53 protein-coding genes and 1 tRNA gene (2 of these 54 cut by a window edge) are annotated in these 56,449 nt (G+C 57.5%); 24 read left to right on the forward strand and 30 right to left on the reverse strand.

What is annotated here, in order from left to right; all coding sequences use genetic code 11:
- Together HX773_RS01210 and yjdN are read left to right on the forward strand one after the other, a co-directional pair.
- Window positions 1–891, forward strand: the 3' portion of a protein-coding gene (locus HX773_RS01210; protein ID WP_176970108.1) for a LysR family transcriptional regulator. 12 nt of this gene lie to the left of the window's left edge; the window shows 891 of its 903 coding nt (coding positions 13–903); its start codon lies off the left edge, out of view; its stop codon occupies window positions 889–891.
- A gap of 78 nt (window positions 892–969) precedes the next feature.
- Window positions 970–1,401 (forward strand): VOC family metalloprotein YjdN, encoded by a 432-nt coding sequence (gene yjdN, locus HX773_RS01215; RefSeq protein WP_176970109.1) that lies wholly within the window; start codon window positions 970–972, stop codon window positions 1,399–1,401.
- A gap of 124 nt (window positions 1,402–1,525) precedes the next feature.
- Here yjdN and HX773_RS01220 read toward each other — a convergent pair whose 3' ends face one another.
- The 3 genes from HX773_RS01220 to HX773_RS01230 form a co-directional block, all read right to left on the reverse strand.
- Entirely contained in the window at window positions 1,526–2,392 is an 867-nt protein-coding gene (locus HX773_RS01220) for a nucleoside-specific channel-forming protein Tsx (RefSeq protein ID WP_176970110.1), read from the reverse strand.
- A gap of 389 nt (window positions 2,393–2,781) precedes the next feature.
- Entirely contained in the window at window positions 2,782–4,140 is a 1,359-nt protein-coding gene (locus HX773_RS01225; protein ID WP_176970111.1) for a HAMP domain-containing sensor histidine kinase, read from the reverse strand.
- Window positions 4,137–4,796 (reverse strand): response regulator transcription factor, encoded by a 660-nt coding sequence (locus tag HX773_RS01230; protein WP_008105599.1) that lies wholly within the window; start codon window positions 4,794–4,796, stop codon window positions 4,137–4,139. The genes HX773_RS01225 and HX773_RS01230 overlap by 4 nt, the downstream gene beginning before the upstream one ends.
- 165 nt (window positions 4,797–4,961) lie before the next feature.
- On the opposite strand from HX773_RS01230, the gene HX773_RS01235 reads away from it, so the two are divergent.
- From HX773_RS01235 to HX773_RS01245, 3 genes are all read left to right on the forward strand, one after another.
- Window positions 4,962–5,330: a helix-turn-helix domain-containing protein gene (locus HX773_RS01235; protein ID WP_101762352.1), complete on the forward strand. Its 369-nt coding sequence runs from the start codon at window positions 4,962–4,964 to the stop codon at window positions 5,328–5,330.
- Window positions 5,331–5,505: 175 nt separating this feature from the next.
- Window positions 5,506–6,396 carry a LysR family transcriptional regulator gene (locus tag HX773_RS01240; protein WP_176970112.1) on the forward strand — a complete coding sequence of 297 codons (891 nt, stop codon included), beginning with the start codon at window positions 5,506–5,508 and terminating at the stop codon, window positions 6,394–6,396.
- A 112-nt stretch (window positions 6,397–6,508) separates the two neighbouring features.
- Window positions 6,509–7,720 (forward strand): MFS transporter, encoded by a 1,212-nt coding sequence (locus HX773_RS01245; protein ID WP_176970113.1) that lies wholly within the window; start codon window positions 6,509–6,511, stop codon window positions 7,718–7,720.
- Window positions 7,721–7,901: 181 nt separating this feature from the next.
- On the opposite strand, the gene HX773_RS01250 is transcribed toward HX773_RS01245, so the two are convergent.
- Window positions 7,902–10,292, reverse strand: a complete 2,391-nt coding sequence (locus tag HX773_RS01250; protein WP_176970114.1) for a glucose/quinate/shikimate family membrane-bound PQQ-dependent dehydrogenase — start codon at window positions 10,290–10,292, stop codon at window positions 7,902–7,904.
- A gap of 284 nt (window positions 10,293–10,576) precedes the next feature.
- On the reverse strand, window positions 10,577–10,969 hold the full coding sequence (locus HX773_RS25865) for a hypothetical protein (protein WP_370463577.1): 393 nt from the start codon (window positions 10,967–10,969) through the stop codon (window positions 10,577–10,579).
- Between the two features lie 626 nt (window positions 10,970–11,595).
- Here HX773_RS25865 and HX773_RS01260 point away from each other — a divergent pair.
- Window positions 11,596–12,834, forward strand: a complete 1,239-nt coding sequence (locus tag HX773_RS01260) for an MFS transporter (RefSeq protein ID WP_176970116.1) — start codon at window positions 11,596–11,598, stop codon at window positions 12,832–12,834.
- 76 nt (window positions 12,835–12,910) lie between these two features.
- On the opposite strand, the gene HX773_RS01265 is transcribed toward HX773_RS01260, so the two are convergent.
- Window positions 12,911–14,071, reverse strand: a complete 1,161-nt coding sequence (locus HX773_RS01265) for a Gfo/Idh/MocA family protein (RefSeq protein WP_176970117.1) — start codon at window positions 14,069–14,071, stop codon at window positions 12,911–12,913.
- A 267-nt stretch (window positions 14,072–14,338) separates the two neighbouring features.
- On the opposite strand from HX773_RS01265, the gene HX773_RS01270 reads away from it, so the two are divergent.
- Both HX773_RS01270 and HX773_RS01275 read left to right on the forward strand, forming a co-directional pair.
- Complete coding sequence (locus HX773_RS01270) at window positions 14,339–15,217, forward strand: BadF/BadG/BcrA/BcrD ATPase family protein (RefSeq protein ID WP_176970118.1); 879 nt, start codon at window positions 14,339–14,341, stop codon at window positions 15,215–15,217.
- A gap of 18 nt (window positions 15,218–15,235) precedes the next feature.
- Window positions 15,236–16,360, forward strand: coding sequence for an ROK family transcriptional regulator (locus HX773_RS01275; RefSeq protein WP_176970119.1), 1,125 nt, complete (start codon window positions 15,236–15,238; stop codon window positions 16,358–16,360).
- A 94-nt stretch (window positions 16,361–16,454) separates the two neighbouring features.
- On the opposite strand, the gene HX773_RS01280 is transcribed toward HX773_RS01275, so the two are convergent.
- Window positions 16,455–17,546 carry an ABC transporter ATP-binding protein gene (locus HX773_RS01280; protein ID WP_176970120.1) on the reverse strand — a complete coding sequence of 364 codons (1,092 nt, stop codon included), beginning with the start codon at window positions 17,544–17,546 and terminating at the stop codon, window positions 16,455–16,457.
- A 13-nt stretch (window positions 17,547–17,559) separates the two neighbouring features.
- Complete coding sequence (locus tag HX773_RS01285; protein WP_176970121.1) at window positions 17,560–18,159, reverse strand: GNAT family N-acetyltransferase; 600 nt, start codon at window positions 18,157–18,159, stop codon at window positions 17,560–17,562.
- A 528-nt stretch (window positions 18,160–18,687) separates the two neighbouring features.
- Here HX773_RS01285 and HX773_RS01290 point away from each other — a divergent pair.
- From HX773_RS01290 to HX773_RS01305, 4 genes are all read left to right on the forward strand, one after another.
- Window positions 18,688–20,031 carry an ABC transporter substrate-binding protein gene (locus HX773_RS01290; protein ID WP_176970122.1) on the forward strand — a complete coding sequence of 448 codons (1,344 nt, stop codon included), beginning with the start codon at window positions 18,688–18,690 and terminating at the stop codon, window positions 20,029–20,031.
- Window positions 20,032–20,090: 59 nt separating this feature from the next.
- Entirely contained in the window at window positions 20,091–20,963 is an 873-nt protein-coding gene (locus HX773_RS01295) for a carbohydrate ABC transporter permease (RefSeq protein ID WP_101762375.1), read from the forward strand.
- Window positions 20,963–21,778, forward strand: coding sequence for a carbohydrate ABC transporter permease (locus HX773_RS01300; RefSeq protein WP_176970218.1), 816 nt, complete (start codon window positions 20,963–20,965; stop codon window positions 21,776–21,778). The genes HX773_RS01295 and HX773_RS01300 overlap by 1 nt, the downstream gene beginning before the upstream one ends.
- A gap of 213 nt (window positions 21,779–21,991) precedes the next feature.
- Window positions 21,992–23,323 carry a glycoside hydrolase family 28 protein gene (locus HX773_RS01305; RefSeq protein WP_176970123.1) on the forward strand — a complete coding sequence of 444 codons (1,332 nt, stop codon included), beginning with the start codon at window positions 21,992–21,994 and terminating at the stop codon, window positions 23,321–23,323.
- Window positions 23,324–23,500: 177 nt separating this feature from the next.
- Here the strand turns inward: HX773_RS01305 and HX773_RS01310 are convergent, their stop codons facing one another.
- Window positions 23,501–24,571 (reverse strand): tartrate dehydrogenase, encoded by a 1,071-nt coding sequence (locus HX773_RS01310; RefSeq protein ID WP_176970124.1) that lies wholly within the window; start codon window positions 24,569–24,571, stop codon window positions 23,501–23,503.
- Between the two features lie 85 nt (window positions 24,572–24,656).
- On the opposite strand from HX773_RS01310, the gene HX773_RS01315 reads away from it, so the two are divergent.
- Complete coding sequence (locus tag HX773_RS01315) at window positions 24,657–25,562, forward strand: LysR family transcriptional regulator (protein ID WP_176970125.1); 906 nt, start codon at window positions 24,657–24,659, stop codon at window positions 25,560–25,562.
- Window positions 25,563–25,682: 120 nt separating this feature from the next.
- Here the strand turns inward: HX773_RS01315 and HX773_RS01320 are convergent, their stop codons facing one another.
- Entirely contained in the window at window positions 25,683–27,638 is a 1,956-nt protein-coding gene (locus tag HX773_RS01320) for a sigma-54-dependent Fis family transcriptional regulator (RefSeq protein ID WP_176970126.1), read from the reverse strand.
- Between the two features lie 197 nt (window positions 27,639–27,835).
- Between HX773_RS01320 and HX773_RS01325 the strand changes: the two genes are divergently transcribed.
- The 4 genes from HX773_RS01325 (at window position 27,836) to HX773_RS01340 (ending at window position 32,312) form a co-directional block, all read left to right on the forward strand.
- Complete coding sequence (locus HX773_RS01325) at window positions 27,836–28,855, forward strand: Gfo/Idh/MocA family oxidoreductase (protein ID WP_176970127.1); 1,020 nt, start codon at window positions 27,836–27,838, stop codon at window positions 28,853–28,855.
- Window positions 28,855–29,634 (forward strand): TIM barrel protein, encoded by a 780-nt coding sequence (locus HX773_RS01330; RefSeq protein WP_176970128.1) that lies wholly within the window; start codon window positions 28,855–28,857, stop codon window positions 29,632–29,634. Before HX773_RS01325 ends, HX773_RS01330 begins: the two co-directional genes overlap by 1 nt.
- Window positions 29,635–29,719: 85 nt before the next feature.
- Entirely contained in the window at window positions 29,720–30,634 is a 915-nt protein-coding gene (locus HX773_RS01335) for a substrate-binding domain-containing protein (RefSeq protein WP_176970129.1), read from the forward strand.
- Between the two features lie 226 nt (window positions 30,635–30,860).
- The gene (locus HX773_RS01340; RefSeq protein WP_255433152.1) at window positions 30,861–32,312 is read left to right on the forward strand and encodes a methyl-accepting chemotaxis protein; all 1,452 of its coding nucleotides are present in this window, start codon (window positions 30,861–30,863) and stop codon (window positions 32,310–32,312) included.
- Window positions 32,313–32,706: 394 nt separating this feature from the next.
- Here the strand turns inward: HX773_RS01340 and HX773_RS01345 are convergent, their stop codons facing one another.
- From HX773_RS01345 to HX773_RS01365, 5 genes are all read right to left on the reverse strand, one after another.
- Window positions 32,707–32,997, reverse strand: coding sequence for a DUF1330 domain-containing protein (locus HX773_RS01345; RefSeq protein ID WP_176970130.1), 291 nt, complete (start codon window positions 32,995–32,997; stop codon window positions 32,707–32,709).
- Window positions 32,997–33,878: a glutathione-dependent disulfide-bond oxidoreductase gene (gene yghU / locus HX773_RS01350; protein WP_176970131.1), complete on the reverse strand. Its 882-nt coding sequence runs from the start codon at window positions 33,876–33,878 to the stop codon at window positions 32,997–32,999. The genes HX773_RS01345 and yghU overlap by 1 nt, the downstream gene beginning before the upstream one ends.
- A gap of 101 nt (window positions 33,879–33,979) precedes the next feature.
- A complete protein-coding gene (locus tag HX773_RS01355; RefSeq protein WP_176970132.1) occupies window positions 33,980–34,999 on the reverse strand; it encodes a LacI family DNA-binding transcriptional regulator in 1,020 nt (339 codons plus the stop codon).
- A gap of 176 nt (window positions 35,000–35,175) precedes the next feature.
- Entirely contained in the window at window positions 35,176–36,057 is an 882-nt protein-coding gene (locus tag HX773_RS01360; RefSeq protein WP_007888450.1) for a sugar phosphate isomerase/epimerase family protein, read from the reverse strand.
- Window positions 36,058–36,073: 16 nt separating this feature from the next.
- Window positions 36,074–37,111 carry a Gfo/Idh/MocA family protein gene (locus HX773_RS01365; RefSeq protein ID WP_176970133.1) on the reverse strand — a complete coding sequence of 346 codons (1,038 nt, stop codon included), beginning with the start codon at window positions 37,109–37,111 and terminating at the stop codon, window positions 36,074–36,076.
- Window positions 37,112–37,432: 321 nt separating this feature from the next.
- Between HX773_RS01365 and HX773_RS01370 the strand changes: the two genes are divergently transcribed.
- From HX773_RS01370 to HX773_RS01380, 3 genes are all read left to right on the forward strand, one after another.
- A complete protein-coding gene (locus HX773_RS01370; protein WP_176970134.1) occupies window positions 37,433–38,461 on the forward strand; it encodes a LacI family DNA-binding transcriptional regulator in 1,029 nt (342 codons plus the stop codon).
- Between the two features lie 147 nt (window positions 38,462–38,608).
- Window positions 38,609–39,532 (forward strand): TIM barrel protein, encoded by a 924-nt coding sequence (locus tag HX773_RS01375; protein WP_176970135.1) that lies wholly within the window; start codon window positions 38,609–38,611, stop codon window positions 39,530–39,532.
- Between the two features lie 10 nt (window positions 39,533–39,542).
- Entirely contained in the window at window positions 39,543–40,712 is a 1,170-nt protein-coding gene (locus tag HX773_RS01380; RefSeq protein ID WP_176970136.1) for a Gfo/Idh/MocA family protein, read from the forward strand.
- A gap of 130 nt (window positions 40,713–40,842) precedes the next feature.
- Here the strand turns inward: HX773_RS01380 and HX773_RS01385 are convergent, their stop codons facing one another.
- The 6 genes from HX773_RS01385 to nac form a co-directional block, all read right to left on the reverse strand.
- Window positions 40,843–41,580, reverse strand: coding sequence for an amino acid ABC transporter ATP-binding protein (locus HX773_RS01385; protein ID WP_061718312.1), 738 nt, complete (start codon window positions 41,578–41,580; stop codon window positions 40,843–40,845).
- 9 nt (window positions 41,581–41,589) lie between these two features.
- Window positions 41,590–42,345 (reverse strand): amino acid ABC transporter permease, encoded by a 756-nt coding sequence (locus HX773_RS01390; RefSeq protein WP_176970137.1) that lies wholly within the window; start codon window positions 42,343–42,345, stop codon window positions 41,590–41,592.
- 5 nt (window positions 42,346–42,350) lie between these two features.
- Window positions 42,351–43,046, reverse strand: a complete 696-nt coding sequence (locus tag HX773_RS01395; protein WP_176970138.1) for an amino acid ABC transporter permease — start codon at window positions 43,044–43,046, stop codon at window positions 42,351–42,353.
- Between the two features lie 22 nt (window positions 43,047–43,068).
- Complete coding sequence (locus HX773_RS01400; RefSeq protein ID WP_176970139.1) at window positions 43,069–43,821, reverse strand: SDR family oxidoreductase; 753 nt, start codon at window positions 43,819–43,821, stop codon at window positions 43,069–43,071.
- A gap of 225 nt (window positions 43,822–44,046) precedes the next feature.
- Window positions 44,047–44,469 (reverse strand): biotin/lipoyl-containing protein, encoded by a 423-nt coding sequence (locus HX773_RS01405; RefSeq protein WP_176970140.1) that lies wholly within the window; start codon window positions 44,467–44,469, stop codon window positions 44,047–44,049.
- 109 nt (window positions 44,470–44,578) lie between these two features.
- Entirely contained in the window at window positions 44,579–45,502 is a 924-nt protein-coding gene (gene nac / locus HX773_RS01410; protein ID WP_049851333.1) for a nitrogen assimilation transcriptional regulator NAC, read from the reverse strand.
- Between the two features lie 486 nt (window positions 45,503–45,988).
- Between nac and HX773_RS01415 the strand changes: the two genes are divergently transcribed.
- Window positions 45,989–47,191: a pyridoxal phosphate-dependent aminotransferase gene (locus tag HX773_RS01415; protein WP_176970141.1), complete on the forward strand. Its 1,203-nt coding sequence runs from the start codon at window positions 45,989–45,991 to the stop codon at window positions 47,189–47,191.
- Window positions 47,192–47,303: 112 nt separating this feature from the next.
- On the opposite strand, the gene HX773_RS01420 is transcribed toward HX773_RS01415, so the two are convergent.
- Genes HX773_RS01420 through HX773_RS01435 form a run of 4 tightly spaced genes read right to left on the reverse strand, consistent with a single transcriptional unit; the run spans window position 47,304 to window position 50,630 of the window.
- The gene (locus HX773_RS01420; RefSeq protein ID WP_176970142.1) at window positions 47,304–48,074 is read right to left on the reverse strand and encodes a 5-oxoprolinase subunit PxpA; all 771 of its coding nucleotides are present in this window, start codon (window positions 48,072–48,074) and stop codon (window positions 47,304–47,306) included.
- A 20-nt stretch (window positions 48,075–48,094) separates the two neighbouring features.
- Window positions 48,095–49,081: a biotin-dependent carboxyltransferase family protein gene (locus tag HX773_RS01425; RefSeq protein WP_176970143.1), complete on the reverse strand. Its 987-nt coding sequence runs from the start codon at window positions 49,079–49,081 to the stop codon at window positions 48,095–48,097.
- Window positions 49,078–49,788 carry a 5-oxoprolinase subunit PxpB gene (gene pxpB / locus HX773_RS01430; RefSeq protein ID WP_176970144.1) on the reverse strand — a complete coding sequence of 237 codons (711 nt, stop codon included), beginning with the start codon at window positions 49,786–49,788 and terminating at the stop codon, window positions 49,078–49,080. The genes HX773_RS01425 and pxpB overlap by 4 nt, the downstream gene beginning before the upstream one ends.
- A 2-nt stretch (window positions 49,789–49,790) precedes the next feature.
- Window positions 49,791–50,630, reverse strand: coding sequence for a transporter substrate-binding domain-containing protein (locus HX773_RS01435; RefSeq protein ID WP_049851337.1), 840 nt, complete (start codon window positions 50,628–50,630; stop codon window positions 49,791–49,793).
- Window positions 50,631–50,900: 270 nt separating this feature from the next.
- Between HX773_RS01435 and HX773_RS01440 the strand changes: the two genes are divergently transcribed.
- Complete coding sequence (locus tag HX773_RS01440) at window positions 50,901–51,821, forward strand: DMT family transporter (protein ID WP_176970145.1); 921 nt, start codon at window positions 50,901–50,903, stop codon at window positions 51,819–51,821.
- Between the two features lie 57 nt (window positions 51,822–51,878).
- On the opposite strand, the gene HX773_RS01445 is transcribed toward HX773_RS01440, so the two are convergent.
- Complete coding sequence (locus tag HX773_RS01445) at window positions 51,879–52,574, reverse strand: RraA family protein (protein ID WP_101762304.1); 696 nt, start codon at window positions 52,572–52,574, stop codon at window positions 51,879–51,881.
- 461 nt (window positions 52,575–53,035) lie between these two features.
- Between HX773_RS01445 and HX773_RS01450 the strand changes: the two genes are divergently transcribed.
- Both HX773_RS01450 and HX773_RS01455 read left to right on the forward strand, forming a co-directional pair.
- Complete coding sequence (locus tag HX773_RS01450) at window positions 53,036–53,401, forward strand: type II toxin-antitoxin system RelE/ParE family toxin (protein WP_176970146.1); 366 nt, start codon at window positions 53,036–53,038, stop codon at window positions 53,399–53,401.
- Window positions 53,388–53,687, forward strand: a complete 300-nt coding sequence (locus tag HX773_RS01455; protein WP_176970147.1) for a helix-turn-helix domain-containing protein — start codon at window positions 53,388–53,390, stop codon at window positions 53,685–53,687. The genes HX773_RS01450 and HX773_RS01455 overlap by 14 nt, the downstream gene beginning before the upstream one ends.
- An 88-nt stretch (window positions 53,688–53,775) precedes the next feature.
- Here HX773_RS01455 and HX773_RS01460 read toward each other — a convergent pair.
- From HX773_RS01460 to HX773_RS01475, 4 genes are all read right to left on the reverse strand, one after another.
- A tRNA-Phe gene (locus tag HX773_RS01460) sits at window positions 53,776–53,851 on the reverse strand.
- A gap of 108 nt (window positions 53,852–53,959) precedes the next feature.
- The gene (locus HX773_RS01465) at window positions 53,960–54,538 is read right to left on the reverse strand and encodes a transcriptional regulator (protein ID WP_176970148.1); all 579 of its coding nucleotides are present in this window, start codon (window positions 54,536–54,538) and stop codon (window positions 53,960–53,962) included.
- A 66-nt stretch (window positions 54,539–54,604) separates the two neighbouring features.
- Window positions 54,605–56,305: a protein-disulfide reductase DsbD gene (locus tag HX773_RS01470; RefSeq protein ID WP_176970149.1), complete on the reverse strand. Its 1,701-nt coding sequence runs from the start codon at window positions 56,303–56,305 to the stop codon at window positions 54,605–54,607.
- 83 nt (window positions 56,306–56,388) lie between these two features.
- Window positions 56,389–56,449: the 3' portion of an anaerobic C4-dicarboxylate transporter gene (locus HX773_RS01475; protein ID WP_176970150.1), read on the reverse strand. Its footprint extends 1,241 nt past the window's final position; only the last 61 of its 1,302 coding nucleotides appear in the window; its start codon lies beyond the right edge, outside the window — the gene reads right to left on this strand; the stop codon is at window positions 56,389–56,391.

Raw genomic sequence — 56,449 nt, forward strand, 5'->3', positions numbered from 1 at the left:
CTCAAACTTCATCAGCTGCGCGCCTTTGTTGACGTGGCACGTCAGGGCAGTATCCGCGCCGCCAGCCGCTTGTCCGGGCTTTCACAGCCTGCGCTGACCAAAGCGATTCAGGAACTGGAGCTGGCGCTGGGCGCGCGCCTGTTCGAGCGGCGACAGCAGGGCGTTACGCTGACCGATATCGGTGATAACTTTTTCAAGCATGCCAGCCTGGTGCTGGAAGAGTTGCGGGTGGCGCAGGAGGATATTCAGCAGCGGCTGGGATTGGCCGGCGGGCGCGTCAACATCGGCGTGGGCGGCAGTATTGCGCGCACGGTTATGCCGCAGGTGATCAATCAGTTTCATCGCGAGTATCCGCTGGTAAAGGTGCGAATTGTTGAAGGCCAGCTGGTTTCGATGGTGCATGAACTGCGCCAGGGCGAGCTGGATTTCACCATCAATACCTACGATAAAAATCATCTCGATCAGGAGTTAATTTTTGAACGGCTGATGGAGCGCGACTATCAGGTGGTGATGCGCAAAGGGCATCCGATGGCGCACGCGCGCACGCTGGCCGAGCTGCAGCACTGCGACTGGACCATGCCGACGCCGCAAGGGAGCTATTATCGGCTGCTGCACGATTTGTTTGGCGAGCGCGGCATGGCGCCGAAAATTGTCGTCACCTGCGAGACTTTTATGGCCTGCACCAGCCTGGTGGCGCAGAGCGATTTCGTCAGCATTATTTCGCGCGATGTGATTGAAGATCCTACACATGGCGGCCAGCTGATTTCCCTCGATCTCGACGAACCCTTACCGAAAGCCACTTTCTATCTTATCCAGCGCAAAGACACCGCGCTGACACCGATGAGTGCCTATATGGCGCAGCTGTTCCGGCGCTACTGTCAGCAAAGGTAAGAGTGCGGCCTGGCTCGCAACTGTATAAATAATGCGCACTACACTTGCAGTGGACGTTCCTTTTATGGAGTACAGACCATGCAAGTTACCCCGTATGTGTTTTACAGCGGTTGCTGCGAAGAGGCGATTGCCTTCTACCTTGACGCCACCGACGGCGAGCTGCTGTTCAAGATGACCTATGGCGATATGCCAGATGAAACGCCGGTGGAGGATGAAGGTTGCATCTCGGGCGTGAGCTTTTCGCCGGAGCAGATCATGCATGCCCATCTGCGCATCGGACAGGGCGAATTGATGATGAGTGACGGCGCACCGCAGGCGGCTTATAGCGGTTTTGCCGTGAGTTTATCCACGCCGGATGAGGCGCAAGGCAAGCGCTGGTTTGATGCGTTGTCAGCGGGCGGTGAGGTAACGAAAAGCTGGGCACCGACGTTCTGGGCCAATGGCTTTGGCATGTTGACCGATAAGTTCGGCGTGCCGTGGATGGTGAATGCGTATAAGCCGCAGATTTGAGTAGAGGGTGCGCGCTGGCCCTCACCCCAGCCCTCTCCCGCAAGCGGGAGAGGGTGTTGGTAGGGGCACAATCTGTACCCTCTCCCACTTGTGGGAGAGGGTTAGGGTGAGGGAAACCAACAGCTTAGAAGTTGTAACCCACTACCAGGTAATAGCCAAAACCAGTCGATTTCACTTCAAACGGACCGTTACCAAAGTTCAGCTCCTGGCCGTCAGCCCACTGGCCGCCGTTGTGGAAGTAACGCGCCACGGTAGAAACATGCCAGTGATCGTAGTTCAGCGACAGAATGTGGCTGGACGCAATCGAGTTGCTGGTACGTGAACGATCGGACTTATCACGCAGATCTGAACCCCAGTCGAAGTTGGTGAAGCCGATGTAGCTCAGCTTGCCGCCCCACAGGTCGGTAATCGGTACAAAGTATTTCACCTTGAAGCGATAACCATCCCAGCTGTTCTCGTTCGCCGCACCGTAGTTTTCCCACTGGTATTTCGCGTAAACGTTCAGCGACAGGCCGATATCGCTGTGCGTATCGATGTCGGTGCCAAGACCCATGTACCAGGTGTTCTGACGGTTATCGCTGTTGCGACCCATGTCATAGATGTAGTTGTTGGCGAAATACCACTCTTTAAACGGACCAAAAGAGAGATCGGTGCCAGTCAGCTTATCGATGGAGAAACGTGGCTCAATTTCCATGAACATCGGCGAACCGTGGTCGAACACGCCGTTAGCGTTGCTGTTGCCCACGCCGAAGAAGTTGGTCAGATCGAGGTAGCCGTAGAAATCGAACCAATCCTTTTTGGCAAAGGCTTCGTATTCCAGGTACACGTCATTGTTGAACTGTGGTCCGAAACGGGTGTGGTAGCTGCCCACCACGTTCACGCTCTGATGCCACCAGTCAGAAACGTACTGCGGATCGCTGTCTGCCGCTTGTGCCGCACCAGTCCAGCTGCTGGCCAATAAGGCCCCTGCTATCAACGCTTTATATTTCATTATTGTTAACCACATGCTTTTGATCGCCGGGCCGTCGCCGCGATCGGGTGAAATTGATCCCAGGGGATGGGCAGTGAGTTGTTGTATCCGGTCTGCATCGCCAGATTTTCAAGCTTGCGTAATGTGCCTGTAACAGAGGCATAGAAAATAGATTTTGGTCACGTTTGTCAAAAAGTGTTGCAGTTTGATTCACTGGAAATGTGATCACTATCACATTAAAGCCATGTAGCGAACGGAACCCCGCAACCGTTTACGTGTCGCGTACAGCAGGAAACGTGTTTGATGTAGGGAAGGGATGTAGCGGCGCGATTTATCGCGCGCCCTTATGATGATGCACAGTGTCGCTGCGATAATGCGCAATAAATTGCGCCGCTACGGCACGGTGCGGTTTATGGCAATGTAACGCGCACCTGCAGGCCGGCAATCTGGCCCTGCGGATCGTGGCGGTTCGACAGCGCAACCTGCATCTGATGTTTCTGCGCCACGCTGCGCACAATCGACAAGCCCAGTCCGCTGCCTTGCGCCTGCACATCCGGCGAACGGGTGAAGCGGTCAAAGGCGCGTTCGATAAAGGATTCCGCCATGCCGGGCCCGTTATCGACGATATCCACCACGGTGTGATTACCGACGCGATGCAGTAGCACATCGACCAAACTGCCTTCCGGCGTATGCAGCATCGCATTGCCAATCAGGTTATCGAACAGGCTGCGCAGGTCGGAGCGGCTGGCGTGCAGGCGATAGTGCGTGGTGCCATTAAAGCCGATATCGATACCGCGCTTATCCGCCACCACCATCAGCTGCTCAATGCTCTCTTTCAGCAGGTCGTCCAGCTCGATGCTTTCCACCGTGGCGACCACCGATTGATCTTCCTGACGCGAGATATTCAGCAGCTGCGTCACCAGATGGCGCGTGCGCGTTACGCCCGCTTCCAGCTGATCGAACTGGCGGCTGGCTTCACCCGGTTGAATATGTTGCCGCAGATTCTCCAGCTGCAAAGTGACGGCGGTGACCGGCGTGCGCAGCTCATGCGCCGCATCTTCGAGGAACTGGCGCTGCGATGACCAGGCCGCGCGCAGTTTATCCAGCAAGGAGTTGTAAGCCGCCACCAGCGGCAGCACTTCATCCGGCAAGCCATCGGGAGAAACGCTATGCGGATGCAGGGTTTCCTGCGCTGCGATATGGCGCGACGCCACACGTAAATCGCGCGTTATGGCCCGCACCACCAGCCATATCACAATCAGTGAGAGCGGCATCATCAGCACCAGCGGAATGATGGCGGAGAGCGCTCGCTTGACCATGATACTTTTCATGTAGCCGATATTGTGCAGCACCTGAATATTGCCGATTTCACTGCCCAGCTCGCCGGGCCGCGTGTAAACACGCCATTGGCAGTCATCACCACAGTCACCGACTTTCAAATCGGTCCAGCCTTTTTTCAGCTGCAGGGGCGCATGCAGGCCCGGCCAGGAGCTGGCGCGCAGATGATTGCTTTCGTCCCACAGCTGGACGATATAGGTGCTTTTCAGTTTCTCTTCATGCATCACCATTGGCATCAGCGCCGGCATGCGTTGGCTGCTGGCCCACGCATCGGCGATCTTGGCGAGCTGATCGTCCTTCATGGTGCCCATCATGTCGCCGTAGCAGTGATAGAAATACCAGGTGACGCCGCCAATCATCGCCAGATGCAGAATCACCAGCGTGGCGAGCAGCTTGTTACGCAGCGAGCGCATAAAGGTGAAAGGTTTCATATTGCCGGTACCCGCCAGCCTAGTCCGCGTACATTGCGGATCACTTCGTTATCCAGTTTGCGACGCATACCGTGGATCAGCACATCCACCGCGTTGCTGCTGACCTCTTCGCCCCAGCCGTAAATGCGGTTTTCTAACTGTTCGCGCGAAAGAATGGCGCCCGGCCGCTCGAGCAAGGCGTAGAGCAGGGCATATTCGCGTGCGGTGAGCTGTTCGCGCTGGCCTTTGTACAACACTTCGCGCGTCATGATGTCGATCTGCACATCGCCGCTGCCGAGCAGAGAATCTGCCGCACCGTGGCGACGGCGGGTAATGGCGCGCATACGCGCCAGCACTTCTTGCAGATCAAAGGGTTTCAGCAAATAGTCATCCGCGCCGCTGTCTAATCCCTGAATGCGTTGCTGCACGGTATCGCGGGCGGTGAGCACCAGCACCGGCGTCATGTCGCCGCGCGTGCGCGCACGACGCAGCACCTGCAAGCCATCTTCACGCGGCAAGCCCAGATCCAGTAACACGCAGGTATAGCCGCCTTCGGCCCAGGCATTGCTGGCATACACGCCATCGCGAACCCAATCCACCGACCAACCTGCCGCTTCCAGCGCTTGCTGCAGATTCGCGCCAATCATTTCGTCATCTTCTACCAGCAGCACACGCATGATGCCCTCCAACTTAACTGAACGCAGTGTAGCGACAGATAATTAGGCCAGAATTATAGCCGTTTTCCCGCTTGCTAATTCTGCGCTAATTTTCTGCTAATTAAGGGATAAATTTAACGCGCTATTGTGGCTGCACTGGACATATTGCCAACGCAGGAGAATCCCATGAATCAGCGCGAATTTATCCGTAGTTTGCTGGACTGGATAGAGAATAACTTAGGGCACGATCTTCATCTGGATGAAGTAGCACGCCGCTCGGGATACTCCCGCTGGCATCTGCAACGTCTGTTCCGTCAGCACACCGGTTTTTCGCTGGCCGAGTATATTCGCCAGCGCCGTTTAACCGAATCTGCGCTGACGCTGATCAACAGCGATGAGGCGATTTTGCAGGTGGCGATGAGTTACGGCTTCGATACGCAGCAGGCTTATACTCGCACCTTCAAAAACTACTTCATGGTGACGCCAGGCCAACTGCGGCGCCAGCGTCGTGTCGAGCCGGATCGTTTATTGTTCCCATTAGCGATGGCGAGTTGATGTATGTCTATGCGCATTATTCGTAGCGGCGCAATTTATTGCGCAATATCTGGATGGGCTCGTTGCCATCATTAATAAGCGCGATGAATCGCGCCGCTACGAAACGTACGATGATGGACTAATGACTACATTTGCTTTTAAGCTGCTGTTCTCACTCTCTTAACTGCCAGAGAACATGGACAACAGCGATAATCTCTCCGCCATGATGCTGTTTGCACGCGTAGTGGAACGGCAAAGTTTTAGCGAAGCCGCCCGCACCTTAGGCGTCTCCAAATCCCACGTCAGCCGTGAAGTGGCGCGACTGGAAGTGCGCCTCGGTATCAAGCTGTTGCAGCGCACCACGCGCAAAGTGGTGCTGACGGAGCTCGGCCAGGCTTACTATCCGTTCTGCGTGCGCATGCTGGAAGAGATGCATCGCGCCGACGCCTTTGTGCAGCAGGTGCATCAACTGCCCGCAGGCAACGTGCGCTTACAGGCGCCGATCACTTACGGCTGTCAGTGCGTGGTGCCGACGCTGAATGACTTTATTCGCCGCCATATTCACATCAACGTCGATCTCGAACTCACCACCAGCGATGACCCGCAACCCAGCGCCGACGTGGCGATTGTGATCCGCGCGCGTGCGCCCGACGCGGCCAATTATCGTGAACTCGCCAGCATTGATTGGGGCTTGTACGCCACGCCAGATTATCTGGCGGCGCATGCGGCCATCGATCATCCCGACCGCCTGATGCGCCACGACTTGCTGCTGTTTCACGGTCCGGCGCACACCGCCGCGCTGCCGTTTCGCCGTGATAAACAGCGCCTGGCGCTGGATGTGCACAGCCGTTTCCGCGCCAACAACAGCATGGCGCTGCTTAATGCCGCGCTGGCGGGCACCGGCATCGCTTATCTGCCCGCCTATATGACGCAGGATGCCTTAGCGCGCGGCGAAATCCAGCAGGTGCTGCCGGAGTGGCAAATGGATCGCCTGCACAGCTATCTGCTGTTGAAAGAGCAGCCGCAGCCCTCTTCGCCGGTCACCTTGCTGTGCGATGCATTAATCAACGCGCTCGGCACGGCGTGATTGTTGTTATCTGGCAACAATGCTGCGCCGCCTGGCAATTATCCGCGCTACTCTGTTTTCTGCGAAGGGTCACTGTTAGCCTGCTAAAAAAGCAAAAAACAGGGATATCACCATGCAGCAACCTCCACTCGCGTTAGCGCCCGAACAGCAACACTGGAAGCGAAATTTATTTGTCTGCGTGCTGGGTTCGTTCAGCACCATTGTGGCGATGACGCTACTGTTGCCGTTTCTGCCGCTCTATGTGCAGCAACTCGGCGTGCAAGAACCGGCGGCGATTGCGCGCTGGTCGGGCGCGGCCTACGGCGCCACCTTCCTCAGCGCCGCTCTGACCGCGCCGCTGTGGGGCAAACTGGCCGATCGCTATGGCCGTAAACTGATGCTGATCCGCGCCAGCCTCGGCATGGCGATTGCGATGTCGCTGATTGGCATGGCCACCGCGCCGTGGCAGCTGGTAGCGCTGCGTTTGCTGGCGGGTTTGCTCGGCGGTTATGCCTCGGGATCGACCATTCTGGTGGCGGCGCAAACGCCGAAAGAGCAAACCGGCTGGGCGCTCGGCGTGCTGTCGTCCGGCATTATGGCCGGCAATGTGGTGGGGCCGCTGCTGGGCGGCGTGTTGCCGCCGCTGATTGGCATTCGCCATACGTTCTGGCTGACCGGCGCGGTGATTTTCCTCGCCTTCCTCGCCACCACCTTTTTGCTGAAAGAGGTGCCGCGCTCCTCCGGAAAGAAAACCCCGCAAAGCGCCGCCGACGACGCGAAGTCACTGAATCTGCCGGTGGTGCGCCTGATGTGGCTGTCGGGCATGCTGCTGATTTTCGCCAATATGTCGATTGAGCCGATCATCACGCTGTATATCGGCCAGTTTGTCAGTGGCGATCACGCGGTGACGGTCACCGCCGGATTGGTGATGGCGGCCGCCGCGCTCGGTAGCATTATCTCCGCGCCGCGTCTGGGACGGCTGGCCGATCGCGTCGGGCATGGTCGCGTGCTGGTGTATGGGCTGATAGCCTGCGCGCTGCTGCTGATCCCGCAGGCGTTTATCAGCGAAGCATGGCAATTGGTGGTGCTGCGTTTTCTGATGGGCATGGCGCTGGGTGGCTTGATGCCGTGCGTTACGGCGCTGATTCGCCACAGCGTGCCGCAGTCGCAGGTGGGTAAGATGTTGGGTTATTCCACTTCGGCGCAGTATGTCGGCCAGGTTTCAGGTCCGCTGTTTGGCGGCTTTATCGGCGGCGCGTTTGGCATGCGCCCGGTGTTTCTGGCGACCTGCGTGATTATGGCGCTGTGCGCGCTGTTAAACGCGCGGGTGCTGCGAAAGCGTTAAAGTTAAAACCCGCACATACCGTAGCGGCGCAATTTATTGCGCAATGTGCCTGGATGGGCGTCGACCCGCCATTGATATGCGCGATGAATCGCGCCGCTACGAAGCCTGCAATACCGAAAGATCGAGCACAAAAAAAGGCGGACTTCACAGTCCGCCTTTTTCATTACCTCAACGCGAAAACTTACTTCGCATCTGGCAGTGCATAAGCAATCACATAATCACCCAGCTTGGTACCAAACGAACCGTGACCACCTGCCGCGATAACAACGTACTGCTTGCCATCCACTTCATAGGTCATCGGCGTTGCCTGGCCGCCAGCAGGCAGACGTGCTTGCCACAGCATCTCACCGGTATTGGTGTCGAAGGCACGCAGATAGTTATCGGCGGTAGCACCAATGAAGAACACGTTACCGGCGGTGGTGATTGGGCCGCCCAACATCGGCATACCCATTTTGAACGGCAGTGGCACTGGTGCGCTATCGCGAACCGTACCAATGCGTTTCTTCCACACGGTTTCGTTGGTTTTCAGGTCAACAGCGGAGACATAGCCCCATGCCGGTTGCTTACACGGCAGACCAAACGGTGACAGGAACGGATTCAGCTCCACACCGTACGGTACGCCGTACTGTGGCTGGATGCCGGTTTCGGTACCTGAACCGCCTTTGTCGTCAGCCGGTGGCTCGATCGGGTTGCCCGGACCGCGCGGAATCAGCTTCGACACAAACGGCAGCGCCATTGGGTTAGCAATCGCAATCTGACGATGTGGGTCAACTGCGATACCGCCCCATTCGAACATGCCGAGGTTGCCTGGGAATACCAGCGTACCTTGCTCAGACGGCGGGGTGAACGGACCTTCATAGCGCAGACGCTTGAAGATCACGCGGCACACCAGCTGGTCGTACATCGTCGCGCCCCACATGTCCTTGTCCGTCAGATTCTGTTTCGGACGGAAGGTCAGTTCGGAGTATGGCTGAGTCGGTGAAACGTGGTCACCTTTGGCGGCGCCCTGTGGAACCGGAGTTTCCGGCGCAGGGACAACCGGCTCGCCGGTACGACGATCCAGTACAAAGATGTTACCGGTTTTCGCCGGTGCATAAATCACCGGTACGGTTTTGCCATCTTTAGCCGTGATATCGGCCAGCGTCGGCTGTGACGGCAGGTCCATATCCCACAGATCGTGATGCACGGTCTGATACGACCACACCAGCTTACCGGTGGTGGCGTTCAGCGCCAGTACGCTGCTCGCATAACGCTCTTGCTCTGGTGTGCGGTTGCCGCCCCAGATATCTGGCGTTGACACACCCATTGGCAGGTAAACGATATCCAGTTTCGGATCGTACACCGCCGGTGCCCATGAGTTCGGTGAATTCATGGTGAAGGTGTGTTCATCCGCTGGAATCGCGTTTGGATCTTTCGCGCCCGGATCGAACACCCACAGCAGTTTACCGGTGTTGACGTCGAAGCCACGGATGGCGCCTGACGGCTCACGGGTTGAGTAGTTATCGGTGACCGCACCCGCAACCACGATGGTGGTGTCGGTGATGACCGGCGGCGACGTCGGCTCGTACTGACCTGGCGTCAATACAGGCTGTTTGTGCTGCAGATCCAGTTCACCGTTGTTGCCAAAGGCAGCACAACGTTCACCGGTTTCCGCATCCAGCGCGAACATACGACCATCGTTTACCGGCAGGTAAATACGGCGTGAGCACAGCGCAGGTTGGGTATTGGCCGCATCAGCCGCAGCAGGCACTTCGTGGTAAGAAACGCCACGGCAGGTCACGTGCTGGAAGGTGGGATTCGGCTTCAGGCCCGGATCAAATTTCCACTTCTGCTTACCGGTTTTAGCATCCAGCGCAAACAGAATCTGGTGCGGTGAGCAGAGATACAACGTGTCGCGGATTTTGATTGGCGTGACTTCATCGGTGATTTCGCCCGGATCGTTTGGCGTCTTCAAATCGCCGGTCTGGAACTGCCAGGCAACCTGCAGCTCTTTCACGTTACCGGTGTTGATCTGCTTCAGCGGGGAGAAGCGGGTGCCTTGCTGGTCACGCGCATACGCCGGCCAGTCAGCATCAGCGATGTTGCTCAGCGGCTGCGCCTGCGGAGCATTGGCTGCTGCCGCTGGAATTTCACCGTTCAGCTCTTGCGGATCGTGGAACACCGCCCACGCCAGCACCAGCACGCTGGCAAGCAGCGCCACTGACAGCAGCGCCAGAGCGCCTTTGCCGGCATTATTCAGACCGCGATACACAAACGGCAGAATCAGCCAGATGCCGAAGATCACCAGCACATCGGTACGCGGTGCCAGCGCCCAGAAGTCGAAACCGACTTCCCATACGCCCCACACCAGCGTTGCCAACAGCAGCAATGCGTACAGCAGTAATGCTGAGCCGCTACGGCGCCACAGCAGAATAGCGGTGATCAACATGACCACACCGCCAATAACGTAGTACCAGGAACCACCAATGGCGGCTAACCAAACGCCACCAACCAGCATAAACGCGCCCGTCAGCAGTGCAAAAAGCACTGTGAGAAAACGGATTACGCCAAAAGATGAGGAAGCTTTCCCCATAATATTGACCTCTTTCTTTGCCATTAAAAACTAAAAAGGAAACAACGCGTTGGGTTGCTTCCCGACATAGAGTACGAAATAACGAAACGGTTCGAGCGACGCTTTCCGTGCGGCGAGATGTTCCCTTTGCGTTAAATTTTATCTTAAAAACGTTAAAGGGTTTGATATTTTTAGTGCTTTGCACTCGTGGAGAGCAAGTAGTGCGACATTTTATGAGGGAATAAAGGTGTTATGTCCGGTTAGATCGGGCCATAACACCTAAGAACAACACTTTGTGTAAACGTTTACCCTTCAAACAGCGTGCTGCTGGTGCGTTGTTCCTGCCAGCCGCTCAAATTAAGTTGCGCATAGCGTTCAGCGGGCAGCGTTAACTGCGGCGTACGTAATATTACTTCCACTTCTCTTTCGCGACAGGATTCCAGCAGAAAGGGAAAGCTGAACTTGAGATAATTATCATTAAAAAACTCCTCGGTCAGCGCAATACCGCTAAAGGGAAACGAAGCGATATTCTTCCAGCAGGTGCCGGGCGGTGCCAAATCATAGAGCCAGAATGAGAAACGCTCTGCGGCCTGGCGTAAGGCACTATCTTCCTGAACTAAATCGGCATAGTTGATTGCCAGCTGTACATTCTCATTCTGCAGGTTGGAATAATTGTCCGGTGCCTGTAAAAAGTGCACGAGGTTATTTCCCGTTAACGGAATGATTATTAATTCAGGCGTATCCGGCAACTGATTATGCAGCGAAATTATGTTGCGTCCATTAAGTATTGCTGTGTTTTCCTGTTCGCAATGCATAAAGGGTGCTGAATAACACACACCGGTTAGCGCGCCGTCGAAGCGATGGATGCGCTCAGTAACATAAGGATTATAAGAACTGTTTTCCATTTATCTCTGTGAATAAATTAATTGGCTGGAACGTCTTAATTATTATAAGGACGGCGGGATAATGAAATCTTAACACGGTCAATATAGACCGTTTTGTTTATCAAGATCACCTTTTTTTAACTGTCACTGATAGAGAGATATTTGGCGCTGCGCAGGATGAATTAATCGATTATTGGAACATCTGGAAATATTTGGATATTTTCATCTCATGACCATCAGCCTGCTAATATTGAGAGCACTATGCTTAGCTAAATTTTGGATAAGCTTCTGTTTTTAAACAGCACGGCTAGCCATTGCCTGGCTTAACAAGATGCCGCACTCTGTGGCCTGAAAAAATAAAGCGGAAGCCACGATGTGGCTTTTCACCAGGTTGGTGCAACGACGCTAACCGATGTAATTGTTTAGGATGGGATAAAACTATGGGTTCTCCAGTATCCGCAGCAGAGGATTCGTTGCTGCGGCACAGGTCGTTTGTCGCCTTTTGGCTGGCACGCACCTGTTCATCGTTTGGTTTTCAAATGTTCTCGGTCGCGGTCAGCTGGCAAATCTACGCGCTGACCCACAGCGCCATGGCGCTCGGCATGATCGGTCTGATGCAATTTCTTCCTTCTGTACTGTTGGCGCTGCCTGCCGGGCATCTGGCGGATCAGCTCGATCGTCGTCGCATCGTATTGCTCGGACAATTTATTGAGTGGCTGGCGCTGCTGGGGCTGGTGGCGCTCACGCTAATGAACTGGGCGGGCAAGATTGAGATTTGGGGATTGGTGTTCCTGATCTCCGTCGCCAAGGCGCTTGAGTGGCCAGCGATTACTTCGATGCTGCCGGCGCTGGTGCCGCCGCCGATTCTGGCGCGCGCCATGGCCGCCAGTTCGGTGGGCGGACAGGCGGCGGTGATTATCGGCCCCACGCTCGGTGGCTTCCTTTATGTCGCCGGTCCGGATGTGGTGTATGGCGTCTCGGCGCTGTTCTATCTGTTCTCCATCGTGCTGGTGAGCCGACTGCGCTATGAGCGGCCGCCGCAGGCGCGCTTGCCGATGAATCTGCCGAACCTGTTTGCCGGCGTGCGCTTTATCCGCGATCGCAAAGATGTGCTCGGCGTGATTTCACTCGATCTGTTTGCGGTGCTGCTGGGCGGTGCCACCGCGCTGCTGCCGATTTTCGCGCAAGATATCCTGCATACCGGGCCGTGGGGCTTGGGCATCCTGCGCGGCGCGCCGTCGGTCGGTGCATTGCTGGTCGGCGTGTGGCTGAGTCGTCACAAGCTGGAAAAGAACGTCGGCATGATCATGTTCGGTTCGGTGGCCGGTTTTGGCGTGGCGACGCTAGTGTTCGCGCTCTCCACGCAGCTGTGGCTGTCGGTGATTGCGCTAGCGGCGCTGGGCGGCTTCGATATGGTCAGCATGGTGATTCGCGGCGCGCTGGTGCAACTCGATACGCCGGATGACATGCGCGGCCGCGTTAATGCGGTCAACGCCATCTTCATTAATACCTCGAATCAGCTCGGCGAGTTTGAGTCAGGCTTGCTGGCCGCATGGATGGGCGCAGTACCGGCGGCGGCGATTGGCGGCATCGGCACGCTGATCGTGGTGGGCGTGTGGATGACGATTTTCCCGCATCTGCGTAAGCGGCAGAAGCTGGAAAACGAAACCGTTACATAACCTCAAAATCGCGCGATGAATCGCGCCGCTACGGATTGTGCACCGGTTCGTAGCGGCGCAATTTATTGCGCGTTTCTTACGCTGTCGCTATTTTCCCCAGGTTGGCGTCAAATTTTTTCCAACTCTCCGTCATATCCACCACGGTTTTCGATTTTCGCGCTTCATCGATTTTGATCGCGGTGAGTCCCGCTTCCAGTGCGTCCACCACTGAAACCTTCAGCGGCGTTCCCTGTGTAATATGTTTCACAATCTCTTCTGCCATCAGCGCATCCGCGCCGTAATGGCCGTCATAGGCGTTGCCGTCATATTCGGTATCCACTTCGCGCTCGCCGGTGCGGGCATTGTGCACGCGGAAGTAGTTACGCACGAAGTCACCTTCAGCCATGCCATCGGTGCCCATCACGCAGAAGCGGCGGAACTCATCCGGCACGTTAAGATTGGCGTGGAAGGCGAGAGTGGCGCCACCGGCATACTCAATCAGCGCGGTTTGGTAATCGACGATATCGGCATCGCCGTCAAACACCGCATCGGTACTCGACCAGCCGCTCGGTTTAACGTGATAAACCTCTGACTGCGGCGTTACCGCACCTTGGGGCGCGTGCTGCGGCGTGAAGTTTTTGCGTCCGCCAAAGCTGGCAACACGCACCGGACGCTCACCCACCAAACCCTGATAGAGATCGATATCGTGGCAGCATTTTTCCAGAATATACGGACCGGCGTACTTCTCCAGACGACGCCAATCGCGCTGGAAGAACGCACCGTGATACGGCTTGATGTGTTCGGTGGCTTCGATTGAGGTGATTTCGCCGAGGCGATCTTCATCGCGCGCGGTGAGCAGGTCGCGATAGAGCGGCGAGTAGCGCAACACCAAACCCACCAGAATGCGCTCGTGACCATATTGCTGCACCAGCTGCGCCATCGCCATGGTCTGCTCTTCGTTGATCACCACCGGCTTCTCGGTGAACACCGTGTAACCCGCCGCTAAGCCCTGACGAATGTGCTCAAGGTGCATAAAGTTCGGCGAACCCACCAGCAGCAGGTCAAAGCCGCCGTGTTGCAGCAGCGCATCCACGCTAGCAAACGCGGTGCCCGCATCGATACCAAAGCTGTGCAGATTCGGTAATCCCGCCGGAGCCGGATCGACATAACCCACCACGGAAAACGCTGTGTCGGCTTTGTTTAACTCTTTCACCACATGGGAAAGACGAAAGCCCAGACCAATAATGCCCACTTTCATGTTGTACCCCTGAAGCCCGTTGCCTTTAAGCCGCCCGACCTGTCAGGCTGCTGATAATCTGACCGCTAACTTATTACGACAGAAAAACTAATGTCAATCCGTGTGGCGCATCTCAATTGGTGAAAAATTGTTATTTATATGATTTATATCTATTTTAATTAACTATACGGATTGCCTATTTATTTGTTATTGCGATTAAAGTTTTTTTCCCCTATCTTTCGCACATCTATAAGCGTCATACCGTTTCGGGCTGGCAGGAGGAAGCGCGTGCAATCACTAATGCTGGGTATTGATGGCGGTGGTACGCACTGTCGTGGACGCCTGACCGACAGCGCCGGACGCCTGCTGGCGGAAGCCAAAGGCGGTCCTGCTAACGTCTGGTCGCAGTTTGATGCCGCCATCGTGGCCATTGAGCAGGTCATCGACGATCTGTTTGCGCAGGCGAATTTACCCGCTGAAGCGCGCGACCGCACGGTGATGGCCGCCGGTCTGGCGGGCGCGAACGTCGCCTCGGTGCAAGCCCGTCTCGCCAGCTGGCAGCCACGCTGTCAGGCGCGTTATCTGTTTACCGATGTCGAAATCGCCTGTGCCGGTGCGCACGCGGGTGCGCCGGGCGCGGTGTTTATTATTGGCACCGGCAGCCAGGGCGCGGCCTGGGATGGCGCGCATTTCACGCTGCTCGGTGGCTGGGGTTTTGCTCTGTCGGATGCCGGTTCGGGCGCGATTCTCGGCCAACGCGCGCTGCGGCTGGCGCTGCTGGCGCACGAAGAGATTGTGCCCGCCTCGGCGTTAACGCAACGCATCATGGCAAGCTATCAAAACAGTCCGGAACAGCTGCTGATCTGGTCGAAACAGGCGACGCCCGCCGATTGGGGCCGCGTGGTGCCTGAGGTCTTCGCTGCCGCGCAGCAGGGCGATGTGCACGGCACAGCGCTGGTGCAGCAATCCGCTGCGGATATCGTGCAGATGGTGCAGCCGCTGCTGGCGCGCAGCCACGGCAAGCTGGCATTGATGGGCGGATTAGCCGATCCTATTCAGGCATGGCTGCCGGCGGATATTGCCGCGCTGCTGGTGCCGCCGCAGGGCGATGCGCTGAGCGGTGCGCTTCGCCTTGCCACGCAGTTCAGCCTGACACTTCCCGCTTAACTTCAGATAAAGAGGCTCATGAGCGCTCCCAACGTAACCGCGCGCATTCTGCGGCTGATTGTCGAAAATGCGCCTATTAGTCAATCCGATCTCAAAGTGCGCAGCGGCCTGAGCATGTCGACGGTGTCGCAAGCCACTAATCGTCTGCTGACCGGCGGCATCGTGCAGGAGCTGGGGCTGCGTCGCGTCTCGATGGGGCGGCCCAAAACGCTGCTCGGCCTTAATCCGGATCACGCCAGCGTGGTGGGGATTCAGCTCAACGCCGAACGCAATCTGATGGTGCTGACCGATCTCAACGGCAATATCATCGGCGAGCAGCAGATTCCTTCCGGCGCGATGACGCCCAAGCAGCTCGGCGATGCGCTGGCGAAGTTTTTGCGCGGCGTTGAGGGCAAAAAGGTTGGGGCGATTGGTCTGGCGCTGTCGGGCTTAGTCGATGCCAGCAACGGCGTTTGCGTGCTGTCACGGGCGCTAGGCTGGGATAACGTGCCGATTGCCCGTCTGCTGGAAGAGCGCTTCTCGCTGCCGGTATTTATTGAAAATGACGCCAACGCGCTGGCGATGGCGGCGCTGGTGTTTGGTCAGCTCGGCCATGCGCAGTCGGCGGTGATTGCTACCTTTGGCAAAGGCATCGGCGCGGGAATTCTGCTCGATCGCCAGCTCTATCGCGGTCGTCACGGCAAAGCCGGTGAGATTGGCGTTTCGCTGCTGGGCGATGGTTCTGAGCGTTTGCTGGAGGATGTGGCGTCGTCGCAGGCGATTCTGCAGCGCGTGGCGTCCACCAGCAAAGAAGAGGTGCCGCACACGCTGCGCGATCTCGATATGCGTCCAACGCCGGAGGTGCTGAGCGCGCTGGCCGAGGCCGGGCAGCATTTGGGGATGTCGCTGGCGAATCTGTCGGTGGCTTACGATCCGGACGTGGTGTATCTGGCGATGGAGCCGCAAATGGCTTCGCGCATTCTGCTCGACCACGTTACGCAGAGTTTCCAGACCTACCGTTTGAAGCTGACGCCGCACATGACGCCGCTGCAGTTCCTCACCGAATCCAATCGCATGTGGGCGCAGGGCGCTGCCGGGTTCGCGGTGAATAAGTTGTTGGATTTGTTGGCCGCGCAGGCCGATGAAGAAATCGCACCGCAATAATGAATAAATAACGCGATAAATCCCCGCACATTCCGTAGCGGCGCGATTTATCGCGCAATAAATTGCGCCGCTACAGGAATGTGCGGCTTTTACCTTATCTGAGTCGCAAACCCTGCTCATCAAACAACAAACAATTCCCGGCACGCAGCTGATAACTCAGCCTCTCGCCAATCGCGTGTTCCGCCACGTTACGCTCCTCAATCACCAGCAGCTTCTCTTCGCCGATATCGAGATAGAGATAATTGGTGTGTCCCAGCATCTCGCTAAACGACAACTCGCCGCTGAAACTCAGGGCATCCTCGTTGCTGCTCACCGGCTGAAAATGCTCAGGGCGCACGCCCAGCGTGATTTTCTGCCCTTCGCGGCACGATGCGGCGATCGGCAGCGTAAGCTGATTAATGCCCAGCGCCGGCACCCGCAGCTGCACCGCGCCCGGCGTGATTGCCGCCACTTCGGCAGTGAGGAAATTCATCTTCGGCGAGCCAATAAACCCGGCGACAAACAGGTTATCGGGATCGCGATACAGCGCCATCGGCGCGCCGACCTGCTCAATGCGGCCCTGACGCAGCACCACGATGCGATCCGCCAGCGTCATCGCCTCCAGCTGATCGTGCGTCACGTAGATCATGGTGTTGCCCAGCGAAGCATGCAGGCGAGCAATCTCAATACGCATCTGCAAACGCAGTTCGGCATCGAGGTTCGACAGCGGTTCATCAAACAGAAAAATGCGCGGATGGCGGATTATCGCGCGGCCAATCGCCACACGCTGCCGCTGTCCGCCTGACAATGCGCGCGGTAAACGATCAAGAAATTCAGTCAGATGCAGGCGCGCCGCGGTCTGTTTGATCGCCTGCTCAATTTCAGTTTTCGGGCGCTTCATCACTTCCAGCGGATAGGCCAGATTGCCGCGCACCGTCATGTTCGGGTAGAGCGCATAGGACTGAAACACCATGGCGATGCCGCGCTCGGTGGCGTGCTGATCGGTCATGTCGGCACCTTCAATCAGCAACTTACCGTCGGTGATCTCCTCCAGCCCGGCAATCATGCGCAGCAGCGTGGATTTCCCACAGCCGGAAGGACCGACAAACACCACGAATTCGCCGCTGTTAATGGTGAGATCGATGCCGTGAATCACGTTCACATTCTCGTAGGACTTCTTAACGTTTTGCAGATGCAGGCTGGTCATGCGGTGCCTCGAATCAGAGAAGTTGGCCCATATAAATGGCGTTGCTGCGCATAATCGGCGTGAAGCCGAGGCGCTGATAGAAACCGCACACCTGCTCGTTCTGCAGGCTGACGCCGAGGTAAACGCCCGACACGCCTGCGGCACGCAGATCGTGCAGCAGCTGTTCAATCAGCTTGCGGCCCCAACCGCCTTGCTGCGCGGCGGGTAACAGATTGATGTGCAGATGCGCAGGCCACTGCGTTACCAGCTGATCCGCTGCTGCATCGGGCTGATGAATCGCTTCCAGCACTTTGCTGTCGAGCGCCGCCTGCGGTGCGTAATCGCGATACTGCTGCTGCAGCTGCGGCCACCAGGCGGTATTCAGCTGCGCTTCGAAAGCGCGCGTATCGGGTGCGGCGACCGCGTAGCCGACCACCTCGCCGTGCTGTTCCAGTACATAAGCAAATTCGGGCGCAAAGCGCGCGTAGGGAATGACAAAGCGCAGGCCGGGCAGCGCGGGATCGGAGTAGAGCGCGCTGGCATCGGTGCCGGCATTGGCGGTCTCTAAGCAGATGCGCGACAAGGCGGGAAAATCTGCCTCACTGGCGCGACGAATAACACCTTCAGCCGTCATGGTGGAGCCTCTGTGGTCAGGAGATGAACAGATTTTACGGTAAAGAAAGCCGACTTAGTTTTCAAGGTGTAATAATTGCGCTGGCGCACAAAGCTGATGCGAACTATAACCACAAAGCATGACTGAGTGCCGGACAAACTCACACACAACGCCGGTACGTGCGCGTGTTGAAGGCATATTGCCTTTCGCTCACCTATCGCAGTGATAATAACTATAGGATTTTCATATGCTTTATCAGTGAGTTAAAGCGGCTCGCTTGCTTGAGTGATTTATACTGATGCTCAGGCTTAACTCTGCAGTGCTGTCCGGTTTGCGCGCTGAATCGCAGCATCCTCTGCTGTTCTGACGGCTTTTCTTCTTACTCTTTGCACTGTATCACAGAGCAAAAATTCCGCAGTGGTGATGTTTGACTTTCTTTTGTGCATAAAGTAAGTATGAATTATGTGCGTTGTTGCTGCTGAATCAACCTGCCGGGAATCGCAGGTGTCGAGATGAAGGGATGCCAGTCATCTGTTGGAGAAACCGAGCATGATGTGTGATTCAACCAATCGTCCTTCCCGTTTGCAAAGCTCACTGCGCACCGTGTCGCGTCTGGTCTCAGCCGGGATTCTGCTCGGTGTGACCATGGCAACCGCGCAGGCCGTTACCCTGAATGAGTGGGACATTTACAACTATCCGCAGCAGACCGAAGCGGTGGATGAAGCGGTAAAAGCGTTCCAGCAAAAGAATCCGGGCATTGTGATTCAGCGTTCGGTGCACTCCTTCGAAGACACGCGCATTCCGCTCAAGCTGGCGTTGACCGCCGGTGACGGCCCGCAGATTGCCCAGGTGAATCAGGGCGGCGGCGATATGGGCTCGCTGGTGAAAGACAAACTGCTTTGGCCGCTGGATGATTACGCCAAAACTTACGGCTGGACCACGCGCTTCCCGGATTCGATCCTGAAACGTAACCGCTGGTCGGATAAACAAGATTTCGGCAGCGGCAAACTCTACGGCGTGGCGAGCCTCGGCGAGATGGTGGGTTTGTACTACAACAAAGCGCTGCTGGATAAAGCCGGTGTCGCGGTGCCGAAAACCTTGCCGGAACTCGAACAGGCGATGGAGAAACTCAAAGCCGCTGGCACACCGCCGATGATGCTCGGCCTGCTCGACGGCAACATGGGCCAGCAGCTGCTCAGCACCTTGTGGGAAGCGCAGATTGAGAGCAGCGACCGGAAAAAACTCGACGATCTGATTTACGACGTGGGCGGCACGTTCAAAGACGACAAGCTGGTGAAAGCCGCCAATCTGATGAAAGGCTGGAACGACAAAGGCTATCTGTTCCCCGGCTTCCAGGGCATTGGGCACGACGATGCTGCGACCCTGTTCCAGAATGGTCAGGCTGCGTTCCTGGTAAGCGGAACCTGGTATCTCGGCCAGTTTAAAGACAACAAGGATCTGCACTTCGCCGCGATGCCTGCGGGTGAGGGCGTGCAGCATCCGCTTATGGTGGGCGGCACCGATCTGGCGTTCTCCATCACCAGCACCGCTAAAGACAAAGCGCAGCAGGACGCAGCAGCGAAGTTTATCGATTACATCGTCTCGGATGAGATGGCGAATCGCTGGCTGAAAGTGGGCTTCTTGCCGGCTGGCACCAGCAAAAATGCGCAGATTCCGGCGGATAACCCGCTGCTGGCGGAAGCGTATCAGGTGTGGGTGACGCTGAATGACAACGATGGTCTCGGCCATTATCTCGACTGGGCCACGCCAACCATGAACGCTGAGCTGAATCAGAATGTGCAGCTGCTGCTGGCGGGACGTCAGACCGCCGATCAGATGGTGATCAACTTCGATAACAACTATCAACGTTACCTGAAAACCCTCAAGCACTGATGACGTACGGCCCGGCGTGAGTGGCCGGGCCGCGAACAGGCCCGCAAGCGAGTACGGTTATGCTGAATAAATCTGCCTGGCGCAATGCGCTCTATCTTCTGCCCGCGGTGCTGGTGTATGCGGTGTTTCTGCTGATGCCGCTATTGGCCTCGTTAGGGATCAGCTTCACCGAGTGGGACGGCACCTCGTGGCCGATTTTCATCGGCATGGGCAACTATCTGCGCATGTTCCAGGATCCGGTGTTCTGGGTGGCGCTCGGCAATAATGCCTTGCTGATGCTGTTCTACACGCTGTTTCCGATTGGCGTTGGACTGCTGCTGTGCAGCTTCCTGTATGAGACGCGCAATAACAAAGAGCGCAGCGTGCTGCGTATCCTCTTCTTCCTGCCGTACATCATGCCGATGGCGGTGCTCGGCGTGGTGTGGCGCTGGCTGTATAACCCGGCGTTTGGCCCTATCGATCAGTTCCTGCGCGCCGTGGGTTTGCCGCAGCTGGCGAAGTCGTGGCTGGGGGATTTTACCTGGGCGCTGCCTGCGGTCGGCTTTGTCGCCACCTGGTACTTCTTCGGTTTCTGCCTGGTGCTGTTTATGGCTGGCTTGCAACGCATGGATCCGTCGCTGCTGGAAGCGGCCGATCTCGATGGTTCATCACGTCGCCAGAAATTTATGCGCATCACGCTGCCGTCGCTGCGTCCCGAACTGCGTATCGCGCTGCTGCTGACGGTGATCGCCAGCCTGAAAGCTTTCGATCTGGTCTACGTGATGACGCAAGGCGGGCCGGGCACTTCCACCATGGTGACCAACATCTTTATGTATAAGCAGGGCTTTGACCTGCACTACTTCGGCTATGCCTCCGCCGTGGCGGTGTTCAGTATGCTGATTGTGTTGATGATCAACGGCTTAATTCATCTATGTTTACGGGAGCGTCACTGATGCGCGGCACGCCAACTGTCTCACGCGCGCTGATCTGGATTGTCGCGCTGATGACCATTCTGCCGTTTTTAATGGCGCTGATGACCTCGTTCAAAACCCAGATGGAGCTGTTTCAGGGCGTGTTCACCTTGCCCTCGTCGCTCAATTTTAAAAACTACGTCACCGCGTGGCAGCAGGGACATTTCAACGTCTACTTCATGAACTCGGTGTTGGTGGTGATTCCGGTGGTGATCTGCAGCATGCTGCTCGGCATTCTGGCGGGATTCGGTTTTGCCTGGCTGAAGATCCCCGGCAAAACGGTGGTTGCCGCGCTGCTGGGCCTTGGCATGGTGCTGCCGAGTGAGGCCTTTATTATTCCGCTCTATCACGAGCTACGCTGGATGGGCCTCACCAACACTTATCTGGCGCTGATTCTGCCGCAAATCGCCTTGTCGCTGCCGTTTACCACGCTGATGATCGCCACCGCGCTTCAGCAGGTGCCGCGCGAGCTGGTGGAAGCGGCGGTGATGGATGGTGCGTCGCGCCGTAAAATTCTCTGGGGCCTGCTGGTGCCGGCGATTTGGCCGACGCTGTCCACGCTGGCGCTGCTGCTGTTTATCTGGACGTGGAATGAGTTCCTTATCCCGCTGATTTTGTTGAATAAAGATGAGCTGCGCACCTTGCCGATCGGCATGATGTTTTTCCAGAACAAAAACACCATCGATATTCCGGTGCTGATGGCGGGCGCGATGATTGTCATCCTGCCGCTGGTGGCGGTGTTCCTGGTGTTCCAGCGCAAATTTATCAGCGGCGTCACCGAAGGCGCGGTCAAGTAGGGTCGCATACCACAATCATCACGGTCGCCATGAATGGCGACCCTACAAATCCGCATACCCCCGTCGTAGGGTCGCCATTCATGGCGACCTTTATGATGAACGCACGATACGTAATGCCATTAATGGCGATCGTCACACGTTGTCCACCAGCAAAAGGTTTTGGTCATGCGGCGCGTGCTGCAATAGCGCATCGCCGCTATTCAGGAGAACCGCATGCACGTTTCACTGGCTGATTTCTATCCCATCGCCGATGGCGAAACGCTGGATACTTACTGCTTCCAGCGCGCACTCAATCATCTGGCATCGCGCGGCGGCGGCACTTTGTCGGTGCCGCCTGGCCGCTATCATCTCGGCACGCTAACGCTGGGTTCCAACATCAATCTGCATCTCGAAGCGGGAGCCACGCTGCTCGCCAGCTCACGCGTTGAGGATTATCAGCAGCAGCTGGCGCAGAGCCAGGCGGAACTGTCGCAGCATGTACTGCTGTACGCCGCCGGGCAGCGCAATATCAGCATCAGTGGCAAAGGAGTGATCGACGGTAACGGCGATGCGTGGTTTGCTGCGGAGAAGGACGATCAGGGTTATCGCCTGCCGCGTGCGCAGCGCCCGCGCATCGTGGTATTTGAGGATTGCGAGCAGGTGGCGCTGGAAGATTTCACCATTATTCAGGCGCCGATGTGGACGGTACATTTGGTGAGTTGCCGCCATGTGCATGTCGATCATCTCACCATCGATAACAGCATGAGCATGCCGAACACCGATGCGCTGGATATCGACAGCTGTGAAGCGGTGTTTGTCAGCAACAGCTACCTGAGCGCGGCCGATGACGCCATCTGTATCAAAACCACCCAAAAACCCGCGCATCTGCGACGTGCCGCGCGACAAATAATGATCAGCAACTGCCTGCTGCGTTCCTACAGCTGCGCGTTCAAAATCGGCACTGAAACCTTCGACGACGTGGAAGATGTCACCGTCTCCGGCTGCACCATCTTTGATTCCAACCGCGCGATTGGCTTGCTGTCGCGCGATGGCGGCCAGTTCCGCCGTTTGCTGTTCAGCAATATCACGCTGGCCTGCCGTCACGCGCCGCCATGTCATTGGGGCAAGGCTGATGCGCTGTTTGTTTCAGTGCGCGCACGCGATCCGGCGATAGCGCCGGGCAGCATTGAGCAACTGCAATTCAGCAACGTCAGCGGTGTGATGGAAGGGGCAATTAACCTGCATGCGGAACAGCCGGGACAGATTCGTGATGTGATGCTGGCGAATGTGCAGCTGCGGCAAGTGCTGGCGGCAGGCGCGGATCAAGGGCATTACGATGTGCGCCCGCCGTGTAATCCGGAATCGCCAACCGGCATGGGCCTCGACAATGCGTACAAGTTGGATAGCGCATCCGGTTTAGCGTACGGCGTCGCCGCCTATCCGGATGGCTTGCCGGGCGTGTTTGCGCGCGGCGTGAAGAATCTGCAGTTGCATAACGTGGTGATTACGCGCCCGCAGCCGTTGCCGCAAGGCTGGCATGCGGAAACGGTGCAGATTTTGGAATAATGAATGCCAGTCTGCAGCGATGCAATTCACCAGTCCACATTTTCGCAAATCGCACATATTCGTAGCGGCGCGATTTATCGCGCGGTTTTTACCTGATATCCGCACTTTGCCTCTTCAGGCTTTGCGCAATAAATTGCGCCGCTACGGTGCGTGCGGTCATTGATTAACCATCAAATATTACACTGCAGCAGCGATAGCCGCGCCCAGCTCCTCGGTTGACGCGCTGCCGCCGAGGTCGCGCGTCAGGCTGTTGCCCGCTGCCAGCGTGCGCTCGATGGCATCCAACACCGCTGCGCCCGCTTCGGCGTAACCAAGATGCTCCAGCATCATCGCGCCACACCAAATCTGGCCAATCGGGTTAGCAACGCCTTTACCGGCGATATCGGGCGCCGATCCATGCACCGGCTCGAACAGGCTGGGGAATTTGCCTTCCGGGTTGATGTTAGCCGAAGGCGCAATGCCAATGGTGCCGGTACAAGCCGGGCCGAGATCCGACAGGATGTCGCCAAACAGGTTGCTGGCCACCACCACATCGAACCAATCTGGATGCAGCACGAAGTTGGCGGTAAGAATATCAATATGATATTTATCGACTTTCACTTCAGGATAGCTCGGTGCCATCGCTTCCACGCGGCTGTCCCAGTACGGCATGGTAATGGCGATGCCGTTGGATTTCGTCGCAGAAGTAAGATGCTTTTTCGGGCGCTTCTGCGCCAGTTCGTAGGCAAATTTCAGGATGCGATCGACACCAACCCGCGTCATCACCGTTTCCTGAATCACCACTTCACGATCGGTGCCGGGGAACATGGTGCCGCCCACCGACGAATACTCGCCCTCGGTGTTTTCACGCACCACGTAGAAATCAATATCGCCCGGCTGACGATTGGCCAGCGGCGCTTTGACGCCCGGCATCAAACGCACCGGACGCAGATTGACGTACTGATCAAACTCGCGACGGAACTGCAGCAGCGATCCCCACAGCGACACGTGATCCGGCACCACATCCGGCCAACCCACCGCGCCAAAGTAGATCGCATCGAACTGGCTGAGCGTGGCGAACCAGTCATCGGGCAGCATTTTGCCGTGCTGCTGCCAATATTCGGCGCTGGCGAAATCAAACCATTGCCACTCCAGCGCAATATCAAATTTCTTTGCCGCTGCATCCATCACGCGGATGCCTTCCGGCATCACTTCTTTGCCAATGCCATCGCCAGGGATGACGGCGATTTTATAGGTTTTGCCGCTCATAGGGTTTCTCGCAGGTTGCTGTTGATGTTCTGTACGCAGTATAACCATGCATCTGTGGGAAATAATTAGCCTGAGCGATAAGCCAATGTTGAATAAAAGTAGAGAATCGCGCACCTCAACCGACGATCTGGCCTTCTTCGTGCGCGTGGCGGCGCTGGACAGCTTAACCGCCGCCGCACGCGAACTCGGCTTATCATTACCGGCGGTGAGTAAGCGGCTGAGCCAGCTTGAGCAGCGGCTGGGCGTGCAGCTGCTTAAGCGCACCACGCGGCGGCTGGAGCTGACGGCGGAGGGCAAACGCTATCTGGATGGTGCGCGTCCGCTGCTCGATCAGCTGGCGGAGCTGGAAGAGTCGGTGAGCAGCCAAACGTCGGTGCTGCGCGGCTCGCTCAACATCAACGCCTCTTTCGGCTTTGGTCGACGTCACGTCGCACCTTGCGTGTCACGTTTTGCCGCGCTGCATCCCGAATTGGCGATGAGTTTGCAGCTCAGCAGCCAGCCGCTCAATTTTCTTGATGCGCGCGTGGACATTGATATCCGCGTCGGCGAGCCGCCCGATGCGCGGCTCATCGCCCGGAAGCTGCGCACCAATCCGCGCGTGCTGTGCTGCTCGCCAGCATATGCCGCGCGCCACGGCATGCCTGCCAGCATCGCAGCGCTGGCGCAGCACAACTGCATTTTGCTGCGCCAGTTTGACAGTGATTTCGCGCTGTGGCGTTTAGGCGATGGCACCCAGCAGCTGACGCAGAAGGTGCGCGGCAGCTTAATCACCAACGATGGCGAAGTGGCGATGCAAATGGCGTTGGATGGGCACGGCATTCTGTTGCGTTCGTGGTGGGATGCGCAACACAGCATCAAGCGCGGTGAATTGCTGCACGTATTGCCAGCGTGGAGCGCCGCCGATGGCGACATTTTTGCCGTCTGGCAGCCGCAACGTCAGCTGCCAGCGCGGATTAGTGCGTTTGTGGATTTTTTGCAGATGGCGTTGTAGATGGGTGTGGTTTTTCCCTCACCCTAACCCTCTCCCAAAGGGAGAGGGAACCGATTGTGCACCGGCTGCTCCCTCTCCCGCCTGCGGAAGAGGGCTGGGGTGAGGGCAAGCAATCCGCACCTACCCACGCCGCAATCCCGCCACATCTACCTGCCACTGATGCAGCTTGTTATACAGCGCGGTGCGTGAAATCCCCAGCAGCTGCGCGGACTGGCGCAGGTTGCCTTTTTGCTCGCGCACCACCTGCATGACATGCTGACGCTCATTCTCCTGCAGCGAGGTCAGTTCGCTGGCGACAGGCGCGCTACGCTGCCCCATCTCTTCCGGCAGATCGTGGCGATCAATCTCCAGCCCTTCACACAAATTCACCATGCGCTCGACCAGATTCTCCAGCTCGCGCACGTTGCCGGGCCAGGGCCACGCCTGTAAACAGCTCATCGCCTCGGTGGAGAGCTGCGGCGCAATGCGCTTCAGCCGGGTGCAGAGCGCCTGAATAAAAGTATTCACCAGGCCGGGAATATCCTCCTGACGCTCGCGCAGCGGCGGGATTTCCAGCGAAATCACATTCAGGCGATAGTAGAGATCGCGACGGAACGCGCCTTTCTCCACCGCATCCAGCAGATTGCAGTGGGTGGCGGCGATGATGCGCACATTCACCTTGATGGGATGCGCCGCGCCGATTCTCACCACTTCGCCCTCCTGCAGCACGCGCAGCAGGCTGGTTTGCGCCTCGAGCGGCATCTCGCCAATCTCATCGAGGAACAAGGTGCCGCCATCCGCCAGCTCAAATTTGCCCGCCGAGCCACCGCGCCGCGATCCGGTAAAAGCGCCGTCGACATAGCCAAACAGTTCGCTCTGCACCAGATCACGCGGCAGCGCGCCGCAGTTCAGCGCGATAAACGCTTCCTGCTGGCGCGGGCTGGCGTTGTGAATCGCCTGCGCGAACAGCTCTTTGCCGGTGCCGCTTTCGCCCGTCAATAACACCGTACTGTCGCTGCGGCTGCTGGCGCGCGCTTTCTGAATCGCTTGCAGCACGCGCGGCGCGTGCCCGCGAATCATCTCAAAGGTGTAGCTGGCGCCCACGCCCATCACGCGGCGCGTAATGGCGCGGATACGTTGATTCTCGCGCAGCGACAGCACGCGGCCACCGTCGGGTGCGGGCATCAGCGAAATCAGGCAGGAAAGGGGATGCACGCCATCCGGCATAAATTGCAGCTCGCGGTCATTGCAAAACGGCATGGTGAGCAGCGATCCGCCTTGCGGTTGCAGCAGCACGTCGATCGGCCCGGCGCTGGGATCGAGGCCGCTAAAGATCTGGCGCGCATAGCGGTTCAGCGTTTTGATGCGGCCGTGACGATCGCAGACGATCACGCCTTCATTCAGGGTTTCGAGGATCGACTGCTGCTCGGCCAGCAAACGGCGCAGCATCAGCTGCTGACCAACCGCTTCGGCTGCCGCCTGCACCGTGCCGAGCGTATGCGCATTAAAGTTGTCGGGCGTGGCGGTCAGCGTTAGCACGCCCAGCAGCTGGCCGCTGGCATCGCGCACCGGTGCGGCAGCGCATTGGCGATGGCGTTTGCGCAGATCCAGCTTCCAGTTTTCGCCGCTCAGCACATACACCAGCCGCTGCTCAATCAGGCAGCGCGCGGTGCAGTTGGTGCCGAGCACCTCTTCGCGCAGGATGCTGCCGACCGGCGTCAGATCCGCGCCGCAGAAGTGCAGCGTCACGCCTTGCGCATCGGTCAGGTTGATGTGGCCATCCGGGTTATACGCCAGCAGGTTTTCCATGATGCTGCGCGCTGCGAGGATCAACTCGGCGTTGTGCTCAAGGATCGCCGCCAGTTCCGCAGCGGGCGGTGAGACATAGGCAAAGGTGGCGGGATCGATCGCGCGCTGCTGCGATCGCTGCCACGACTGCAAAATGCTGTGACGCATCCAGCCGGGCTGTTCACCGCGTTCGAAGCTGTGCCAGCCTTGCCACAACAACGTATCCCATTCGCCCACCTCCGCGCTGTCCGGCAGGCTGAAGATCGGATCGCTCTCATCTTTAAACGGCAAACGCTCACTGGCACGCATGTCACACTCCTGATCAGGATGGAATGTTCATTTTATTGACATGTTAAGTTGACATGTAAATTTTGTTGCCAGATTGTGAGCTATATCTGTGTTATGCCTCACATAAAACGCGGTGCTGCAGTTGGCATCGCCTTTGCACTACAGTTTGCACATCCCTGCGCTCGAATGAGCACATCCAAAACATTAAGGAATAGATCATGACATTTCATCTTAAGCCCGTACGCGTCGGCCTGATTGGCGCGGGACGCATGGGCAGCTTCCACGCGGAAAACCTTGCCTGGCGGGTGCCGGGTGCGATCCTCGCGGCGGTGGCCGATCCACAACCGGGCGCGGCCGACGCGCTGACCAATAAGCTCGGCGTCGCCAAAGCCTATAGCGATCTGCATGCGCTGCTGCAGGATCCCGAGATTGAAGCGGTGGCGATTGCCGCGCCAGCGCGAACACACGCCGAATGGGTGATCGCTGCCGCGAAGGCGGGCAAACATGTGTTCTGCGAGAAGCCGATGGCGGTGACGCTGGATGAGGCGGATCGCGCCATTGCTGCCGCGAAAGATGCCGGCGTGGTGTTGCAGGTCGGTTTTAACCGCCGCTTTGATTCCGGCTTTGCGGCGGCGATCGCCGCGGTGAAAGCGGGTGAAAATGGCACCACGCAGCTGAGCCGATCGCTGACGCGCGATCCCGGTCTGCACGATCCTTCGCGCATCCCGCAGTGGACGATCTTCCTTGAAACCTTGATCCACGATTTCGACACGCTGCTGCACTTCAACCCTGGCGCGAAGCCGGTGGAAGTCTATGCGCTGGCCGATGCGCTGGTGCGTCCGGATTTCAAAGATAAAGGCTTGCTCGACACCTCGGTGGTCACCATTCGCTTTGATAACGGCGCGATTGCCACCGCTGAAGCCAACTTCCAGGCGGTGTATGGCTACGACGTGCGCGGCGAAGTGTTCGGTAGCAAAGGCATGTTGCAGGCGGGCCACATCAACGCCAATCACTGCGTGCGCTATCACCAGGATGGCATCGCGATTGCAACCTCACGCATGGATTCAGACCTGCTGCGCGAAGCCTATGTGGCGGAGATGGCCGAGTTTGCCCGCTGCATTCGCAGTGGCGAAACGCCGCGCGCCACCGGTGAAGATGCGCGTAACGCGCTGGAGATCGCGCTGGCCTGTATTGATTCGGTGCAGCAGCAGCAACCCATCAAACTGGGAGCTCGCTAATGGCCGGTTATCAGCTGTCGGTATGTGCCGAAATGGTGTTTCTCGATCTGCCTTTCGTCGAGCGCGTGAAACGCATTCATGAACTGGGCTTTGGCGTCGAAATCTGGGGCTGGGCCAACAAAGATATCGATGCGCTGGCGGCGACCGGCGCGCGTTTCACCTCGATGACGGGCTACCTTAGCGGCAACCTGACTGATGATGACGAGATTCAGCAGCTGCTGCAAAGTGCCGAAGCGTCGCTGGCGGTGGCCGAGCGGCTCAACTGTCCGGCGTTAAACCTGCATGGCACCGGGCTGGACGACAAAGGTTTGCCGGTTAAACCGGTTGAAGTGGTTACCGGCGCGATGTGGCTGAAAGCGGCCGATACGCTACGCAAAGTGGCGCAACTGGGCGAGCGCGCCGGACGCGTCTTCACGCTGGAGAACCTTAACTTGCCTGTTGATCATCCCGGCACGCCGTTCGCTTTGGCCGCCGACACGCTGGCGCTGGTGGAAGCGGTTAACAGTCCGGCGCTGAAGATGAACCTCGACCTGTATCACGCGCAGATTGGCGAAGGCAATTTGATCGAACTGATTCGCCGCTGTGGTTCGGCGATTGGTGAGATTCAGGTGGCCGATGTGCCGGGGCGTCAGCAGCCGGGCACCGGCGAAATTAACTATCGCGCCATCGCCCGTGCGCTACACGATGTCGGCTATCAGGGCACTGTGGCGCTGGAAGGCTGGGCCAGCGGCGACAGCAATGCCGCGCTGCAGCAGTTCCGCGATCATTTCACCCTTTAGCTGTTCTGCCGCCGGGTATTTGCCTGTTGCCCGGCGTTAACTTCATGAAATAAATAATAATATCTCAACCCTACAGGACTAACCCATGAACATCAGAAATGTGATGCTGTGTCTCTGCGCGCTGCTGCTCAGCCTGAGCGCGAGCGCTAAAACCTTCACCGTCGGCGTCGCGCTGGCTAACTTTGATCTCAACTTCGTTTCGATTTTGCGTACCCAGATGCAGGCAGAGCTGAAAGCTAACCAGCTTAACAGCCAGTTTGTCGATGCCAAAGGCGATGTCGCGCTGCAAGTGCAGCAGGTGGATGATTTTGTTAATCAGGGCGTCGATGCCATCATCCTCAATCCGGTGGATACCCAAGGCGTATTGCCGATGATTACCGCAGCGAAAAAGGCTGGCATTCCGCTGATCTTCGTCAATCGTAAGCCAGAAGTGAAGTTGCCAACCGACATGGCCTATGTTGGCTCTGACTCGGCGTTGGGTGGCGAAATGCAGATGGAAGCGCTGGCGAAGAAGATGAACTACAAAGGCAACGTGGCAATTCTGATGGGCGCGCTATCGAATGAAGAGGCGCGCGAACGCACCCGCGCGGTGGAAGCGGTGATCGCCAAATACAAAGATATGAAGGTGATTGAGAAGCAGAGCGCCAAATGGCAGCGCAACGAAGCGGTGGATGTGGTGTCGAGCTGGCTGCTGAATCAGCGCCCGATTGACGCTATCGCAGCGAATAATGATGAGATGGCGATTGGCGCCATCATGGCGCTCAACCAGGCGAAGAATGAGAAGATTTTGGTCGCCGGCATCGACGGCACGCCGGATGGTCAGCAGTTCGTGAAGAACGGCAAAATGACGCTGACCATTTTCCAGGATGCAAAAGGGCAGGCGACTGGCGCGGTGCAGGTGACCAAAGCGCTGTTGGAGAAGCAGAAAGTACAGGAATTTAACTGGATTCCGTATCAAACCATCACGCCTGAGAACTATGCGCAGTTTGTGGCGAAATAGTTTGTTCCCTCACCCTAACCCTCTCCCGCAGGCGGGAGAGGGAACCGTTCGGAGTTTGCTTTGCTCCCTCTCCCGTTGGGTGAGGTCTCGATCACAGATCCAATTATCATTTATTAACGCAACTAAACTTTCCTCCCGCTCCGCCGATGTTTTTTACCACTGAGTCCGTGCGCTTGGCCCCACGCTTTTGGGGCTCTACGATCAACTTCTGGTGTGGAAAAATGTCATGATCGCAACGCCCTTGTCAGGCCCGGTGGCTTCGCCGCTGGAGATGGTTTCGCTCACACTTATCGCTCAGCGCGCGGATAGCCTGGCGGTGATCCTCAGTTGGGCGCTGTTGCCGATTGCGCTTGGCGTTGGCTGGCTCAACGACAGCGTGCTGGTGGCGCTAAGTGCGGGTTTGGCATTGGCGCTGCTGGCGACGTTTTTCGGCACTGCGCTGCGCGGCACGCTCACGTCGCGGTTGGTGTTATCTGCGTTGTTAATCGGCTGGGCCGGTTTGCTGATTCAGGTTGGCGGCGGCGCAACCGAATACCACTTCTCGGTGTTTGTGCTGATGTCGGCGCTGCTGGCGTGGCGCGATGTGCGCCCGTTATTGATGGGTGCAGCAGCGGCGGCTACGCATCATGTGTTATTCAATTATCTGCAGGAAAATGATCTGTTCGGCGTGGTGGTGTTCCATCATCCGGGCTGGGACATGGTGTTTTTCCACGCGCTGTTTGTGGTGGTGCAAACCGCGATGCTGCTGGTGATTGCGCGCCAGATGGCAGCCGATGCGCGCTCCGCCAGCGAAGTGGCGCAACTGGCGGCACACATCAATCAGCAAGCCGGTTATCTCACGCTGAGTGCCGATACCCAGCAGAGTGAAACGCCGTTCGCGCGCACCTTTAGTACCACGCTTGGCACTATGCACGGCACTTTGCATCAGGTCAGCGACGGCGTCGGTCAACTGCTGGCAGAATCCGACAGCATTCTGGAGCGCAACGCCGCGCTCTCGACGCGCACCGATGAACAAGCGCAGGCGCTGGAAGTGGCGGCCAGCGCCATGACGGAAATCAGCATCGCCGCCAGCTTAACCCGCGACAAAGCGCAAAGCGCGCGCGAGCTGGCGAGTGAAACCCGTGCGGTGGCGACGCGTGGTGAAGAGAATATTCAGTCGGCGATTCGCTCGATGGAGAAAATCAGCGAAGAGTCGAGAAGGGTGAAAATCATCCTGGAGCTGATCGACGGCATTGCCTTTCAGACCAACATTCTTTCGCTGAACGCCTCGGTAGAAGCGGCGCGCGCCGGTAATCAGGGACGCGGTTTCGCCGTGGTCGCCAGCGAGGTGCGTAATCTGGCGATGCGCAGTGAAAGTGCGGCACGCGAAATCCGTCAACTGATGGATGCCAGTTCCACCAGTACCGAACACGGCACCGTGCAGGTGGAGCATGCGGCGCAAACCATGCGCGAGATTCATAGCAGTATTAGCGGGTTATCGCAGCTGGTGACGGAGCTGTCGGAGATGAGTGAGCAGCAGAATTTGAGCATTGAGCAGATTCAGCAGAGCATCAATAGCATCGATCATAGCGTGCATCATAACGTGCAGCACGTGGCCGAAACCTTGCAGGTGGCGCAGCAGCAACAGCAGCAGGCCAATGCGTTGAAGCAGGCGATTTCGTTGTTTAGGTTGGGGTAGAAACGTCATGGCGTAATGCCGATCAGTTAAGCGCAGAGCGACTTTCGTTCGCCATGTGCTTAGGCAGTTGCAGCACTTTCGTGCGGCGACCGAGCAAAGGGCGTCTGGCCACGCCCTCTGCACTCCCGGGCCTTGCGCCAGCCCAACCCGCCGCTTCGCGGTGCCTTCACTCATTCATGATTCCTGACGGACCGGCGTCGATTCGCTCCTGCTCAGCGCCGCCTCTCGCCGCATCCATGCGGCTCGCCCTGGAATCCCTCATTCGTTCAGCGGGTTAGGATGTCGCCTCAACACCCGCGCTGCAGCAACTCTGCATTTTCCTGACTCTCAATCGCTGCAAATCCTGTAGGGTCGCCATTTATGGCGACCTGGTCAATCACCGCACGGACGCGGTTTACTCTACGCCGTTCACCAACAGCACGCGGTACTTCGCGCCTTTCAGGCGATGCGCTTTGGCTTCCTGATACGCCGGGCTGAAATACCAGCCTTTCGCCGCCTCAGCATCCGGGAACTCCAGTACTACCACGCCTTCCGCTTCCGGGCCTTCCAGCGTTTCCAGTGCACCATAAAACGCCAGCGGGGTGATTGGATGGTCGCCGCGCGCCTGTCCCGCTTTCTCGGAATATGTTGCCAGCTCGTCTTTGTCTAAGGTTTCATCCTTAATAAACACTACATATGCAGCCATTACTTCTCTCCTCGCGCTTGGCGTTTGTCTTCAGTGTTGTTATCGAAATCGGCGGCATCATGGCGCTCCAGCAGCTGATCCTGCGGCTCGGCACCAAAGGCGCGATTCACTTTACGACCGCGAATCACCGCCGGACGCTCGGCAATCTCTTTCGCCCAGCGCACCACATTTTTGTACGACTGCGCATCAAGGAATTCGCTGCCGCCATATTGGTTGTTCAGCACCAGATTGCCGTACCACGGCCAGGTAGCGATATCGGCGATGGTGTATTCGTCACCGGCGAGGAAGCGATGGTCGGCCAGCTGGCGATCCAGCACGTCCAGCTGACGTTTAGCTTCCAGCGTGAAGCGGTTGATGGCGTATTCGATTTTTTCTGGCGCGTAGTGATAGAAGTGGCCAAAGCCGCCGCCGAGGTACGGCGCAGAACCTTGCAGCCAGAACAGCCAGTTCAGGGTTTCGGTGCGGCCCGCCAGCGAGGTCGGCAGGAAGTGACCGAACTTCTCGGCCAGATAGAGCAGGATATTGCCGGATTCAAACACGCGCTGCGGTGGCGTGACGGAATGGTCGCTCAGCGCCGGGATTTTCGAGTTCGGGTTCACATCGACAAAACCGCTGGAGAACTGATCGCCATCGCCGATACGGATCAGCCAGGCATCGTATTCGGCGTCTTTGGCGCCGACCGCCAGCAACTCTTCCAGCAGGATGGTAATTTTCTGGCCGTTTGGCGTGCCGAGCGAGTAAAGCTGCAGCGGATGTTTGCCGACCGGCAGGGTTTTCTCATGCGTCGGCCCGGCGGTTGGACGGTTGGTTTTCGCGCCGTTACCTTTGGCTTCCGGGTCCCAGGTCCAGACTTTCGCGGGCTGATACTGATGTTCCGACATAGTGGTTTCGCCTTGTTGTGGTTGTATTTTTGCTGCTACTGAGTGTAGCAGCGCGTGATACAGGCGATTTAACCGCGCTGGCGGTGGGACGCAAAGTCCGATTATGTAAAGTTCTCTTGCGTAAACAGCATAAAGTCCACTTTACCGGGCTGATAGGTGTCGGGGATGTCGCCCTCTTCCAGATGTCGCAGCATCAGCGTTAAGGCCAGCTGGGCATGGCGCAGGGTGTTTTGATCGAGGGTTAAAGTCAGCACGCGGTCCTGCAACAGCCGGCGCGTGGTGCTGTACAACTCGTGCGTGACGTACAGCACTTTGCCGTCGAGACGATGGCGCGCCAGCGCTTCATGCACCTGGGTGTTGCCAATGCCGGTGTTATACAGCCCGACAATCGGCGGCGAGGCGGCCAGCGTTTTTTCTAACAGGCGGCTGATGCGTTCGCGCTCATCCTGACCGGCCAGAATCTCGCGCAGGCGCAGCTGCGGAAAGCGTTCGGCCAGCACCGCCTGAAAACCCTCAATGCGCAGGCGATGCGCTGCGTAATCGGCGCGTCCGCTCATCAACACCACTTCACCCGGCTGCGATAGCATGCTGCCGAGCATCAAACCGGCGGTGCGTCCGGCTTTGTATTGATCGATGCCGACGTGACATAGCCGCGCGGCATCGGGCAGATCGGCGACCAGCGTGATCACCGGCACGCCGCGCGCTTTACAGGCGGCGAGCGCATCGTAGATCAGCGGGTTTTCATGGGCGAAAACGATCAGCGCATCCATCTTTTTACTGCTGGCAGTGATGTGTGCGGCGAGTTTTTCCGGTGCATTTTCCGGGATCAGTGTGCGATGCAGACGCAGGCGGCGATAACCGAATTCGTCGGCGAGTTTGGCAAAGTCTTGTGCTAATTGCTGGAAGAAGAAGGAGGCATTGCCGCTGAGCAGCACTTCGATCTGCCACGGATGGCGATGCTCTTCGGGCAGAATGCGTTTCAAACCGGCGTCACGCGCCGCCTGCAGGATTTTTTTGCTCATGGCGGGCGATACGCCACCGCGATCGTTGAGGACCCGGTCAACCGTGGCGACACCCACGCCCAGTTGTTTTGCCAGCTCGGCCAGCGTCACTGCTTTCATGTTGCGTGTATTCCATCAGTGCGGGCCCTCATCCTAACCTTCTCCCGCCAGCGGGAGAAGGGACCGATCGAGCAAGCCGCACCATCCAGTTCCTTCTCCCGATCGAGCAAACCGCACCGTTAAGTTCCCTCTCCCAGTGGGAGAGGGTTAGGGTGAGGGCATCAGCGTGTACTTAACTACCCCAACAGCTCACGTTCAATCAGTTCACGCGTTTCCACCGCCTGATACTTCATCTTTTCCGGATAACCAAACAGCGCCGCCGAGATAATCGACTCGCCGCCGACCTTAAAGGTGCGGTTGGCAAAATTCATCTCGCGCAGTGCTTCAAATAGCGCATCGAAATTCACTTCGCCTTCACCGACCGCGACGTGCTGGTGGATGGTGGCATCCACGCCCGGCGGGTTGACGATGTAGCGGCAGTGCTTGGTGTGGTTCATGGTATCGGCGATCAGCATGTGCGACAGATCGTCACCGGCGTAATGCAGCATGTTTTTCACATCGCCCACGCCTTTGTCGTAATAGAAGGTGTGCGGTGCGCTGTAGATGTACTTAACGTTTTCGCTGCGGAACGACTTCACAATGTCCGCGGTTTCGTTGCTCTGCTCGCAAAAATCCCACGGATGTGCCTGAATTTCGACGCGGATGCCTTCACGTTCGATGATCGGCAGCAGCTCTTCCATCGAGCGATAAAACATCTCTTCACAAATTTCCGGCTCGTTGGGATTACCCGACAGCTCGGTGTTGATCACCTGCACGCCCATTTCGACGGCAATCTCGATCATGCGTTTCCAGTTCTTTACCGCCGCCTGACGGCGCAGTTCATCCGGGCCAGACCAGCGATACACGGTAATGAACGAGGAGATCTCCAGCCCGGTGGCATTCAGCGCGTTTTTGTATTCGCGCATGATTTCACGGCTGGCTTTCGGATGTTTATAGAACGGGTTGATCTGCGGGTGCGGCGACTGCTCAATGTACTTGTAGCCCCATTCCGCCACCTGATGCACCATGCGCGTGATGCCGAGATCCCTGATTACATCCACATCAAAAGCGATTTTCATTGTTTTCTCCTGAGCGTTAAGCGGTGCGCTCTTCATTAAAGACCACACCGATCTGTTGCCGCACTGCATCCATCGCGTTCAACGTCGCCAGCGAGGTGGCAAGCGGACGCACAGGCGAGTCGGTCAGGCCCTGATGAATACACCAGGCGGTATGTTCGATTTCATGACTGAGCTGAATATAGCGATTGGCCGGTTCTTCCCAATGCAGCGTGCGGCGACCGTCGCTGGAGGTCAGGCGGAAGTTACCCGGCGCGTAAAACTGGCCGTCGAGATAGAGCGTGGCATCACGCCCGGCGATCACGGCGGTGCCGGGCGTGTTGCTGAACAGCGTGGTGTTCAGCACCGAATGCATGCCGTTGGCGTGGGTCAGCAGCATCGACGCCTGGCCATTCACGCCACCCGGCGCGGGCTGGCCCACGGCGGTTATGCTCGCGGGTGCACCGCCGACCAAAACACTCAACCCCAGCAGATAGCTGCCGAGATCCAGCATGGTGCCGCCCGCTAGATCTGCATTGAAAATGCGGTGATCTTCGGTGAAATACTCACCATGGTCGGCCAGCAGCGTGTGAACTTCACCCAATGCGCCATCGGCTAACAGCTGGCGAATCACATCATATTTCGGCGCAAAGTCGCACCACATCGCTTCAACGCAGAGTCGTTGCTGCTGTTGTGCGGCCTGTTGCAGCTGCAAGGCTTGCTGCGCGTTGAGCGCCAGCGGTTTTTCAATCAGCACATGCTTGCCGGCCTGCAAGGTGCGCAGACCATCGGTGAAGTGGTGATTGTGCGGCGTGGCGATATACACCACATCGACATCGTTACGGTTGAGCAGCGCATCAATGCCTGCAACCGCATGCGGGATTTCCCATTTGCTGGCAAAGGCTTGCGCTTTGTCGAGGCTGCGCGAGGAGACCGCGACCAGCTGCTGCTGCGTATGGTGGCGCAGCGCGTTGGCAAAGTGATCGGCAATCCAGCCGGGCCCGACAATACCCCAGCGCAGCGCAGGAATTTGATGGGCAGGATGACGACGCGGGGCAGGTAAAGTGGCAGGGAACATGGTATCTCCGTTTTTTCGACCTCTTTAAGGCAGATCGCGTTAACTGTAAGAAGAGCAAACCGCAGTCTCTACTCTTTTTCTGATGCGAAACCATCAGGCAAAACCGCTGTTAATGCGCCAATAAATATCAAACATTTATTCTGAATGGTATGAAAATGAAATGAGTTATTTCGTTTTTGCGAGGACGATCAAAATACTGAGAGATTCTCTATCACTCGATGCCATTTGATGATGATTTCTGCGCGGGATGATTGGTGATTTACCGCCGGTTAGGGCATTATTTTTGATAATTTATTATCATTTCAGTTTGGGAAACAGCGCATGAGTAAAATCACCATGACCGCGATTGCCGCCGCCGCCGGTGTTGGCGTGGCGACGGTCGATCGCGTGTTAAACCGTCGTGCACCGGTGCGCGCCGCAACGGAGCAGAAGGTGCTGGAAGCGGCCAATCGCCTCGGTTATCGCATCGGTAATGTGCCGCTGCTGAACGGCACCGCACCCGCCGCCAGCGTGACGCTGCGCATGGGCTTTATCCTGCTGTCAAAATCCTACTCGTTCTATCATTCCCTCACCGATGCGCTGCGCCAGCATACGCAACCCTTGCATCCAGCAGGCAGCGAGCCGCTGTTTACCTGGCACGACATTGATGATGTTGCAGCGGTGGTGGCCTCGCTGTATGCGCTGGCCGAGCAGGTGGATGCCATCGGGTTAGTCGCGCTGGATCACCCGCTGATTCGTCACGCGATAGAAAACGTGTCGCGTCAGGGCGTGCGGGTTTATGCGCTGTTCTCCAACTTTTCGCCGTGCGGTCACGCTGGTTATGTAGGTCTGGATAACCAGAAAGCCGGGCGCACTGCCGCCTGGATTACCACGCACCTGTTGCATCAGCCCGGTTCAGTCGGCGTGCTGGTGGGCGACCATCGCTTTATCTGCCAGGAGAGCAATGAGATCAGTTTCCGCTCCTATCTGCGCGAACAGGACAGCGCGCGGCGCGTGCTGGAGCCACTGAAAACCAATGAATCGATTGATGGCGGCTACCGTTCCACGCGCCAGTTACTGGAAGAACATGCTGATTTGGCGCTGATCTTCGCACCGTGCGGCGGCATCGAGGGCGTGATTCATGCTTTGCGGCAGCAGCCGCAGCGCAAGGTGGCGTTGATTTGTCATGGCCCGGTGAAAGAGGGCGAGCTGGCGCTGATTGACGGCACCATTACCGTGATGATCCGCAATCGCATCGACGAAATGGCCATGCGTCTGGCGCAGATGGTGCAGCAGCATCACGCGGAGCCGGGCGATCATTTCACCCAGATCATTCTGCCATTCGATATCGTCACGCGTGAAAACCTGTAATCCGCGTCATTACTGGATTTGATGGTTTTTCTATCATTTTCATGATGCGAAATACTATGATCGCTATCAAAAAATGAATGTTTCATGGTTGTTGGTGATGAAATATTTATTTGATACTTGCGCCATCCACTACCGCAAGGAACGATCATGACTATTCATATTGCTAACGCGCCCTGTAGCTGGGGCGTTGATGACCCGAAAAATCCTTTCCTGCCGCCGTGGCAGAAAGTCCTGAGTGAAGCGTCGCAGGCCGGTTATAAAAGCATTGAGCTGGGTCCGTGGAGCTATCTGCCGGTTGAGCCTGCCGAACTGCGTCAGCAACTGGAAGCGCATGATCTGTCGCTGGTGGCGGGCACCATTTTTGATGATTTGGTGAGTGAAGCCAATTTCCCGGCGATGGTAGAACTGACGCACAACATCTGTCGCAACCTGTCTCTGGTGCCGACCGCCACTAAAACCCACGCGGACAACAAACCCGCGCCTTATCTGGTAATTATCGACTTCGGTAATCCAGAACGCGCCAAATACGCCGGTCAATCCGATAAGGCGCCGCGCCTGTCAGCTGACGAGTGGCAGCGCATGATGCAGCACATCACCACGCTGAGCCAGATTGCCTGGAACGAATACGGCGTGCGCGCGGTGATCCATCCGCATGCTGGCGGCTGCATTGAGTTCGCCGACGAGCTGCAACAGCTGGTGGAAGAGATCCCGCACGAGGTTGCCGGTTTGTGCCTCGACACCGGCCATCTGTACTACTCCGGCATGGATCCGATTCCTTACCTCAGCCGTTACTGGCATCGCATTGATTACCTGCACTTCAAAGACGTTAACGAAGCGGTATGGCGCGACGTGATTGCGCGCGGCGTTGATTTCTTTGCCGCCTGCGCAGAAGGCGTGATGTGCCCGATTGGTAAAGGGGCGATTGATTATCCGGCGGTGCGTGCCTTCCTGGCAGAGCGCAATTATCAGGGCTGGATCACCGTTGAGCAGGAGCGCGATCCGCGCGATGCCGACACCAGCCTGCGTGACGTCACCGCCAGCCTGCACTATTTGCAATCGGTCGGATTCTGAGGAGAACAGTATGATCAACGGCATTAAAGCTCTGGATCGCTCGCTGCGCTGGGGCATGGTCGGCGGCGGCGGCACCAGCCAGATTGGTTACATTCACCGTTCGGCGGCCACGCGTGACAACAACTTCACGCTGCTGGCGGGCGCATTCGATATCAACGCCGAGCGCGGCCGCGCCTTTGGCACTTCGCTGGGGATTGACGCCGATCGCTGCTACCCAGATTACGAAACGATGTTTGCGGCAGAAGCGGCGCGCGCCGACGGCATCGAAGCGGTGTCGATCGCCACGCCAAACAACACGCACTTCACCATCTGCCGCGCCGCGCTCAATGCGGGTTTGCATGTGGTGTGCGAGAAGCCGCTGTGCTTTACCGCAGCAGAAGCCGATGAGCTGGAACAGCTGTGTGCGGAGAAGAAAAAAATCATCGGCGTAACCTACGGCTACGCCGGACATCAGCTGATTCATCAGGCACGCGAGATGATCGCCGCAGGCTTGCTGGGCGAAATCCGTATCATCAACATGCAGTTCGCGCACGGCTTCCATAACGAAGCGGTTGAGTTGCAGAACGAAAGCACCAAGTGGCGCGTCGATCCGCGCTTCGTCGGGCCGAGCTATGTGCTGGGCGATTTGGCGACGCATCCGCTGTTTATCGCCGAAACCATGGTGCCGCATCTGCAGGTCAAACGCCTATTATGCAGCCGCCAGAGCTTTGTCAAAACCCGTGCGCCGCTGGAGGATAACGCCTTCGTGATGATGGAGTACGACAACGGCGCGGTCGGCACCATGTGGGCATCGGCGGTGAACTGCGGTTCGATGCACGGCCAGAAGGTGCGGGTGATCGGTGAGAAAGCCAGTCTGGAGTGGTGGGACGAACAGCCAAATCAGCTGCGTTATGAAGTGCAGGGCGAGCCGGTGAAGATTCTTGAGCGCGGCATGGGGTATCTGCATCAAAGCGCGCTGGCTGACGATCGCATTGGCGGCGGGCATCCGGAAGGATTGTTTGAAGCCTGGTCCAATCTTTATCGCCGTTTTGCGCTGGCAATGGATGCCACCGATCGTGACGATCGGGCGTTCCTGCAGGATTTCTGGTATCCAGGCGCGCATGCCGGTTTGATGGGCGTGCGTTGGGTGGAGCAGTGCGTGAAATCCGCCGATGCGGGTGCGGTGTGGGTGGATTGTTGAGATTGGTGCGGTGGTTGGCAAGGTCGCCATAAATGGCGACCCTGCATCGTAGCGGCGCAATTTATTGCACGCCTTTGACTTTAAAAACGCGCGATGAATCGCGCCGCTACGGTGCTGTGCGGAATCAAATTCAATGCGATCGCAAATCGCTGAGAAAGCGCTGCGCGCGCGGGTGCTGCGGCTGGGTAAAGAACTGTTCCGGTTGTGATTTCTCCAGAATCTGTCCCTGATCCATAAACCAGATGGTATCCGCCACCTCACGGGCAAAGTTCATCTCGTGGGTCACGCACATCATCGTCATCCCTTCCTGCGCCAGACCGCGCATCACCGATAACACTTCGCCGACCATCTCCGGATCGAGCGCCGAGGTCGGTTCATCGAACAGCATCACCGGCGGCTTCATCGCCAGCGCGCGGGCAATCGCCACGCGCTGCTGCTGGCCGCCGGATAACTGCGCCGGATAGGCATCGGCTTTATGCGCTAAGCCTACGCGCTCCAGCAGTTCGCCGGCCTGACGACGCGCTTCGCTGCGCTTCATGCCCAGCACTTTCATCGGCGACATCATGATGTTCTCGGCCACCGACACATGCGGGAAGAGGTTGAAGCTCTGAAACACAAAGCCGATGCGCGTGCGCAGCTGATTGAGGCGCGTGCTGCTGCCGTGAATATCGGTGCCATCAAACACGATCTGCCCATCATCGATCGGTTCTAAACGGTTAACGGTGCGGATCAGCGTCGATTTGCCCGAGCCGGAAGGGCCGCACACCACCACCACTTCGCCGGGATTAATCTCGGCGCTCAGGTTGGTCAGCGCCTGATACGCGCCGTACCATTTGTTGACCTGATTAAACATGATCATCGGTCCCATGCGGTTTCCTTATTGCGAAGAGGTTTTAGTCAGCATCACCGCGGGTGCCACGCTGGCAGCCGGTTGCGGCGCTTGACGACGTTTCTGCGCAATGTGCGCTTCGAGTTTATTGGCCAGCCAGGTGAGGCTGAAGCAGATGAGGTAGTAGCTCAGCGCCACAATGGCGAACACCTGAAACGGTTTGGTCAGCAGCTGATTGCTCACCTGATTGGCGGCAAAGGTCAGCTCCGGCACGTTAATCACGTAGCCCAGCGTACTGTCTTTGATGATCGACACCAGCTGGCTGACCAGGCTGGGCAAGGTGTTGAACAGCGCCTGCGGCAGGATCACCAGACGCAGGGTTTTCAGGTGGCTCATGCCGAGCGCGCGCGAGGCTTCGTATTGACCGTGCGGCAGCGCCTGAATGCCGCCGCGCACGATCTCGGCGATATAAGCACTCTCATAAATCACCAGCGTACACAGCATGGTGGCGAAACCGCTGATGTTGTGGCCAATCAGCAGCGGCACACAGAAGTACGTCCAGAACACCACCATCATCAGCGGGATGCCGCGCAGCAGGTAAACCCAGCCGGTGGCGGGCCAGCTCAGCCAGCGCCACGGCGACAGACGTGCCAGGCCCAGCAGCACACCAATCGGAAACGCCAGCAACACCGCCAGCGCCGAGATCAGCAGCGTACAGAGCACGCCGCCAATCGGACCGTTCGGGTATTGGCCCATCAACAGCAGCATGCCGTTGTCATGCAAAATGGTGAACATCTCAAACATCGCCATTACCTCGCATAGACGCGCTGGAAGCGGCGGGCCAGCAGTGCGCCAAGGCCCATCAGCAGCAGGGAGAAGAACAGATAGCCCACGGTCGCCACGATGTAGGATTCGAAGGTACGGAACGTTTGGTTCTCAATATCGCGCGTCACATAGGTGAGATCCGCCACGCCAATCACCATCGCCAGGCTGGTGTTTTTAAACAGCAGCACCGTGTGGTTGATCATTGCGGGCATGGCGTTGCGAATGCCCTGCGGCAGAATCACACCGTGCATGGCGCGCACGTAGCTCATGCCGAGTGCGCGCGCGGCTTCGTTCTGCCCGTCGGGAATGGCGCGCAGGCCGCTGCGGATATCTTCGGAGAAGTATGCCGCCTGACACAGGCCCAGCGCGGTGAGGGAGAACAGGAACTCGGCGTTGTAGTTGTTGATCCACATCTGCAGCGCTTCTGGCAGCAGCGTGGGAATGGCGAAGTACCACATCATCAACTGGATCAGCGTTGGCACATTGCGGTGATAAGAGACATAGGCTTTGACCAGCCCAACCGCAACGCGGTTTTCAGTCAGGCGGATCACCACCAGCAGCAGCGCCAGCACCATCGCCAGCAGCCAGGCACCCAACGCCAGTTCAAGGGTGATCACCGTTCCGTCAACGATCATCTGGCCGTATTGGCCGGTTATCACACTGCTGAAATCGAGAGCCATTCTGTTACCTCATGGTCGCAAATTACGCGCTGTGGTCGCCCGGTCGCATAGTGGAAAGACCGCCCGGCACCTGCAATGTCGGGGTGATTTCGATGTTGCCGATATTCACCGCCAGCGGTGCCGCGAGCGCGAAGGCGACGCAGTCGGCGATATCTTTGGCCTGCGGCAGTTCAAAGCCATCAATGAAGCGGCGGCGCGCCTCTTCGTGATCGCCCGACACGTTGCCGAAGATATCGGTGGCGACGCGGCCCGGACAGATTTCGGTGATGCGCACGCGCGCACCGTAGCAATCGACGCGCAGCTGGCGCGAAAGGGCATGCACGCCAGCTTTGGTGGCGTGATACACCGAGTTACCGTTGAAGTTGTAGATGGCAGCAATCGAGGTGATGTTGAAGACGTGGCCACGATCGCGCGCCACCATGCCCGGCACCAGCAAACGACACAGATGCAGCACCGCGCGCAGATTGACGTCGACCTGGGTTTCAATCACGTTCTCATCGGCATCGAGGATCGAGCCCGGATGCGACAGGCCAGCGTTATTCACCAGAATGTCGATTTCGAGATCCTGGCACAGCGCGGTCAGCGCCTTAACGTCGCTAACATCCACCGCGTGCGGAATACAGCCGGTACGATCGGCCAGCGCCGCCAGTTGCTCTTTACGGCGCGCCACCGCGTGCACGGTGATGCCCTCTTTGCATAGGCGCTCAACGATCGCTTCGCCCATTCCCGCCGATGCGCCGGTCACCAGCGCGGTTTTGTAATCTGAAAATGGCATCTGCCTCTCCTCGTTAGTGCGTCTTTTGACTGTATGCAGTTATGCCGCAAGGGCATAAGACATAAAAATTTTGAGGCAATAAGCGCCCCTTATAACCCTTGCCTGCCGTACTTCACCCGTTCCAACATTGCGCAATAAATTGCGCCGCTACGACATGTGCGGTGATTGATCGACTCACAAAATGCACGTATTGGTAGCGGCGTGATTTATCGCGCGGTGTTGACCTTATGCGCTTGACGGCGCAAATGTCAGAATGTCCTCGTCGTACTCCACCGCAGCAAGATGTTCCAACGCGAGCAATTGCACCGTGCCACTATCCGGGCTGATCACCGGCACATACAGCGGGCCAACCTGCACCAGCGCCACCACCTCACCGGCCACGATGTGCTGGCCGGGCGTGACAAAATCCTGCGGGCTATGCGGATGGCGGCGCAGCAGCGTGCCGGGCATCGGTGCGCCGATGCGTTGCGTGATGGAGGGGATTTCAGCGGCGGGAACCGTGACAGGCGTGGGCGTCGGTGGCGAGGCGGCGAAGGTCAACCGCAGCGACCATTGCTTGCCATCGAGCGCCAGGCTGTTCAGCCCGGAGGATTGCATCTTGCGCGCCAGCGCACGCAGCGTCGGCAGCGGTATTGCGGTTTTATCCATGGAATTCCCGTCAAAGCGAAACACGCCCGCCGGAGCGGGCAAAATCGTAATCTAGCGCGTTCGCAATACGGGCAGTAAGAGGGTTTCGCTTTGCGGCAATAAGCGGGACTTATCCCACCAACGTCAGAGGATGATTCTCAACGTTGCGGCGCGACATCAGCGACAGCAGGATCGATTTCACCGCTTCGGCCGGCTGCGACAGCGGCAGGTGATCCGACATGCAGAACGACAGCGACACTTGCACATCTGGATCGACGATCTTCGCCATCCACGCATCGCCGCTTTTCAGCATCGCGCGCGCTGCGGATTCCGGCATGATGGTGGTGCCAAGTCCGGCGCTCAGGGCGGCATTCAGCGTAGTTTGCGATTCGATCTCGCATTTCACGCGGTACTGCAGATTGTTGTGTACGAAGGCATCGTCGAGCACTTTGCGCATGATGTTGTAGACACGCGGCAGGAACAGATCGTATTGCGCCACCTGCGCCAGCGGGATCTCTTTCACCGGCTGCGCGAGGCTAAACGGGCAGACGAAGTAGAGATCTTCTTTCATCAGCGGCATAAAGCGCAGGCCGTGAATGGTGCGATGATCGTAAATCACCGCCATATCCATGCGGCCATTCATGATCAGTTCGCTCAGCGTGGTGCCGAAGTTTTCATTGAAGTAGAGCACGATGCCGGGATGCTGCTGCTGCACTTCCATCATCAGCGGTAACGCGAGGTTTTGTGCCGCGGTGCCCGGCGCTAAGCCAACTGAGACGCTGCCACTCAACGAGGCGCCAACCAGCTCAATGGCGCTTTGTGCCTGCTCGCACTGGCGCAAAATCGCCTGCGCGTGGGAATAGAGCGTTTTACCGGCTTCGGTCGGCGTTACGCCGCGCTTGGTACGAATGAGCAGTTGCTGATTCACTTCCCCTTCCAGCGTAGCCAGCTGCTGGCTCAGCGCGGGCTGGGCAATATGCAAAATATCGGCGGCCTGGGTCAGGCTGCCCACATCAACAATTTTAACAAAGTACTTCAGGCGACGAAGATTCATGAACGCTTCCTCCAACAGAACGCATAGCGGGTATCAAGCAAAGTTGATGCCAAAATAAGCTTTCGCGAGTGAACTCAGACAGGAGGGTAGAGCCACAGTGCCTCCTACGGCAGGTGCTGAGTTGGACAGTTGCCGAGACGGCGAGGGTAAAACAGCGACCTGTGCACTGGTATGGTGCGATTCACTCATTAGATTTGGCGATGATGGGAGTGAGTAAACGGGCGTTGCGCGCTGTTAACCGGCACTCAAAGTAACACTCTATTAACATTGCGTCAGGCGCTGGCGCGTGACCTGCCGCGCATTTCCACATCAGGCTCGCCACCTTTATGACGAAAGTGTGCGGTCGGTTCAGTCATCGCTTTGTGTTATATCACCACAACAAAGCACTATTAACCGCCGCTTCTGGCAAAAACCTATTCTCTGGTAAACGTCGTGTTTGCAGCTTACTGCAAGCCGTTCATGCTGACACTGAGCCAGGATTAACCCATGCCCGAGATAGCCGATCGATTAAAGAATGTGACCGTTTCTGCCTCCGTTGCCATGACCCAAAAGGCCCGCGATCTCGCGGCGCAGGGCATTGATGTGGTGGCGCTTTCTACCGGTGAACCCGATTTCCCCACGCCACCTCACGCGATTGAAGCCGCTTATGCCGCCGCGCGCGCCGGGGATACGTGCTATCCGCCCACCGACGGCACGCCAGCGCTGCGCAAAGCGATCCAGCTGAAGTTCAAACGCGATAATCAGCTCGATTACGATGTCAGCCAGATCCTCACTGCCGGCGGCGCTAAGCAGATCATCTTTAACGCGATCCTCGCGACCATCAATCCTGGCGATGAAGTGGTGATCCCTACGCCGTCGTGGATCAGCTATGCCGATATCGTCAAATTCGCTGGTGGCGTGCCGGTGGCACTTCCCTGCGCGCAGGAGAACGGCTTCAAACCGCTGCCAACCGATTTGGACGCCGCCATCACCGACAAAACCAAGTGGCTGCTGCTCAACTATCCGAGCAATCCCACCGGTTCGGTGGCGAGCAAAACAGAGCTGCACGCGCTGGGCGAGGTGCTGCTGCGCCACCCGCAGGTGTGGATCATGACCGACGATATCTACGAACACCTGATTTATGACGATGTGCGTTTCTACACGCTGGCGCAGGTTGAGCCGCGTCTGTTTGACCGCGTGCTGACGGTGAACGGCGTATCGAAAGCCTATTCCATGACCGGCTGGCGATTGGGATTCTGCGGTGGTCCGGCGCCGTTGATCAAAGCGATGAGCAACGTGAATACCCAGAACAGCGGCGGCGTCTGCACCTTAACGCAAGCCGCGGCGGTAGCGGTGCTGGAAGGCCCGCAGGATCTGCTGCAAGAGCGTGCGCGCATCTATCTTCAGCGCCGCGATTACGTGCTGGAGCGCCTGACGTCGATTGATGGCCTGCGCTGCCACAAACCGCAGGGCGCGTTTTATCTGTTTGTGAATATCGCAGGTTATATCGGCAAAACCAGCGCCGGTGGCCGGTTGATCGATAACGATGCCGATTTTGTGCTGGCGCTGATTGAGGAGCAGCACGTGGTGACGGTGCAGGGCGCGGCGTACGGCATGAGCCCGTTTATCCGGTTGTCGTATGCCACGAGCATGGAGCGGTTAGAGACGGGATGCGATCGTATAGCGGCGTTTTGTGGTGGTTGTATTTAATTCATCGAAATAATTATCGCGCCGTTGCGGATAGATGCAAAAACCGTAGCGGCGCAATTTATTGCGCGATAAATCGCGCCGCTACGAATCGGTGCGATTGATAAGTAGGCCGCTAATCAATGACAACCTCTGCCGCCGGGGCGATCTGATGGCCGCTGGCTTCGATTTCGCTGCGCACAATGGTGGCGAGCGCCAGTGAACCTGGCGTGTCGCTGTGAACCAGAATCGAGCGCGCACGCACGGCAATCTCTTCACCTTCAATCGTCGTCACCGTGCCGTGCTGCAAAAACTGGCGCACGCGGGCACGCAGCGCGGTTTCCTCTTTGATCACCGCACCGGCAATGCCGCGCGGCACCAGACGGCCTTGCGCGTCATAGGCGCGGTCGGCCAGAAACAGCGTCAGCGTCTTCAGGCCCGCCGCCTGCGCCGCGACTTCAATGATGGTATCGGGCTGGGCGAAGATGATCAGATCGCTATTGATGCGCGCCACTAACTCCATCACCTGTTGCGCCAGGGCGGCATCGCGGTTGACGATGTTGCCCATCGCGGCGTGGAAACTGAAGTGGGAAACCTGGGTGCCTTCCGCGCGGGCAATCGCCGTCAGCGCACCGAGCTGATAGGCCACTTGCTGACAAATCTCTTCGGCACTAAACGGCAGTTCGCGGCGGCCAAAACCCTGACGATCCGGCAAGCCGGGATGCGCGCCAATGCCCACGCCATTTGCCTTCGCCAGCCGCACCATGTTGGTCATGATCGCCGGATCGCCGGCGTGGAAACCGCAGGCGATATTGGCAGATGACACCACTTTCATCAGCGCGGCGTCATCGCACAGCTGGTAAACGCCGAAGCCTTCGCCCATATCGGAATTCACATCAATCTTCATGTTTGGTTTCCTTATGCGGATTAAACGGTAAGCGCTTTACGCAGTGGCTGGCAGCTAACACGCAGGCGGCTCAGCCAGCGCGCCACTTCCTGTTCGATGGCGATCGCTTCACGCACATCGCTGTGGATCAGCTGGATCGACTGGCCCGGCAGCACTTGCCCAAGCCGCCACAGATCCTGCTCGATCACGCCAGCGATCTTCGGATAACCGCCGGCGGTGTTGGCATCGCTTAGCTGGATGATCGGTTCGCCTCCCGGCGGCACCTGCACAATGCCGGGGATCAGCCCGTAAGATCGCATCTCAACGGTTTCTGACGGGAAGATCGGATCGCCAGAAAGCCGATAGCCGGTGCGATTGCTTTGATTTGATACCTGCCAGGATTGCTGCCAGAAGCGTGCGGCATCGGCGGCAAACAGCGGATATTCGCCAGAGGGAATAGCGCGCAGCTGAATTTCTCCGGCGCTGTTGCGGGGAAAACAGGCATGTAACGCGCTGTCCGGCGGTTCGATGCCAATGCCACTTTGCGGAAGTGCCGGGCCGCGATTTTCGCCGAGCGTTAGCCGATCGCCACGCTGCAGTGGGCGTCCTTCAATACCGCCGAAACCGCCGCGCAGCGCGGTACTGCGCGAGCCGAGCACCATTGGCACATCAATACCGCCAGCAAGACACACATAGCCACGCGCGCCGCTGCGCGGATAGCGCAGCTCCAGCACTTGTCCGGCACGCACGCTGCAGCCCCACCACGGCGGCAGCGGCGTGCCATCCAGCGTGGCACGGCAATCGGCGCCGGTCACCGCGATGCTGCCTTCCTGCAGAAAACGTACGCGGAACGGGAACAGCTGCACTTCAATCGCCGCTGCATTTTCGTCGTTGCCGAGGAGGAGATTACCGGCACGCAGCGCCAGCGGATCCATCGCGCCGCTCACCGACACGCCCATGTGGCGATAGTTGAAGCGACCTAAATCCTGCACCGTGTTGAGCGCACCGCTCTGTTCGATCTCAATCACAGCTCAATCCTCTGCGGCAGAAAACGGATGCGATCGCCCGGTGCCATCAGCGCGGGCGATGCGGCCTGCGGGTCAAACACCGCCAGCTCGGCAAAACCAATCGCGTTCCAGCCGTTCGGGCCGGTCAGCGCCGAAACGCCCGCCTGCGCGCCGCCGATGGTGACGGTGCCTTTCAACATGCTGAGCGACGGCACTTTCTTGCGCGGTGTCGCCAGCAGCGGATCGAGACCGTGCAGATAGCCGAAGCCCGGCGCGCTGCCCAGCGCAAAAACCGTGTATTCGCTTTGATGATGCAGGCGCACCACTTCGCGTGGGCTCAAGCCGGTATGTCGGCACACCGCCTCGAGATCGGTGGCGTGTTCTCCGCCGTAATGCACCGGGATTTCAATCAGTTTGCCCTGCGGACTGATCGCCTGCGCCTGATCCCAGGCGGCATGCAGCTGCATGCGCACGGCGGTTTCATCGGCTGGAATATGGCGGAACAGCACCAGCAGATTGGTGACGCCGGGGATCAGCGCTTCAATCGCTTCGTCGGCATGCAGCAGGCGCGCCAGCGACCAGATGCGCCGCTGCGCCGGGAGATCGAAACCGCCCGGCGCTTCCACCAGCCACGCGCGAGCGCCGATGGTGGAGAGTTTGATATCAGAGGAGCAAGCCAGCGCGGGAACGCTGGCGGGCTGGAGAGCAGAGTGCGACTTCACGGGCATGGTTATTCCAGCGGTTCAAATTTCAGACTGGAGAGCGGCTGTACGCGCTCTTCGCGCACCATTTTGTATTCGGTGTTGGGTCCAATCCAGGTATCCCAGATTTTGTCGATGGTGCCGTCATCGTCCATCGCCTTCAGGCTGCTGTTGACGCTGGCCAGCAGCGCCGGTTCATCACGCTTCATGCCGACACCAATCGGCTCCAGCGCCATCGGCTCTTTGATCATCGCCAGATTGATGCCGTCTTTTTTCGCCTGCGAAATGGTTTTGATGCCGGTCATGGTGTTGGTGACGAAGCCCACTGATTTGTTCTGCTGCAGCGCGAGGAAGGCGGAGGCTGAATCCTGGAAGGTCACCGCTTTGCCGCCTTTGATGTGAATTGATTGCTCAGAGGTGGTGCCTTTAGTGGCGCTGATGCGTTTCCCCTGGAAATAGCTCAGCGGCTTGTCGGCCAGCGGTGCTTTCACCAGCAGCATCTCTTTGGCGACGTAATAGGGATCGCTGAACTGAATCTGGTTGCCGCGGGTTTTGGTGTAGGCCAGATTGGCGATCAGCACGTCGGCGCGGCCGGTCGCAATCACCGCAATACGCGCTTCCACCGAAGTGGGCACCAGCGTCAGTTTGACGTTCATCTGCTTTGCCAGCGCGTTACACAGATCGATATCCATGCCCGCCAGCTGACGCGTTTTCGGATCCGGGGAAGAGAAGGGCGGCACGTCCGAATAGACCGCGCACTTTAGCTCGCCGCTGGATTTGATGTTGGCCATCATGTCGGCATGAGCAGCCGAAATAGCCAGCAGTGGCAGCAGTGCCAGCCCGATGGTGGTAGGTCTTTTCATGGTCATGTGAACTTCCTCAATGATGAATACCACGGCGTCACCGGGACGGAGCGCCTGCGTTCTCGCTTTTCTGGACTATATCGGCTTTGTTTTCAGGCGAAAAAGAGGGAAACCCTGTCGTGCAATAGCAAAAAAATATGGCTAAGCGGCGCATAAGTTCTTTCTATTCGGGCAGAGCAAAAAAGTGTTATCCAGCGCACACTTTTCTCGCCAGGCTTGATCGCATGTCCTCTCGGCAGTCCCGCCGATTGCATGTGGTAGAGAGAATAGAAAAGCATGAATGCCCGATTAGGCGTGTTACTGAAGATACTGGCCGCGCTGTGCGCCACCTTGATGCTGGCGTGTGTGAAGGGGTTGAACGGCGCCATTCCCACCGGCGAAGTGATTTTTTTCCGCAGTTTTATCGCGCTGTTTCCGCTGCTGATTTGGCTGAAAATGCAGGGCAACGTGCTGGAAAATCTCAAGACGCGTAACCTGTTTGGTCACTTTGTTCGCGGCTTCTCCGGCACCGGCGGCATGTACTTTAACTATCTGGCGCTGGTCTATATCTCGCTGGCCGATGCCACGGCGTTGAGCTATGCGGCGCCGCTGTTTACCGTGATCATGGCGGCGATGCTGCTGAAAGAGCGGGTGCGGGTTTCACGCTGGATCGCGGTGGTGGTGGGATTATCCGGCATTCTGATCATGCTCTCTTCCAGCCTGAGCGCTAACGGCGCGCTGTTTTCCCATGGGGCCAGCAACGCGACGGCGAGCCTTGGCGTGGCATTGGCGTTGCTGGCAGCGCTTTGCTCCGCGACTTCTAACGTGCAAATCCGCTTCCTCAACGGCATCGAAAAGCCGGGCGCGATTGTGTTCTATTTCTCACTGATGACTACCGTAATCGGCCTGGCGACGGCGCTGTTTGGCTGGAGCAAACCCAGCGCGATGCAGCTGTTATTGCTGGTGGGATGCGGCCTGTTTGGCGGTCTGGCACAGATTCTGGTGACGCTGAGCCTGCGTTACGCCGATGCGTCACTGCTGGCACCGTTCGATTACACCACGCTGGTGTGGTCGATGCTGATTGGTTATCTGTTCCTGAACAGTCTGCCGGGCAGCACCACCTTGCTGGGCGCATCGATTGTGGCGCTGGCCGGGATATTTGCGGTGTGGCGCGAGAAGCGCCAGCGCAAACTGGCGATGGTGAGTAGTACGCCATAAGGTCACCATTTATGGCGACCTGGTGCGCATGAATGCGCACCCTACGACGGCGAAAGATTAGCGGAACACATCATCAATGATTTCAACCTGCTTGGTGCGCAGCGTCTCATCCAGCCAGCTGCGTTCGAGTGAGCCGGTTTTCGCCAGCTCGAAGTTGTGTTCATCAACGATTAAATACGCCTGGGCCGCTTCGAGAATGCGTGCGGCATCCTGGCGAGGAATCACAATTACACCATCCGCATCGCCCAGCACGATATCGCCCGGTGAGACGTGAATTTTACCGCAGGCAATCGGCACGTTGATCTCGCCCGGACCATCCTTGAACGGGCCGCCCGGCGTGTGACCGGCGGCGTAGATGGGGAAGTCCATGCGTGACAACCCTTCGATATCCCGGACCGGTCCGTCCAGCACAATACCTTCCATACCGCGCTGTCTGGCATAGGTCGCCATCACTTCTCCCATCAGCGACTGGCTGCGATCGCCCTCATTCGACAGAATAATCACATCGTTTCGGCCCGCCATATCCAGCGCTTTGTGCAGCATCAAATTGTCGCCGGAACGCGCTTTAACCGTTACCGCCAGGCCGCACATGATCGGCTGACGCGGCGCAGTTTTCAGGCTAATCTCGGCCGACAACGCGGGCAAACGGCTCATGCAATCCGCCACCACCGCAGCCGGTAAACGGCGAAAAGCTTCCAGCAGCGGTTCGGCATCGGCGGGACGACGTAAATAGATTCGGTTTCCTGCGCTCATGGTTATTTTCCTGTAGGGAGTGATTTAATTAATCGAGTCGTATTTCTGGGTGAATATTTAAATGCAAAAGTAAGATTTTTTATTTTCCGTTGTGATGAGTCATTACTTCATTGAATAGGGAGTTCAGCTAACAAGCTGAATAAGATGGTGATTACTGGCACGTGATTAAGCTTACGCGATTGCGCAGGTGTTACGCACGGGATGTTACGGCTAACCGAGACAGGATCACGAATTAATATTTCGGGTGAATTTAACTCACTGATAATTAATTTTATTGGATTTTATTATGGGGAGATAGATTAAAAGTATTAGCTGAGTATTTAATTATTTTTCAGAGGCAACTCTCAAATCTAAAACGTTAAGTGCAGCGGCAAGTAGAAATCATGATGCAAATCATCTCTCAAAATATAACTTCCAGTTTATATGGCATGGATATAAACTACAGTTTATGAGAGGTAATTTTGAACAGTTGGGAAGTCGAAATTACTTTGCTCTTCGCAGCATGGCTGCAAGAACAAGATGATGAAATGGTTGAAGATGTGCTGTCGAGTCTCGAACTGCTGAAGGTGTTTGGCCCAATGTTGGGGCGACCGGATGTCGATACCGTCATCGGCTCTCGTTTTGCCAACATGAAGGAACTTCGCGTTCAAAGCAATGGAAGGCCGATTCGTGCATTTTTCGCGTTTGATCCCGTGAGGAAGGCTATCGTGCTGTGTGCGGGGGATAAAACTGGCGTGAATCAGAAGCGTTTCTACCAATCGATGATCAAATTGGCCGATAAAGAGTACAAGCAGCATCTGGAGGAATTAACCAATGCCAAAACTTGAAGAACTGATTGCGCAGCGTTCCCCTGAATCTCAGGAGCGTATTAAAAATAAGGCCGATCAAAAAATCCTGGAAATCCGCCTGCGTCAGTTGCGTGAGGAGCTGGAACTTTCACAGGTTCAGCTGGCTGAAAAGATGGGTATCTCGCAACCTGCTATCGCCGCGATTGAAGCGCGAGGTGACGAGATAAAACTTTCCAGCCTGAAAAAGTATGTAGAGGCGTTAGGCGGTAAGTTGAGTCTGAATGTTGAACTTCCCACCGGAGATGGTCGGATATTTCAGATCTGATGTGGGGGAAGATGTCGGTGAGAAACTGGCATCTTTTTCAGAACGCAGAAAAGCAAAAACCCAGCCATAAGCTGGGTTTTCAGAATGTTGGTGCCCGGACGCGGAATCGAACCACGGACACGGGGATTTTCAATCCCCTGCTCTACCGACTGAGCTATCCGGGCAACGGGGCGCATTAAACCCTAATGGCTTACAGCCGTCAACGGCTTTCGTCAAAAAAGCGTAGCAATCGTGATTGATTGCTTGCTTTTCAGACAAGATGGATAAAAAGGCTACGCCAGCGCACCATTTTTGCGGCACAGCGCGATGCCGAGTACATCTTCCGCCAGGCGGCGCGCCGTCGCGACATCCTGCACGTTGCGTTTCACCAGCAGTTTGCTCAGGCAACCTTCCAGAATCAGCTCCATCTGATCGGCCACCATGGTGGGATTATCCAGCGCTAAATCGACCAGAATTTCATGGGTGAATTGCCAGGAACTGCGCTTTTGCTGTTCGGCTAGCTGATGCACCGGCTGATCGGGTTGCGGATAGAAGCTGCAAGCGGCGATAAACAGGCAGCCGGGAAAACGGCCTTTGCTGACGTGTTCGCTCAGCACTTCGTAGCGGGCTAACAGCTTTTGTTCGGCGCTGAGGTGTTCATCGAGCTGCACCTGACGACGCCAGCTGTCAATCTGCTGGCCGTGATAGCGCAGCGCGTCATACAGCAAGGCATCACGATCGGGCCAGAAACGTGTCAGATGTTCGGCTTCAAGACCGGTTGCGCCAGCCAGCTGAGTTAGGGAAGTGGTGGCGGCCAGGCCGCTTTGTTCGAGCACATTCAACGCATGCTCGAGTATTTGTTCACGTTGCAAGTGACTCTCCTCTGGAATGCGGGCCCGCTCGCGGACGAACGGGCAGTGTCCTGCTGTCAGTGTCGTTTAACGTGACACATTCTGCAAATGCGCGCGGAAATCGGCGGCGTTGAGGAAGCCGGTGACGCGCGAATCGGGGATCTCTTTGCCTTGCGCATCGAAGAACAGAATGGTTGGCAAACCTAAAACCTGCAGATGCTGCAACAGCGCGTTGTCCTGCTCGTTATTGGCGGTGACATTGGCTTGCAGCAGTTGAACCTGACTTAACGCGTTACGCACGCCCTCATCGCTGAAGGTGTATTTCTCGAACTCTTTGCAGGCTACGCACCAGTCGGCGTAGAGATCGACCATGGTGATGCGGCCTTGCGCCTGCTGCAGCGCGCTGTCGAGCTGCTCGCTGCTGGTGATGGTGTGGAACGGCAGATGCGCCACGGCTTGCGCGCTGTTGCTGCTGCCAAACGCCCAATCCTGTAGCGGGCGCGCACTGACCAGCGCGGCGGCGAGCATGATGATTTGCAGCACGCGCCATTTGCCGCTGGCGCGCAGGCTGAGGCTGAATGCCCAGGCAAAAAACGCCACGCCGAGCAGGCTCCACAGACGGATGCCCCAAAGATCGCCAATCACCCGTTCCAGCAGGAATACCGGCAGCGCCAGAATCACAAAGCCAAAACCTTCTTTGACGGTTTGCATCCACGGCCCACTTTTTGGCAGCAGCTTGTTGCCAAACATCGTCACGGCAATCAGCGGCAGGCCCATGCCGAAGGCATACAGCCACAGCGTACCGGCTCCAGCCCACAGATTACCGCTCTGCGCGATGTACAACAGAATGGCGCTGAGCGGTGCGGTGGTGCAGGGCGAGCAGATCAATCCGGCCAGTGCGCCCATCATAAATACGCCCGGCAGCGAGCCACCTTGCTGGCGATTGCTCCACAGCGTGAGGCGCGTTTGCAGGCTGGCAGGCAATTGCAGCGAGAACAGGCCAAACATCGACAGCGCCAGCACGATAAACAGGGCCGACAAGCCAATCAACACGTAAGGATGCTGCAGCGCCGCCTGGAAGCGTAATCCTGCCGCTGCGACAACCATGCCGAGCACGGTGTACGTCAGCGCCATACCTTGCACATACACCATCGCCAGCGCGAACAATCGCCCCATCGAATAGCGGCGCGGGCCACCTAAAATGATGCTGGAGATCAGCGGATACATCGGCAATACGCACGGCGTGAAAGCAACGCCAATACCAATCAGCAGCGCCCACAGCGGTGAAAACGGCAGCGGCGTGCGGTGATTGGCGGGCTGCGCGCTGACCGCAGGCGCATCCTGATTGGCGGCAACCGCGCTCAGCGGCACCGCGCGGGTTTCCGGCGGATAGCAGAAGCCCGCAGCGGCGCAGCCCTGATAGGTTACGGTGACGGTTGCGCCGGCATCGGCCTGGCGCAGCGTGATCGGCAGTTGCAGATCCTGCGGATAGATTTCACTTTTGCCGTAGAACTCATCTTCATGCGGCTGGCCCGGCGGCAACGTCAGCGGGGCAATCTGCGCTTTTTGTGGCGTGACGTGGATTTGCTGGCGATAGAGATAGTAGCCATCCTTCACTTTCCAGCTGAGCGTCAGCTGATTGCCTTGCTGAGAGAAATCGAAGCCAAACGCCTGATCAACCGGCACAAAGCGGCTGTTGTTGTTCGGGGAGAAGAGTGAGGCTTGTGCCGAAAGGCAGAAAACCAGCGCCAGGCAAAAGCCGGCAAGGCGAAAGAGTCGTGCAGCCATAGCGAATGAATGAGCTCCGGGGGCGAATAGGCCGCGATAATAGCACGACCGCTTCGCCACGAGGTTTTCAGGATGTAACGGCGCTACAGAATCAGGCTGCCAAACAGGAAGCCAAACGCCACCGAGAAGGCAATCGCCATCACG

Source organism: Pantoea sp. B9002 (genome assembly GCF_013385945.1).
Taxonomy (GTDB): Bacteria; Pseudomonadota; Gammaproteobacteria; order Enterobacterales; family Enterobacteriaceae; genus Pantoea.

What these genes read in the sequence shown, in the direction of transcription:
- HX773_RS01355 (WP_176970132.1), bottom strand. Translation starts at nt 34,999, where the DNA reads ATGAAAGCAGTGACGCTGGCCGAGCTGGCAAAACAACTGGGCGTGGGT.
- HX773_RS01380 (WP_176970136.1), top strand. Translation starts at nt 39,543, where the DNA reads ATGATCAACGGCATTAAAGCTCTGGATCGCTCGCTGCGCTGGGGCATG.
- HX773_RS01335 (WP_176970129.1), top strand. Translation starts at nt 29,720, where the DNA reads ATGAACATCAGAAATGTGATGCTGTGTCTCTGCGCGCTGCTGCTCAGC.
- HX773_RS01235 (WP_101762352.1), top strand. Translation starts at nt 4,962, where the DNA reads ATGAATCAGCGCGAATTTATCCGTAGTTTGCTGGACTGGATAGAGAAT.
- HX773_RS01340 (WP_255433152.1), top strand. Translation starts at nt 30,861, where the DNA reads ATGATCGCAACGCCCTTGTCAGGCCCGGTGGCTTCGCCGCTGGAGATG.
- HX773_RS01315 (WP_176970125.1), top strand. Translation starts at nt 24,657, where the DNA reads ATGTTGAATAAAAGTAGAGAATCGCGCACCTCAACCGACGATCTGGCC.
- HX773_RS01300 (WP_176970218.1), top strand. Translation starts at nt 20,963, where the DNA reads ATGCGCGGCACGCCAACTGTCTCACGCGCGCTGATCTGGATTGTCGCG.
- HX773_RS01375 (WP_176970135.1), top strand. Translation starts at nt 38,609, where the DNA reads ATGACTATTCATATTGCTAACGCGCCCTGTAGCTGGGGCGTTGATGAC.
- HX773_RS01365 (WP_176970133.1), bottom strand. Translation starts at nt 37,111, where the DNA reads ATGTTCCCTGCCACTTTACCTGCCCCGCGTCGTCATCCTGCCCATCAA.
- HX773_RS01445 (WP_101762304.1), bottom strand. Translation starts at nt 52,574, where the DNA reads ATGAGCGCAGGAAACCGAATCTATTTACGTCGTCCCGCCGATGCCGAA.
- HX773_RS01420 (WP_176970142.1), bottom strand. Translation starts at nt 48,074, where the DNA reads ATGAAGATTGATGTGAATTCCGATATGGGCGAAGGCTTCGGCGTTTAC.
- HX773_RS01285 (WP_176970121.1), bottom strand. Translation starts at nt 18,159, where the DNA reads ATGACGGCTGAAGGTGTTATTCGTCGCGCCAGTGAGGCAGATTTTCCC.
- nac (WP_049851333.1), bottom strand. Translation starts at nt 45,502, where the DNA reads ATGAATCTTCGTCGCCTGAAGTACTTTGTTAAAATTGTTGATGTGGGC.
- HX773_RS01455 (WP_176970147.1), top strand. Translation starts at nt 53,388, where the DNA reads ATGCCAAAACTTGAAGAACTGATTGCGCAGCGTTCCCCTGAATCTCAG.
- HX773_RS01295 (WP_101762375.1), top strand. Translation starts at nt 20,091, where the DNA reads ATGCTGAATAAATCTGCCTGGCGCAATGCGCTCTATCTTCTGCCCGCG.
- HX773_RS01240 (WP_176970112.1), top strand. Translation starts at nt 5,506, where the DNA reads ATGGACAACAGCGATAATCTCTCCGCCATGATGCTGTTTGCACGCGTA.
- HX773_RS01470 (WP_176970149.1), bottom strand. Translation starts at nt 56,305, where the DNA reads ATGGCTGCACGACTCTTTCGCCTTGCCGGCTTTTGCCTGGCGCTGGTT.
- HX773_RS01345 (WP_176970130.1), bottom strand. Translation starts at nt 32,997, where the DNA reads ATGGCTGCATATGTAGTGTTTATTAAGGATGAAACCTTAGACAAAGAC.
- HX773_RS01400 (WP_176970139.1), bottom strand. Translation starts at nt 43,821, where the DNA reads ATGCCATTTTCAGATTACAAAACCGCGCTGGTGACCGGCGCATCGGCG.
- HX773_RS01415 (WP_176970141.1), top strand. Translation starts at nt 45,989, where the DNA reads ATGCCCGAGATAGCCGATCGATTAAAGAATGTGACCGTTTCTGCCTCC.
- HX773_RS01290 (WP_176970122.1), top strand. Translation starts at nt 18,688, where the DNA reads ATGATGTGTGATTCAACCAATCGTCCTTCCCGTTTGCAAAGCTCACTG.
- HX773_RS01250 (WP_176970114.1), bottom strand. Translation starts at nt 10,292, where the DNA reads ATGGGGAAAGCTTCCTCATCTTTTGGCGTAATCCGTTTTCTCACAGTG.
- HX773_RS01230 (WP_008105599.1), bottom strand. Translation starts at nt 4,796, where the DNA reads ATGCGTGTGCTGCTGGTAGAAGATGACGAAATGATTGGCGCGAATCTG.
- yjdN (WP_176970109.1), top strand. Translation starts at nt 970, where the DNA reads ATGCAAGTTACCCCGTATGTGTTTTACAGCGGTTGCTGCGAAGAGGCG.
- pxpB (WP_176970144.1), bottom strand. Translation starts at nt 49,788, where the DNA reads ATGCCCGTGAAGTCGCACTCTGCTCTCCAGCCCGCCAGCGTTCCCGCG.
- HX773_RS01370 (WP_176970134.1), top strand. Translation starts at nt 37,433, where the DNA reads ATGAGTAAAATCACCATGACCGCGATTGCCGCCGCCGCCGGTGTTGGC.
- HX773_RS01305 (WP_176970123.1), top strand. Translation starts at nt 21,992, where the DNA reads ATGCACGTTTCACTGGCTGATTTCTATCCCATCGCCGATGGCGAAACG.
- HX773_RS01265 (WP_176970117.1), bottom strand. Translation starts at nt 14,071, where the DNA reads ATGAAAGTGGGCATTATTGGTCTGGGCTTTCGTCTTTCCCATGTGGTG.
- HX773_RS01440 (WP_176970145.1), top strand. Translation starts at nt 50,901, where the DNA reads ATGAATGCCCGATTAGGCGTGTTACTGAAGATACTGGCCGCGCTGTGC.
- HX773_RS01385 (WP_061718312.1), bottom strand. Translation starts at nt 41,580, where the DNA reads ATGGGACCGATGATCATGTTTAATCAGGTCAACAAATGGTACGGCGCG.
- HX773_RS01260 (WP_176970116.1), top strand. Translation starts at nt 11,596, where the DNA reads ATGGGTTCTCCAGTATCCGCAGCAGAGGATTCGTTGCTGCGGCACAGG.
- HX773_RS01395 (WP_176970138.1), bottom strand. Translation starts at nt 43,046, where the DNA reads ATGGCTCTCGATTTCAGCAGTGTGATAACCGGCCAATACGGCCAGATG.
- HX773_RS01435 (WP_049851337.1), bottom strand. Translation starts at nt 50,630, where the DNA reads ATGACCATGAAAAGACCTACCACCATCGGGCTGGCACTGCTGCCACTG.
- HX773_RS01405 (WP_176970140.1), bottom strand. Translation starts at nt 44,469, where the DNA reads ATGGATAAAACCGCAATACCGCTGCCGACGCTGCGTGCGCTGGCGCGC.
- HX773_RS01320 (WP_176970126.1), bottom strand. Translation starts at nt 27,638, where the DNA reads ATGCGTGCCAGTGAGCGTTTGCCGTTTAAAGATGAGAGCGATCCGATC.
- yghU (WP_176970131.1), bottom strand. Translation starts at nt 33,878, where the DNA reads ATGTCGGAACATCAGTATCAGCCCGCGAAAGTCTGGACCTGGGACCCG.
- HX773_RS01325 (WP_176970127.1), top strand. Translation starts at nt 27,836, where the DNA reads ATGACATTTCATCTTAAGCCCGTACGCGTCGGCCTGATTGGCGCGGGA.
- HX773_RS01310 (WP_176970124.1), bottom strand. Translation starts at nt 24,571, where the DNA reads ATGAGCGGCAAAACCTATAAAATCGCCGTCATCCCTGGCGATGGCATT.
- HX773_RS01275 (WP_176970119.1), top strand. Translation starts at nt 15,236, where the DNA reads ATGAGCGCTCCCAACGTAACCGCGCGCATTCTGCGGCTGATTGTCGAA.
- HX773_RS01225 (WP_176970111.1), bottom strand. Translation starts at nt 4,140, where the DNA reads ATGAAACCTTTCACCTTTATGCGCTCGCTGCGTAACAAGCTGCTCGCC.
- HX773_RS01280 (WP_176970120.1), bottom strand. Translation starts at nt 17,546, where the DNA reads ATGACCAGCCTGCATCTGCAAAACGTTAAGAAGTCCTACGAGAATGTG.
- HX773_RS01360 (WP_007888450.1), bottom strand. Translation starts at nt 36,057, where the DNA reads ATGAAAATCGCTTTTGATGTGGATGTAATCAGGGATCTCGGCATCACG.
- HX773_RS01245 (WP_176970113.1), top strand. Translation starts at nt 6,509, where the DNA reads ATGCAGCAACCTCCACTCGCGTTAGCGCCCGAACAGCAACACTGGAAG.
- HX773_RS01390 (WP_176970137.1), bottom strand. Translation starts at nt 42,345, where the DNA reads ATGTTTGAGATGTTCACCATTTTGCATGACAACGGCATGCTGCTGTTG.
- HX773_RS01220 (WP_176970110.1), bottom strand. Translation starts at nt 2,392, where the DNA reads ATGAAATATAAAGCGTTGATAGCAGGGGCCTTATTGGCCAGCAGCTGG.
- HX773_RS01330 (WP_176970128.1), top strand. Translation starts at nt 28,855, where the DNA reads ATGGCCGGTTATCAGCTGTCGGTATGTGCCGAAATGGTGTTTCTCGAT.